Source organism: Streptomyces sp. NPDC001941, from assembly GCF_040296945.1.
Lineage (GTDB): Bacteria > Actinomycetota > Actinomycetes > Streptomycetales > Streptomycetaceae > Streptomyces.
The window spans coordinates 1-57,671 of sequence record NZ_JBEOYE010000002.1; the positions used below are offsets into that span (position 1 = coordinate 1).

The window sequence follows — 57,671 nt, forward strand, 5'->3', positions numbered from 1 at the left end:
GGCGGAGGTGCGCCGGGGCGAGCTCGACCCGTTCCTGGGGCGGGTGCTGCGCGAGGCGCGGGCCTGGACCGGGGCGGACCGGGCGGCCCGGCCCGCGCACGAGGACGGCGCCTACGGGACGGGCTTCGGGCGGACCCGGCCGGTGCGGGCGGTGACCGTGACGGCGGCGCCGGGGACCTCCGGGCGCGTCGAGGCGCACGTGACCGGGCAGGGCTGGCGTCCGCTCGGCGCGCTGTCGCCGACCGGCTGGACCCAGCTGGCGGGACGCGGTCTGCGGGCGGACGCGGTGCGGGTGGCGGACGCCCCGGGCGGGGTGCGCGACCTGGTGCCGTGGTACGCGGACGAGCCGTCCGCCGAGGTGCGGCCGGAGCGCGCGGAGCTGGACGCGGAGGTCGGCGGCGGCCCGCGGCGGGTGGACGTGCGGCTGGTGTCGCGCCGCCCGGACGGGGCCCGCGGGACGCTCACCGCGAGGGCGCCGGCGGGGATCACCGTGTCGGCGCCCGCGCACCCGGTGGTGCCGCGCGGCAGCGGGTCGACGGTGGCGCTGACGGTGAAGGTGGCGCCGGGCACGGCGTCGGGCGAGTACCGGGTGCCGCTGGAGTACGCGGGCGGCCGGGCCGTCCTCACCGTACGGGCGTACCCGCGCACCGCCGGGCCCGATCTGGCGCGCACCGGCACGGCGTCGTCCTCGGGCGACGAGACGGACGACTTCCCCGCGGCCGCGGCGGCCGACGGGGACCCGCGCACCCGCTGGTCCTCCCCGGCCGGGGACGGGGCCTGGTGGGAGACGCAGCTGGCGGCCCCGGCCCGGGTGGGCCAGGTGGTCCTGCGCTGGCAGGACGCGTACGCCTCGCGCTACCGGGTGATGGTGTCGGCGGACGGGCGGACCTGGCGGACGGCGGCGACGGTGCGGGACGGGCGGGGCGGCGTGGAGGCGGTACGCCTGGACGCGCCCGGGACCCGCTTCGTACGGGTCGTGGCGGACGGCCGGGCGACGCGCTTCGGGGTGTCGCTGTGGGCGGCGGAGGTGTACGGCGTGGCCGCCCCCACGTCCTGAGGGGCGGCCGCCGGGTACGAGAAGGCCCGGGTCTCAGGCGGAAATGCCGTCGATCCGGGCCAGGGCGTCCTCCGCTCCGTACGGTTGTAGGTACGGCAGCCAGCGCGGGTCGCGGTGCCCGGTCCCGATGATCCGCCAGGCGAGCCCGGTCGGCGGCGCGGGCTGGTGGCGCAGGCGCCAGCCCAGTTCGCGCAGGTGCCGGTCGGCCTTGACGTGGTTGCAGCGGCGGCAGGCGGCCACCACGTTGTCCCAGACGTGCTGCCCGCCCCGGCTGCGCGGGATCACGTGGTCGACGCTGGTGGCGACGCCCCCGCAGTACATGCAGCGGCCCCCGTCGCGGGCGAAGAGGGCCTTGCGGGTCAGTGGGACGGGGCCCCGGTAGGGCACCCGGACGAAGCGCTTGAGACGCACGACGCTGGGCGCCGCCATGACGTGGGTCTCGCTGTGCAGGAAGGCGCCGGACTCCTCGAGGCAGAGTGCCTTGTTCTCCAGTACGAGGACGAGCGCGCGGCGGAGCGGTACGACGCCGAGGGGCTCGTACGACGCGTTGAGGACCAGGACGTGCGGCACGGGTGCCTCCTATTACGCCGGCGGCGCGTGGCTCGCGCCGGGACGATCTGCTCTCAGTCTCTCCTCATGCCAGGCCGGAACGCCACCACGTACCGGTAACGGGCTCGGAGTGTTTTCGACCACACCTCCTGTCATCCCCGGACGTGAACGGGTCCTCCCTCGAACAACGCAACGAACCCCCGTCGCTGCCCCGTTAGTGTGGTTGGTCTGCCACACCGCTCCTGGAGGTACCACCGTGTCCCCCTCAACCGACCCCGTATCGCTGGACGAGGCCGCCAAACAGGCGGGCGACGCCGCGAGCTGGGTGGAAGAGAACTGGTCCACCTGGCTGAACACCGGACTGCGCATCGTCCTGATCCTGGTCGTCGCGCTGACCCTGCGGATGCTGATCCGGCGGGCCCTGACCAAGCTGATAGAGCGGATGAACCGCAGCGCCCAGGCGGTGGAGGGCACGGCCCTCGGCGGGCTGCTCGTCAACGCCGAGCGGCGCAGACAGCGCTCGGAGGCGATCGGCTCCGTGATGCGCTCGGTGGCCTCGTTCCTGATCCTGGGCACCGCGGGGCTGATGATCCTGGGCGCCTTCAAGATCGACCTGGCGCCGCTGCTGGCGTCGGCGGGCGTCGCCGGTGTGGCGATCGGCTTCGGCGCGCGCAACCTGGTCACGGACTTCCTCTCCGGCGTGTTCATGATCCTGGAGGACCAGTACGGCGTGGGCGACTCGGTCGACGCCGGGGTGGCCTCCGGCGAGGTGATAGAGGTCGGCCTGCGGGTGACCAAGCTGCGCGGCGACGACGGCGAGATCTGGTACGTGCGCAACGGCGAGATCAAGCGGATCGGCAACCTCAGCCAGGGCTGGGCCACGGCGGCGGTGGACGTCACGGTGCGCTCGACGGAGGACCTGGACCGGGTCCGCGAGGTGATCGACGAGGTCTCCCAGGACATGTCGAAGGCGGAGCCCTGGAACGAGCGGCTGTGGGGCCCGGTGGAGGTGCTCGGCCTGACCGAGGTGCTCCTGGAGCAGATGACCGTGCGGGTGGCGGCGAAGACGATGCCGGGCAAGGCGCTGGGCGTCGAGCGGGAGCTGCGCTGGCGGATCAAGCGGGCCCTGGACGCGGCGGGCATCCGGATCGTGGGCGGGCTGCCGCTGGCGAGCGACGAGGCGGCGGCGGCCGACCCGTCGGCGGCGGTGGCGGCGCCCTCGGCGTTCGCCTCGGCGACCTCCCCGCAGTCCCTGGCGACGAACCCGATACCGCCGACCCCGCCGAACCTGGCGAAGTAGCCGCCCGGCCGTACCTCCCCCGTCCCCCTTCACCCTTCCGCGCCCCCGCAGGTAACGCTTTGGTTGCCTGCGGGGGCGCGGCGCGTGAGGGGTATTGACGGCCCGCTGACACGGCCCTTACGTTCCTCCCACCGAATAGGAAACTTTCCTAACAGTGTGGTGGGGAAGGCCTCAGGCCGAAGGGCAGGTGCACGCGTCATGGCCACGACCGGCGGAAACACCCCGGGGACCCCCCGGGTCCTGCGCGCGATGAACGACCGCGCCGCCCTCGACCTGCTCCTGGAGCACGGCCCGCTCTCCCGCACCCGGATCGGCAAGCTCACCGGCCTGTCCAAGCCCACCGCCTCGCAGCTGCTGGCCCGCCTGGAGGCCGCCGGGCTCGTCGTGGCGACCGGCACCACCGAGGGCCGCCCGGGCCCGAACGCCCAGCTGTACGCGGTCGACGCGCGGGCCGCGCACGCCGCCGCCCTGGACGTCACCCCGCAGCGCATCCGGGCCGCCGTCGCCGACATCACCGGCACCACGGTCGGAGAGTTCGAGGTGGACACCCCCGGCCGCCGCGCCGACGGGGCGGTCCGCCAGGTCACCGAGGCCCTGGACGGGGCCGCGAAGGCCGCCGGGCTCACCCGGGCGGACCTGCACCGCGTGGTGATCGGCACGCCCGGCGCCTTCGACCCGAACACCGGCCGGCTGCGCTACGCCTCGCACCTGCCCGGCTGGCACTCCGCCACGCTGCTCGACGAGCTGGCGGCCGCGCTGCCGATGCCCGTGGAGTACGAGAACGACGTCAACCTGGTCGCGGTGGCCGAGCAGCGCCTGGGCGCCGCCCGGGGCCACGACGACTTCGTGCTGCTGTGGAACCAGGAGGGCCTGGGCGCCGCCCTGGTGCTCGGCGGCCGGCTGCACCGCGGCTTCACCGGCGGCGCGGGCGAGGTCGGCTTCCTGCCGGTGCCGGGCGCCCAGCTGGCCCGGGGCGTGGCCAGGACCGGCAGCGGCGGCTTCCAGGAGCTGGCCGGCGCCCAGGCGGTGCCGCAGCTCGCCCGGGACCTGGGCATCCGGGACCTGCCGGGCGGCGCCCACCAGGACGTGGCCGCCGAGCTGGTGGCCCGGGCCTCCCGTACCACCTCGGGCCCCTACCAGCGGCTGCTCGACGCCTACGCGACCGGGCTGGCCACCGGCCTGGCCTCGCTGGTCTCCGTGCTCGACCCCGAACTGGTCGTGCTGTCCGGCGAGGTGATCACCGCCGGCGGCGAGGTGCTGCGCGAGCGCGTGCAGGCCGAGCTCGCCGAACTGGCCGCCGCCCGGCCGCGGCTGGTCCTGGGCGGCGTGCCGCGCCACCCGGTGCTGCGCGGTGCGCTGGAGAGCGCGCTGGCCACCACCCGCGACGAGGTCTTCGACACCTCGCGCTGACCCGCACCACCGAGCCCCCTCACACACCACCCGTCACCGCCTTCCCCGCTCGTCACAGCCTTCCCCGCTCGTCACAGCCCCTCCACCCGTCACAGGGAGACACCGCCATGCCCGCACGCACCCGCCGAGCCGCCGCAGCCCTGGCCGCGACCGCCTCCATAGCCCTGTTCGCCTCCGCCTGTACGGGGCAGAGCGACGCGGGCGCGACCGACGACCCCGACGCGCAGACGACGATCACGTTCTGGCACGGCTGGTCCGCCGACTCGGAGAAGAAGGCCGTCGACGACAACGTCAAGCGGTTCGAGAAGGCCCACCCGAACATCAAGGTCAAGGTCGTCTCCAACATGACGGACGACAAGATCAACCAGGCGCTGCGGGCGGGCGGTTCGAACGCGCCGGACGTGGTCTCCTCCTTCACCACCGACAACGTCGGCAAGTTCTGCTCCTCCGGCGCCCTCGCCGACCTGGCGCCGTTCGTCGAGAAGTCGAAGATCGACCTGGCCAAGACCTTCGCCAAGTCCCGCCTGGACTACACCCAGTTCGAGGGCAAGCGCTGCTCGCTGCCGCTGCTCGGTGACGCGTACGGGCTCTACTACAACAAGGACGCGTTCGCGAAGGCCGGGATCAAGGAGGCCCCGAAGACCTGGAGCGAGTTCGACCAGGTCGCGCAGAAGCTGACGAAGGCCAAGGGCGACTCGTACGAGCAGCTGGGCTTCATGCCCAACTTCCACGGCTACGAGACCACCCCGGGCCACCTGGCCGCCCAGTGGGGCCCGAACTACTTCGACGCGCAGGGCAAGTCGAACATCGCCAAGGACCCGGCCTTCACCCAGATGTTCACCTGGCAGAAGAACCTGGTGGACAAGCTCGGCGGCTTCAAGAAGCTGGAGTCCTTCCGCAACACCTTCGGCGACGAGTGGGGCGAGAAGCACCCGTTCTACACCGGCCAGGTCGCCATGCAGCTGGACGGCGAGTGGCGCCTCGGCATGGCCACCGACGCCAAGGTGCCGTTCCAGATCGGCGTCGCCCCGCTGCCCGTCCCGGACGACCAGGCCGCCGACTACGGCAAGGGCTACCTCTCCGGCACGATCGTCGGCATCGCCGCCACCAGCAAGAAGCAGAACGCCGCGTGGGAGCTGGTGAAGTACATGACCACCGACACCGACGCGGTGGTGGACTTCGCCAACGAGCTGCGCAACGTGCCCTCCACCAACGACGCGCTGGACTCGCCGAAGCTGAAGCTGGACGAGCGCTTCAAGGTCTTCCTCGACATCGCCAAGCACCCCAAGTCCAACACCACCCCGGCGTCGGTCAACGGCGGCACCTACCAGGTGACGCTCCAGGAGTTCGGCTACCAGTACGAGTCCGGGAAGGTCACGGACCTCAAGGCGGGCCTGGAGAAGACCGCCGCGCAGATCGACACGGACATCGAGAAGGCGAAGTAGCACCCCGCCATGACCACGCACACCCTGCGTTCGAAGCGCCGCAGGTCGGCACTGCGGACCCTGGCCTTCATGTCGCCCTGGCTGATCGGGTTCGCCGTCTTCTTCGCGTACCCGCTGCTGTCCACCCTGTACTTCTCCTTCATGAAGTACGACGGGTTCAAGGCGCCGGTCTTCAACGGCCTGGAGAACTGGACGTACGTCTTCCGGGACTACCCCGACTTCTGGCCCGCGATGGGCAACACCCTCTGGCTGGTACTGATCATGGTCACCTGCCGGGTGGTGTTCGGCCTCGGGATCGGACTGCTGATCACCAAGATCAAGACCGGTACCGGCGTCTTCCGCACCCTCTTCTACCTGCCCTACCTGGCCCCGCCGGTGGCCGCCACGCTGGCCTTCGTCTTCCTGCTCAACCCCGGTACGGGCCCGGTCAACACGATCCTCGCCGACCTCGGCCTGCCCACCCCCGGCTGGTTCACCGACCCGGCGTGGTCCAAGCCCGCGCTGACCCTGCTCGCGGTGTGGGGGGTGGGCGACCTGATGGTGATCTTCATGGCCGCGCTGCTCGACGTACCGAGGGAGCAGTACGAGGCGGCGGAGCTGGACGGGGCATCGGCCTGGCAGCGCTTCCGCTTCGTCACCCTGCCGAACATCTCGCCCATCGTGATGTTCGCCGTGGTCACCGGGATCATCCAGACCATGCAGTACTACACCCAGCCCCTGGTGGCCGGGAAGGTCGCCTCCGGGATCATCGGCAACAGCGGCCAGCAGTTCGACCCGGGCTACCCCGACGACTCCACCCTGACACTGCCCCAACTCGTCTACAGCCAGGGCTTCCAGCGCTTCGACTACGGCACCGCCTGCGTCCTCGCGCTCGTCCTGTTCGCCCTCTCGATGGCCTTCACGGCGCTGCTGATGCGCCGCCGCGGCGGCCTCGTCCAGGCAGGTGACTGACCATGACCCAGCTCCTCGACAAGCCGGTCGCCGCGCCGCCGGCGACCGCGGCGGCCCGCACGGCCCGCCGCAGGTCGCTGCTCCAGTGGATCGCCGTGCACTCCCTCGGCGTCGCCGCCGCGCTCTTCTTCGTCCTGCCCTTCGTCTTCGTGGTGCTCACCTCGCTGATGGACAGCCACCAGACGCTCACCAGGGACCTGGTCCCCGACACCTGGGCGTGGGGCAACTACCTGGAGGTCTTCCGCAAGGAGGGCTTCCTGACCTGGTGGCGCAACACCCTGCTGTACGCGGGCCTCGGGACGGTCCTGAGCATCCTGTCGTCCGTCCCGGTGGCCTACGCGCTCGCCAAGTTCCGCTTCCGCGGCCGGCGGCTCGCGCTGCTCGCCGTGATCTCGATGATGATGCTGCCGCCGCAGGTCGTCATCATCCCGATGTACCTGTTCTGGGCCAAGCAGATGGACCTGGCGGGCACCCTGTACCCGCTGATCATCCCGCTCGCCTTCGGCGACGCGTTCTCCATCTTCCTGCTGCGCCAGTTCCTGCTGACCATCCCCGACGAGTACCTCGACGCCGCGAAGGTCGACGGCTGCGGAGAGTTCCGCACCCTGCTCAGGGTCGTCCTGCCGATGGCCAAGCCGGGCATCGCCGCCGCCGCGCTGTTCCAGTTCTTCTGGCTCTGGAACGACTACTTCGGGCCGCAGATCTACGCCTCGGAGAACCCGGCCGCCTGGACCCTGAGCTACGGCCTGGAATCCTTCAAGAGCGCGCGGCACACCGACTGGAACCTGACCATGGCCGCGACCGTACTGGTCATGGCCCCCGTGATCCTCGTCTTCTTCTTCGCCCAGAAGGCGTTCGTCGAGGGCGTCACGCTGACCGGAGTGAAGGGCTAGGCAACACCATGAAGCTCGCTGTCGTGGGGGGCGGCTCCACCTACACCCCCGAGCTGATCGACGGTTTCGCGCGGCTGCGCGACACCCTCCCGATCACCGAACTCGTCCTCGTCGACCCGGCCGCCGAGCGCCTGGAGCTCGTCGGCGGCCTGGCCCGGCGCATCTTCGCCCGGCAGGGCCACGCGGGACGGATCACCACCACCACCGACCTGGACGCGGGCGTCGACGGCTGCGACGCCGTCCTGCTCCAGCTGCGCGTGGGCGGCCAGGCCGCCCGGCAGCAGGACGAGACCTGGCCGCTGGAGTGCGGCTGCGTGGGCCAGGAGACCACCGGCGCCGGCGGCCTCGCCAAGGCGCTGCGCACCGTGCCCGTCGTGCTCGACATCGCCGAGCGGGTGCGGCGCGCCAACCCCGACGCCTGGATCATCGACTTCACCAACCCGGTGGGCATCGTCACCCGGGCGCTGCTCCAGGCCGGCCACAAGGCCGTCGGCCTGTGCAACGTGGCCATCGGCTTCCAGCGCAAGTTCGCCCACCTGCTGGGCGTCGAGCCCGCGCAGGTCCACCTGGACCACGTCGGCCTCAACCACCTGACCTGGGAGCTCGGGGTGCGCCTGGGCGGCCCCGACGGTGAGAACGTGCTGCCGCGGCTGCTCGCCGAGCACGGCGACGCGATCGCCGACGACCTGCGGATGCCGCGCGCGGTCGTGGACCGCCTGGGCGTCGTCCCCTCGTACTACCTGCGCTACTTCTACCTGCACGACGAGGTCGTCGACGAGCTGCGCACCAAGCCCTCGCGGGCCGCCGAGGTCGCCGCGATGGAGGCCGAACTCCTGGCGATGTACGGCGACCCGGCGCTGGCGGAGAAGCCGGAGCTGCTCGCCAAGCGCGGCGGCGCCTTCTACTCGGAGGCGGCCGTGGACCTGGCGGCCGCGCTGCTCGGCGGCGGCGGTTCGGCGCACCAGGTGGTGAACACGTACAACAACGGCACGCTGCCCTTCCTGCCCGACGACGCGGTCATCGAGGTGCAGGCGGCCGTCGGGCCCAAGGGCCCGGTGCCGCTGGCGGTGCCCGAGCTCGACCCGCTGTACGCGGGACTGGTCGCGAACGTCACGGCGTACGAGGAGCTGGCCCTGGAGGCCGCGCTGCGCGGCGGGCGCGACCGGGTCTTCAAGGCCCTGCTCGCCCACCCGCTGGTCGGCCAGTACGCGTACGCGGAGCAGCTCACCGACTCCCTCCTCGCGCACAACCGGGAGCACCTCGCGTGGGCGTGACCGCAGCGGTCCTGGCCGTCGACGCCGGGAACAGCAAGACCGACGTGGCCGTGATCGGCGCGGACGGACAGGTGCTCGGCACGGCGCGCGGGGGCGGCTTCCAGCCCCCGGTCGTCGGGGTCCGGGCCGCGCTCGACGCCCTGGCGCGGACGGTGGCGGCCGCCGCGGCCGCCGCCGGCCTGACCGGCCCGCCGTACGCGACGCACGTGGCGGCCTGCCTGGCCAACGCCGACCTCCCGGTGGAGGAGCGGCAGTTGGAGACGGCCGTGCACGAGCGCGGCTGGGGGGCGGCGGCCCGGGTGCACAACGACACCTTCGCGATCCTGCGCGCCGGGCTGCCCGCGGGCGCCGAGCCGCGGGGCGTGGCCGTGGTGTGCGGCGCGGGGATCAACTGCGTGGGGATGCTGCCGGACGGCCGCACCGCCCGGTTCCCCGCACTCGGCAAGATCTCCGGTGACTGGGGCGGTGGTTCGGGCCTGGCGGAGGAGGCCCTGTGGAGCGCCGCCCGCGCCGAGGACGGCCGCGGCGAGCCGACCGAGCTGGCCAGGACCCTGCCCGCGCACTTCGGCCTGGACTCGATGTACGCGCTGATCGAGGCGCTGCACCTGGAGCACGTCCCGTACGAGCGGCGCCACGAGCTGACCCCGGTGCTGTTCGCGACCGCCGCCGCCGGCGACCCGGTCGCGGGCGCGCTGGTGGACCGGCTCGGCGACGAGGTGGTGGCGCTGGCGTCGGTCGCGCTGGGCCGGCTCGGGCTGCTGGACGAGGAGGCCCCGGTGCTGCTCGGCGGCAGCGTGCTGGCCGCCCGGCACCCCCGGCTGGTGGCCCGGATCGACGAGGGCCTGCACGCGCGGGCCCCGAAGGCCACCGTGGAGGTGGTCGGCGAACCTCCGGTGCTGGGGGCCGCGCTGCTCGGCCTGGACGCGGTGGGGGCCCCGGCGGACGCGTACGCCAGGCTGCGCGGGCAGTACGCGTAGCCGCCCTCGCCACCGCACCCGTGCGCCCGGTCAGGTACCGGGCGCACGGGTGTTCCCCGGGTGTTCCGCGGGGCGTGGAACCAAGGGCGCCGAGAACGCGTGTTCCAGGGCGGAGGGGTGGCGGAGGGGGTACGCGAGGGGCCCGGCCGACCGGACGGGCGGGACAAGATCCAGTCAATGGTGGTGTGGTTGCCGGACTCTGCGGCCATACTGCTGGCCGGGGAAGCCGTACCCCGCGCTCGCCGGGGGGCGGGCCGCTGTCCGCGACCGAGGGGGAGGTCAAGTGACATACCCGCCGAACACGGGCGCGCGGGCGTCGGCAGCCGTGCCCGCGCAGCCGACCGCACCACCGCCGTCCGCACCACCACCGCAACCGCCACCGCCGCTGGTCACGCCCGCGCCCGCTCCCCCGCCGCCCGCCGGGCGCGGCGCCTGGAGCGAACTGGGCGAGGTGTGGGGCCGGTTGCGCGCCGCCGCGACGACCGAGCCCGGGCGCCTGCAGGTGCTGGGCGCCGTGCTGGCCGCCCTGGTGGTCGCGTTCGGCGCGGTCGCCGCCTTCGAGGTGTCCGACCGGGCCTCGGCCGCCGACGACGTGGTGGGCCGCAGCCAGCCGCTGAGCGCCGACGCGGCCAGCGTCTACCGCTCGCTGGCCGACGCCGACGCCGCGGCCGCCAGCGGCTTCCTGGCCGGCTCGGTGGAACCGGCGGACGTGCGGGCGCGGTTCGACAAGGACATCTCCACCGCCTCGCGGCTGCTGGTGAAGGCCGCGACGAACACCGACCTGTCGACCGGCTCGGGCCGCGAGATCGCCACCCTCAACGAGCAGCTGCCGCTCTACACCGGCCGGATCGAGCGCGCCCGCGCCGCCAACCGCCAGGGCCTGCCGCTGGGCGGCGCCTACCTGCGGTACGCCAACCAGCAGATGACCACGCAGCTGCTGCCCGCCGCCGAACGGCTGTACGCGGCCGAGACGGCCCGGCTCTCCGGCGACGACGACGAGGCCCGCGCCTGGCCGCTGCTCTCGCTGGCCCTCGGCGTGGTCGCGCTCGGCGTGCTGGGGTGGGCCCAGCGCCGCAACTACCAGCGCACCAACCGGGTGTTCAACCACGGACTGCTGGCCGCCACGGCGGCCACCGCCGTGGTGCTGCTCTGGCTGGCCGTGGGCCACGCGGTGGCCCGCTCCGGCCTGGACGACGCGCAGGCGCACGGGCAGGCGTCCCTGAAGGTCCTCAACGAGGCGCGGATCAACTCGCTCAAGGCGCGCGCCAACGAGAACCTGACGCTGGTCGCCCGGGGCGCGGTCCTCACCGACGACGGCAAGAACGACAAGTACGAGACGGACTACACCAGCGGGATGTCCAGCCTGGGATCGGCCCTCGACCGGGCGCGCTCGCTCGCCGCCGACGACCGGGCCGGCAGCGCGCCGGTGGACACCGCGCGGGCCCGGGTCGCCGACTGGAAGACCCGGCACGCGCAGGCGCGCGGCGCGGACGACGCGGGGGACTACGACGCGGCGCTGCGCAAGGTGGTGGGCGCCCGGGACTCCACGGGAGAATCCTTCGACCGGGTCGACGCGGCCCTCGAACAGGCCCTCGCGCACGAGCAGGAGCAGTTCACCAGGTCCGCGAAGGACGGCCGCGGCGCGCTGACCGGACTGCCGGTCGGCGCGGCCGTACTGGCCGTGCTCGGCGCGGTGGGGGCCATCATGGGCATCAACCGCAGGCTGTCGGAGTACCGGTGAAGGGGGGAGAGATGGCGAGCACGGACACGCGCACGGCCGCCCGCCCGGTGGCCGTGCGGCTGCGCGGCTGGGGCGGGGTCGCCGCCATGGCCGCCGCCTGCGGCCTCACCGCGTCGCTCACCCTGCTGCCGCTGTCGCGCGGCGCGGCGGACGGCGCGGTGCGGGTCGGCACCGGCACGGGCACGGCCGTACAGGCGAAGGCCGCGGCCGAGTGCACCGAGCCGGAGCGCTCGCTGCGGCCCTCGGCGGCGGACGGCGCCGCGGTCGCCGCGATCAAGAAGCGCGGCAAGCTGGTCGTCGGCGTGGACCAGAACAGCTACCGCTGGGGCTACCGCAATCCGGCCACCCGCACCCTGGAGGGCTTCGACATCGACCTGGCCCGGGCCATCGCCAAGGACGTCCTGGGCAGCGACCAGGCGGTCATCTTCCGGGCCATACCCACCAACCAGCGCATCGCGGCGCTGGACGGCGGCAAGGTCGACCTCGTGGTGCGCACGATGACGATCAACTGCAAGCGGATCGAGCAAGTGGCCTTCTCCACCGCCTACTTCCAGGCCGGACAGCAGGTCCTCGCGCCCAAGGACTCCACGATCAAGGGGTACGACTCCTCGCTGAAGGGCAAGCGGGTGTGCACGGCCGAGGGGTCGACGGCCTACGAGGCGCTGGAGAAGAACTCCTTCGGCGCGGTCTTCAAGGACCCCGACGACGGCAAGAAGACCGACCAGGACCGCTACACCGTCCCCAACCAGCTGGACTGCCTGGTGCGGCTGCAGATGGGCGAGGTGGACGCGGTCGTCACGGACAACGCGCTCGCGGCCGGCCAGGCCGCCCAGGACCCGGCGGTGGAGCTCAAGGGCGTGCCCTTCACCACCGAGTACTACGGGGTGGCCGCCAAGCTGGGCAGCGACGACCTGGTGCGCCGGGTCAACAAGGTGCTCGACGCCTACCGGGCGGGCCCGTGGCAGGCGGCGTACGACAAGTGGCTGAAGGCGGACCTGCCCGGGGTGACCGGGCCGCCCGCGCCGAAGTACCGGGACGGGTGAGGGTGCCGCGGGCCGACGGCGGGACTTGAGATGCTGACCATGCGGGCGAGAACAGCGGAGAGGTGATCGATGGGCGTCGCGGGACCCCCCGGTCCGGTGATGGACCGGGACGAGGCGGACCGTGCGCTGGCGCGGCTCGGCGCGGAGCACAAGGCGGTCGAGGACTCGCTGCTCGCCCTGCAGGACCACGCGGGCCGCAGGCTCCTGGAGGGCGCCGAGCTGACCGGTGCGACCAAGGACCGCTGGGCGGCGACCGAGCGGTCGATCACCCTGCTGTGGGGGTACTTCGACGCGTACACCGAGGCGCTGTCCGGGGCGCGGGAGGTGCGCTCCCGGCGCCGCTGGCCCAGCCGCGAGGACCTGGTGGAGCTGACCGAGCGGCTGCGCGGCGAGAGCGTGACGGTGTCCGACAACGGCGCGGCGGCCGTGCTGGCCGAGCACTTCACGCTGGAGCGGCTGGTGGCGCGGATGAACGAGCTGTACGCGTCCTCGCTGCACACGGTGGTGACCGCCGACGCGGTGTGGTCCGCGCTGCCCGCCCGGATCGACCTGCTCTCCGCCGAGCTCCGGCGCACCCGCTCGCTGGCGCACTCGGTGGGCGTGCGGCCCGGCGAGCACCCGGCCGGGGACGACCTGGAGGCGATCACCCACGAGCTGGCCCTGCTGCGCTCCCAGGTGGTGTCGGACCCGCTGGCCTTCTGGCGGACCGCGCCCGGCAGTTCGGCCCCCGGCGGCGGACGCCCCGACACCGACCGCTACGACCGGGCGGCGCTGGTCCTGGAGGACGTGCGCCGGGAGGTCGAGGCGGTCCTCGCGGTGCGCCAGGACTCCGAGGACCGGCTGCTGCGGCTGCGCGACGTGCTGTCCCGGGCCGACCGGACGCTGGCGGAGGCCCGCTCGGCGCGCGGCGAGGTGCTCGCCAAGATAGCCGCGTCCGAGGTGCCGGTGGTCAGCGGGCCGCCCACGGTGCTGCACGAGCGGCTGTCGGCCGCCGCCGAGTACCGCAGGCACGCCCAGTGGCACCGGCTCTCCCCGCTGCTGGACGCCCTCGAACAGCAGGCCGAGGACGAACTGCTGCGCGCCCGGGAGCAGTTGACCGCCGTGACCGCGCCGCTCGCGGTCCGCGCCGAGCTGCGCGGCCGGCTCGACGCGTACAAGGCGAAGGTGGCCCGGCACGGCCTGGCGGAGGACCCGCTGCTGATCGAGCGGTACGACGCGGCGCGCCGCATGCTGTGGAGCGCGCCGTGCGACCTGCGCGCGGCCGAGGACGCGGTGCTGCGCTACCAGCGGGCCGCGGCCGAGGCACTGTCCGGTCCGAGCGACTCCGGGGGGAACCCGTGACCACACCGCCAGCGGTGAAGAAGTGCCAGCGGCCCGGCTGCGAGGGCTCCTACGAGGACATGGGCGGCGGCGAGCTGTACTGCGACACCTGCGGGCTGGCCCCGGTGGTGTCCAAGGGCGGCATGATCGGCTCGGTGCCGACCGGCGTCACGGGCCACGCCAAGGGCTCCGACAGCTCCTCGGCGCGCAGCGGCTCGCGCTCCTCGCGCGCCTCCTCCCGCTCGTCGACGTCCCGCCGCTCGGTGTCCGGGCGGCTGTCCCGCTCGCTGTCCGGCGCGGCCACCTCCCGCTCGGTGTCGGTCCGCTCCTCGGGCACGTCGACCGGCGCCTCGGGCCGCAACCGGCTGGGCGCGGGCCTGGTGGCGGTGCCGGGCGTGCCGCGCCCCGACCCGCGCTCGGCGGTGATGGAGCACGCCGAGGTGCCCGAGCGGAAGCGATTCTGCTCGCGCTCGGACTGCGGCGCCCCGGTGGGCCGTTCGCGCGGCGAGCGGACCGGGCGGACCGAGGGCTTCTGCACCAAGTGCGGCCACCCGTACTCCTTCGTGCCCAAGCTGAAGGCCGGCGACGTGGTGCACGGGCAGTACGAGGTCGCGGGCTGCCTGGCGCACGGCGGCCTCGGCTGGGTCTACCTGGCGGTGGACCGCGCGGTCTCCGACCGCTGGGTGGTGCTCAAGGGCCTGCTGGACACCGGCGACCAGGACGCCATGGCGGCGGCGATCAGCGAGCGCCGCTTCCTCGCCGAGATCGAGCACTCCAACATCGTCCGCATCTACAACTTCGTCGAGCACCTCGACCAGCGCACCGGCTCCCTGGACGGCTACATCGTCATGGAGTACGTGGGCGGCAAGTCGATGAAGGAGATCGCCAACGAGCGCCGCTCGCCGGACGGCCGCCGCGACCCGCTGCCGGTCGAGCAGGCCTGCGCCTACGGCATCGAGGCGCTGGAGGCGCTCGGCCACCTGCACAGCCGCAACCTGCTCTACTGCGACTTCAAGGTCGACAACGCGATCCAGACCGAGGACCAGCTGAAGCTGATCGACATGGGCGCGGTGCGCCGGATGGACGACGAGGAGTCGGCCATCTACGGCACCGTGGGCTACCAGGCGCCCGAGGTCGCCGAGGTCGGCCCGTCGGTCGCCTCCGACCTGTACACGGTGGCCCGCACCCTGGCGGTGCTCACCTTCGACTTCCAGGGCTACACCAACGTCTTCGCGGACTCCCTGCCGGACCCGGACCACATCGAGGTGTTCCGCCAGTACGAGTCCTTCTACCGGCTGCTCGTACGGGCCACCGACCCCGACCCGGCCCGCCGGTTCGCCTCGGCGCAGGAGATGGCCGAGCAGCTGACCGGGGTGCTGCGCGAGGTCGTGGCGCTCCAGACCGGGCGGCCCAGGCCCGCCCTCTCCACCTTGTTCGGGCCCGAACTGCGGGTCACCGACAGTGCGTTGTTCCAGGAGGGCGACGGCGAGGCGTCGGCGCTCGGGGTGCGCGCCGAGCGGGTCCGGCGCGGCGCCCCCGCCCTCCCCGCCGCCGCGCCCGCGCCGCCCGCCACCGGGCCCGCCGCCGGGCCCGCCGCACCCCTGCTGGCCCCGCTGGACGCGCACGCCACGGCGCTGGCCCTGCCGGTGCCCCGGGTGGACCCGGCCGACCCCAACGCGGGCTTCCTCGCGGGCCTGGCGGCCTCCGCCCCGGCCGAGCTGCTCACCGCGCTGCGGGCCGCCCCGGCGCCCTCGCTGGAACTGCGGCTGCGGGAGCTGCGGGCCCGGCTGGAGGCGGACGACCCGGACGGGGAGGCGGGCGGCGCGCTGGCCGACCTGGAGGCGCGGCACCCGGACGACTGGCGGGTGGTCTGGTACCGGGGCGTGGTGGCGCTGGCCGGGGGCGACGACGAGAGCGCGGCGCTGTCCTTCGACGCGGTGTACGACGCGTTCCCCGGGGAGCCCGCGCCCAAGCTGGCGCTCGGGGTGTGCGCGGAGGTGCTGGGCCAGCTCGACAACGCCGCCGAGTACTACCGCCTGGTGTGGGCGACCGACCCGGGCTACGTGAGCGCGGCGTTCGGCCTGGCCCGGGTGCAGCTGGCGGCGGGCGACCGCGCCGCGGCCGTACGGACCCTGGAGTCGGTGCCGGAGGCCTCCATCCACTACACGGCGGCGCGGGTGGCCGCCGTGCGGGCGCGGCTGCGGCGGCGCCCGGCGACGGACCCGCTGGGCGGGGACCTGGCGGCCGCGGCCGCGCAGGTGACGGCCCTGCAGGGGTTCGGCCTCGACGCGGTGCGCCGCGAGCGGCTGTCGACGGAGGTGCTGGGCACAGCCCTCGACTGGGTCCTCTCCGGCAGCCCCGGCGCGTCCGCCACCCCGGCCGGACCGCCGGTGCTGCTGGGCAGCCCGCTCGACGAGCGCGGGCTGCGCTTCGGCCTGGAACGCTCGTACCGGGTGCTCGCCCGGCTCGCTCAGCGTGGCGAGGAAAGGATCGACCTGGTGGAGCGGGCCAACCGCTACCGCCCCCGGACATGGGTGTAACGAATGTCGCAGACGCCTCAGCTCGCCGCCTGCCCCAGCTGCGAGGAGCCGCTGGAGACGGGTGACCGCTACTGCGGTGCGTGCGGGTACGACCTGTCGGCCGTGCCGCCGGTGCCGCACGACCGCCCGACGATGGAGATCGGCGTGCTCGGTCCCCCGGCCTCGGTGCCGCTGCCGCCCGAGCAGCCGCCGCCCGCCCCTGCCCCGGCGGCCGCGCCCGCGCCGGAGCCCGCCGCGACCGGCGCCGCGGCGCCGTCGTGGTGCGTGGCCTGCCGGGCCGGACGGGTCGACGACGACGGCTACTGCGAGAACTGCGGGCACGCCCAGCCGCGCGAACGGGACCACATGGAACGGGAACTGGAGACGGTGGCCGCGGTCAGCGACCGGGGCCTGCGCCACCACCGCAACGAGGACGCGTTCGCGGTGGCCGGGAGCACCCTGCCGGACGGCTCCGCCGCCACCGTGGCCGTCGTCTGCGACGGGGTGTCCTCGGCCACCCGGCCCGACGACGCCTCGGCCGCCGCCGCCGACGCGGCCGGCGCCTGGCTGCGCACCGCGCTGCCGCGCGGCACCCACCCGCAGACCGCGATGCACGAGGCGATCGTGGCCGCGTCCGAGGCGGTGAACGCGCTGGCGGACGAGCCGGGCCCGCAGGAGCACGCCCCGCACCGCCACCGCAACGCGCCCGCCTGCACGATCGTCGGCGCGGTCGTCGCGGGCGGCCTGCTGGTGGTCGGCTGGGTCGGCGACAGCCGCGCCTACTGGGTGCCGGACGACCGCGGCGCGCCGCCGGTGCGGCTGACCGAGGACGACTCCTGGGCGGCCCAGATGGTGACGGCGGGCCTGATGAGCCAGGAGGAGGCGTACGCGGACGAGCGCGCCCACGCGATCACCGGCTGGCTCGGCGCGGACTCCTACGAACTGGAGCCGCACACCGCTTCCTTCAAGCCGGACCGGCCCGGTGTGGTGGTGGTGTGCACGGACGGGCTGTGGAACTACGCGGAGACCGCCGAGGAGATGGCGCTCGCGCTGCCCGCCGACGCGGCCGCGCACCCGCTGGACGCGGCCCGGGTGCTGGTCGGGCACGCCCTGGACGGCGGGGGCCACGACAACGTAACAGTGGCGCTGGTGCCGTTCGCGCTCGTGCCGCAGGGGGCAGGATCGGCCTGAGCAGCGGGCCCGCGCCCTTCCCGTCCCGGGGGGAGACCCCCTCGTCCCGCCGTTGTCACGCATCCGCAGCAGCCTGCCGCGTGGAGTCCGAGGAGCCCATCAGATGGCGAACTTCTCCAAGTCGAACGTGCCCCAGTTCTCCGTCGACGTGTACCAGAACGAGTACCTGCCCGAGGGCGGGCGCGAGGTGAACGGGATCGTCACGGTCACCTCCACCGGCGGCGGCACCAGCGGCGGCGCCCCGCTGCTCGGCGCCTCCGCCTCGCCGTCCCAGATACCCGGGCGGACGCCGGACGCCGCCGTGGTGGTCATGGTCGACTGCTCGGGCTCCATGGACTACCCGCCCACCAAGATGCGCAACGCCCGCGACGCCACGGCCGCCGCGATCGACACCCTGCGCGACGGGGTCGCCTTCGCCGTGGTCGCCGGGACGCACGTGGCCACCGAGGTCTACCCGGGCAACGGCCGCCTGGCGACCGCGGACCGCTCCACCCGGGCGCAGGCCAAGGAGGCGCTGCGCCGCCTCGGCGCGGGCGGCGGCACCGCGATCGGCACCTGGCTGCGGCTCGCCGACCGGCTGCTGTCCTCGGCCGACGTGTCCATCCGGCACGGCATCCTGCTGACCGACGGGCGCAACGAGCACGAGACGCCGGACGCGCTGCGCGCCACCCTGGAGGCCTGCGCGGGCCGCTTCACCTGCGACGCCCGCGGCGTGGGCACCGACTGGGAGGTCGAGGAGGTGCGCGGCGTCGCGACCGCGCTGCTCGGCTCGTACGACATCGTCGCCGAACCCGACGGCCTGGCCGCGGACTTCACCGCGATGATGGAGGACGCCATGGGCAAGGAGGTCGCGGACGTCGCGCTGCGGCTGTGGACCCCGGTCGGCGTGGAGATCAAGTTCGTCAAGCAGGTGGCGCCCACGGTCGAGGACCTGACCGGGCGCAGGACCGAGGCCGGGCCGCGCGCCGGGGACTACCCGACCGGCTCGTGGGGCGACGAGTCCCGCGACTACCACGTGTGCGTCCAGGTGCCCACGGCCGCGCTGGGCCAGGAGATGCTGGCCGCCCGCGTCTCGCTGGTGCTGCCCGACCCGGCGGGCGGCGCCCCGCAGGTGCTGTCCCAGGGCCTGGTCCGGGCGGTGTGGACGGACGACATGGTCGCCTCGACCCGGATCAACCCCCAGGTCGCCCACTACACGGGCCAGGCCGAGCTGGCCCAGGTGATCCAGCAGGGCCTGGACGCCCGCAAGACCGGCGACGTCGACGGCGCGACCGCGAAGCTGGGCCGCGCGGTGCAGCTGGCCGCCGCCTCGGGGAACGAGGAGACGGCGAAACTGCTCGCGAAGGTGGTGGACGTCGTGGACGTGGCGACGGGTACTGTGCGACTGAAGGCGAAGGTCACGGAGGCCGACGAGATGACGCTCGAGACCCGGTCGACGAAGACGGTTCGCGTGAAGAAGTAGCGGTTCGTACGTACGCCAGTGCGGGGCCTGAGGCCGCACGGACGAGAGGGGGAAGGGCCGACATGCCGACCTGCCCGAACGGACACCAGTCGGGTTCCGACGACTGGTGCGAGGTCTGCGGACACCGCATGACCGGGGCGGGCGCGCCTGCGGGTGCCGTCCCGCCGCCTCCCCCGCCGCCGCCCGCCGCCGGTTACGGCTACCCCGGACCGGGCGGCGACCCGAACGCCACCGCCCAGGCCGAGCTGTGCCCGCAGTGCCGCACCCCGCGCGAGGCGAACGCCCCGTTCTGCGAGGAGTGCCGCTGGAACTTCCTCACCAACACGGCGACCTCGTACACGCCGATAGCCCCGAGGCCCCAGGCCGGTCCGCCGCCGGGCCTCAACCTCCCGCCGGGCTTCCAGACGCACGGTGCGCCGCGCCCGCACGACCCGTACCAGAACCGCCCCGCCGAGCCCTTCCCGGACAGCTCGCAGAGCCACGGCTTCCCGCCGCCTCCCCCGCCGGCACCGCAGGGCCCCGGCCCCGGTGGCCCGGGCCCCGGTGGCGCGGGACCGCACACGCCTCCCGACGGCCCCGGCTACCCGGGCGGCCCGCAGGGGCAGGGCCCGGCCCAGGGCGGCTACGGCTTCCCGCCGCCCGGCGGCCCCGGCAACTCCGGTGAGCAGCACGGCGGTTACGGCTTCCCGCCGCCCGCGGGCGACCCCGGTTTCCCGCCACCCCCCGGCGGCCCCCAGGGACCCGGCCCCGGCCCCCACACGCCTCCGGACGGCCCCGGCTTCCAGGGCGGCGGCGGTCCCGGCAGGGGCGGGTACGACTTCCCGCCGCCCCCCGGCGGCCCGGGCGCCCCCGGCAACTCCGGTGACCCGCAGGGCGGTTACGGCTTCCCGCCCGCTCCCGGCGCCCCGCAGGGCCCCGGTCCCGACGCCTCCGGGTTCCCCGGCTTCCCGCCGCCTCCCGGTGGCCCCCAGGGCTCGGGCCACACGCCGCCCGACGGCCCCGGCTTCCCCGGGGGCGGGTTCCCGCCGCACGGCGGGCCGCAGGGGGCTCCCGCGGCCCAGGCCTCCGCACCGCCCGCGCCGCCCGCGTTCGGGCAGCCGGGTCCCGCCGCGCCGCCCGCCGGACCGGGGGGCGACGACTGGATGATCTCGCCGCCCTCGACACCGCACCCGGCCCCGCAGGGGCCGGGCCCTGGTCAGGGTCAGGGCCAGGGCCTGCCCCAGGAGCCGCAGCAGCAGTTCGCGGCGCCGCCCGCGCACTGGAGCGCGGTGGTGGCCCCGGACCGCGAGTACTTCATGGCGATGATGCAGCGCAGCGGCCCCGAGGCGGCGGGCCTGAACCTGCCCGCGTACTCCCCGGAGAAGCAGGTCGCGCTCGACGGCGAGCAGGTCACCATCGGCCGCCGCAGGCACTCCACCGGCGACACCCCCGACGTCGACCTGTCGGTGCCGCCGGAGGACCCGGGCGTCTCGCACCAGCACGCGACGCTGGTGCGCCAGCCGGACGGCTCGTGGGCGGTGGTGGACCAGAACTCCACCAACGGCACCACGGTCAACGGCGGCGAGGAGCCGATCCAGCCCTACGTGCCGGTCCCGCTGCGGGACGGCGACCGGGTGCACGTCGGCGCCTGGACGACGATCACCATCCGGCGCGGCTGACGCCGCCCGGTCAGCGCGGCGGACCGAGGGGCCAGAGGTAGGGCCCCTCGGGATCGTCCAGCCACGCCCACTGCCGCCCGCCCGCCAGCGTCACCCCGAAGCGCTCGCGCCCGGGCCGCCCCTCGCGCTGCCACAGCGAGAGGGCCTCGTGCGGGTCGAGGCTGCCCGCGGTCAGCACCAGCAGGAAGCGGAAGAGGTCGTCCCCGGACGCCTGCCGGGGCAGCCCGCCCAGGTAGGGCGGCCGGACGGGGTCGGCGCCGCCGCCGCGCAGCGGCACGAAGTGGGCCCCGGTCCCCAGGAAGCGGCCCTCCGCCCGGTCGGCGCCGTGCACCTCCAGCCGGATCAGGCCGGTGGCCAGCGGCGCCAGGACGCGGGCGCCGGGCGCGCACTGGGCGAGCCAGGCGTACGGCACCGAGGGCAGCGCGCAGGTGGCGACGACCGCGTCGAACGGGGCCCGCTCCGGGCAGCCGCGCGCGCCGTCCCCGGCGAGCACGGCGGGCCGGTGGCCGGCCGCCGCGAGGTGGCTGCGGGCCGACTCGGCGATGTCGGGGTCCAGGTCGAGGCTGGTCACCCGGTCGTCGCCGAGCCGGTGGGCGAGCAGCGCGGCGTTGTAGCCGGTGCCCGCGCCGACCTCCAGGACCCGGTCGCCGTCGCCGAGCGCCAGGGCGTGCAGCATGCGGGCCATCAGGGAGGGCTGGCTGCTGGAGGAGACCAGTTCGCCGTCGCGCACCCGGGTGGCCAGCGCCGCGTCGGCGTACGCGCCGCGCAGCCAGCGGGCGCGCCGCCCGTCGTCGGGGTCCTCGCCCCACAGCCGCTCGTGGCCGCCGGGCCGGGCGACGAAGTAGTACGGCACGAAGCGGTGGCGGGGCACGGCCTCGAAGGCGGCGCGCCAGGCCGGGTCGGACAGCACCCCGGCGGCGTCGAGTTCGCGCACGAGCCGCCGCCGGTGCTCGGCGGCCTCTGCGGCGTGCGGGTCCGGCTGTGTGCGCATGCGTCCACTGTCCCGCCCCGGGCGCGCGCGGGCGAGTACCCCCTCGGACCGGTCGCTCCGGCCACCCCCTCGGACGGGTCGCCCCGGCGTCCTACGCCTCCGGTCCTCGGCCGGGGCGTCTGAGACCATGGAGGGGTGACTGAGAATCCGCACGGCACCGTCCAGGAGCAGACCTTCTACGAGCAGGTCGGCGGCGAGGAGACCTTCCGCCGGCTGGTGCGCCGGTTCTACCAGGGGGTCGCCCAGGACCCGCTGCTGCGGCCGATGTACCCGGAGGAGGACCTGGGTCCCGCCGAGGAGCGCCTGGTGCTGTTCCTGATGCAGTACTGGGGTGGTCCGCGCACCTACAGCGACCACCGGGGCCACCCGCGGCTGCGGATGCGGCACGCGCCGTTCACGGTGGACCGGGCGGCGCACGACGCGTGGCTGCGGCACATGCGGGACGCGGTGGACGGGCTCGGGCTCTCCGAGGCGCACGAGCGGCAGCTGTGGGACTACCTGACGTACGCGGCGGCGTCGATGGTCAACGCGGCGGACTGACCTCGGCGAACCGACCCCGGCGGACCGGCCGGACCGGCCCGCACCGGCCCCGGTTGAACGCGCCGGATCGCCCCTCCGGCCCCGTCCGCCCCACCCCGCACAGAGTGGAACCTGAGACTCCGGATCCGGATAACGGTCACAATCGGGTCAAGGTAGCCCCGCAAGCGGTTTCCAGGCCCCGGTGGCCTCTGCAAGCATCCGACCAACGTCCGACGAGCGTTCGGACGTCGCGCGGGGCGAGCCACAGGGGGCGGAGTGACGGGGTTCGTCTTGCTGCGGGTCAGGGCGCACCGGCTGCTCCTGGCCGCCGCCCTCCTCGCGGTGCTGCTGACCACCTGCGTCCTGGCGGCCCTCACCGCGTTCTCCGGAACCATCGGCGACGCCGCCCTGCGCCAGACCCTGCGCGACCGGGCCGTCCCGGCCGCGCTCACCATCAGCTCCTCCCTCGACCCGGCGGACCGCGCCGCCGCCGACCGGGCGGTGCGCGCCGAGGCCCACCGGACCTACGGCCGACTGCCCGTCACCGTGCGGAAGCTGGAGACCTCCGGCGCCTACGCCCTGCCCCGCGAGCTCCAGCCGGCCGCCGCCCGCACCGGCGAACCCGACCTGACCCTCTTCGCCGCGATCGACCGCACCCGCGTCACGCTCGCCAAGGGCTCCTGGCCCGCCGCCACCGCCGGCGGGCCCCTCCAGGCGGCGCTGCCCGAGGCCGCCGCCGCCCGGCTCCGCCTCGCGCCCGGCGCCCGGTTCACCGTCACCGACCGGCTCGGCGGCGAGCAGCGGATCCAGGTCCTGCTGACCGGCGTGTACCGGCCCGCCGAGCCCTCGGACCCGTACTGGCAACTGGACTCCCTGGGCGGCCGGGGCGTACGGACCGTCAACTTCACCACCTACGGCCCGCTGCTCACCGACCCCGCCGCGCTCGGCTCCGGGCGGGTCAGCGCCGGCGGCGCCGGATGGCTGGTCTCCGCCGACTTCGCCACCCTCACCACCGCCCGCGTCCCCGCGCTGCGCGACTCCGCCGGGGGCGCGGCCGAACGCCTCCTGGCCACCGAGGCGTTCCACGGCTCCGGCAGCGTCGTCACCGGCCTGCCCACCCTGCTCGACCAGGCCGAGCGGGCCCTGCTGGTGTCCCGCTCCACGCTGCTGATCGTCGCCGTGCAGCTGGTGCTCCTCGCGGCCTACGCACTGCTCCTCGTGGCCCGGCTGCTGTCCACCGAGCGCTCCGGCGAGACGGACCTGCTGCGGGCCCGCGGCGGCTCGCGCGGCCGGCTCGCCTCCCTCGCGCTGGTCGAGGCGCTGCTGCTCGCCGTGCCCGCCGCGCTCCTCGCCCCGCTGCTCTCCGGCCCGCTCACCCGGCTGCTCGCCGACCGCTCCGGCCTCGACCGGCTCGGCCTCCACCTGGGCTGGACGCCCGGCGGCACCGTGTGGCTGGTCGCCACCGCCGTCGCGGCCTGCTGCGCGGCCGCCGTGGTGGCGCCCGCGCTGGCCGCCGACGGCGGTGTCGTACGGCTGCGGCGCGGCCGGGCCGCGGCGCTGCCCGCCCCGGTGCGCGCGGGCGCCGACGTCGGCCTGCTCATCGTCGCCGCCGTCGCCTACTGGCAGCTGGACCGGCAGACCGCCCGGCAGGGCGGCGCCCTGAGCGGCGACGCCTCCGGCGCCCTGGGCATCGACCCGCTGCTGGTCGCCGCGCCCGCCCTCGCCCTGCTCGCCGGGACCGTGCTCACCCTGCGCCTGCTCCCGCCCGCCGCCCGGCTCGCCGAGCGGCGCGCCGCGGGCGGGCGCGGACTGCCCGCCGCGCTGGCCGGCTGGCAGTTCAGCCGCCGCCCGCTGCGCGGCGCGGGACCGGTGCTGCTGCTGGTCCTCGCGGTGGCCATGGGCGTCCTGGCGATCGGCCAGAACGCCTCCTGGGAGCGCTCGCAGCGCGACCAGGCCGACTTCCGCGCGGGCGCCTCGGTACGGCTGCCGGACGGCAAGGCCGACCAGCCGGGCCGGATCTCCTCGTACACCTCGCTGCCCGGCGTGCGCGCCGCCACCCCCGCCTTCCGGGGCTCCACCGACGTGTCCGTCTCCGGCACCCCCGACAGCGCGGCCGTGCTCGCCCTGGCCACCGGCGACCTGCCCGAGGGCCTGCTGCTCCGCCCCGACCTCGCCGAGAAGGACGCCGGCCGGCTGCTCGCCGCGCTGACCCCGGCCGAGCGGGCCGCCCGGCCCGGTATCACCCTGCCCCCGCACAGCCGCCGGGTCTCCTTCGACGCCCGGATCACCGCCCTGGGCGCCCCCGGCGGCCGCTCCCCCGCCCTGCTCGGCACCCGGCTCACCGTGCTCGTCGAGGACCGCTTCGGCATCTCCTACCGCGTCTTCGCCGGCGAGGTCCCCGTCGACGGCGCCGCCCACCCCGTCACCGTCGACCTCGCCGCCACCGGCCAGGAGCCCGCGGGCCCGGTCCGGGTCACCGGCTTCGAGGCCACCGGCCAACTGCCGCGCGGCGGCGGGGAGCACCACCGGCTCGTCGTGGACCGGCTGCGCGCGACCACCGTCTCCGGCTCCCCCGCCGACGTCCCCGTGCCCGCCGCCCTCACCGCCTGGACCGGCGCGTACGTCCTCGCCGGGGCCGAGGACGACGTCGTCCCGCAGTCCCTGACGGCCCGGGCCACCGCCTCCGTACCGCTGAGCGTCGACTACCGGCTCGCCGACGCCGACGTCCGGAGCACCGAACCCAACGCGCCCGCGCCCGGGTTCACCGTGCGCGCCGACGCCCCGCGCCCCGCGCCGCCCGCCGCGGTGCCCGCCGTCGTCACCGACCGCTTCCTGGCCGCCTCCGGAGCCGAGCGCGGCGACCGCGTCCAGGTGGCCTTCGCGGGCCAGGCCGTGCCCGTGCGGATCGTGGACGTCGTCCGCGACCTGCCCACCACCGGGCCCGGCTCGGCCGCCGTGGACTCCCTGATGCCCGCCGACGGCGCGGGCGCCGTCCTCGTCGACCTGGACGCCGTCAACCGGGTGCTCGCCCACCGCGGCCAGAACCTCACGCCCAACGAGTGGTGGCTGGCCACCGCCCCCGGCCGCGCCACCGCCGTCGCCGACCTGCTGCGCCAGCGCCCCGACGTCGACCCCGCGCAGGTCCTGGTCCGCGACGAGGACGCCCGCGAGCTGCTGTCCGACCCGCTCGGCGCGGGCCCGCGCTCGGCCCTGCTCGCGGTGGCCGCCGTCGCCGCCGCCCTCGCCGCCGTCGGCTTCGCGGTGAGCACCGCGGGGTCGCTGCGCGAACGGGCCGCCGAGTTCGGCGTGCTGCGGGCCCTGGGCGCGCCGCGCCGCCAGCTCGCCCGGCTGATCGCCGCCGAACAGGGCGTCCTGGTGGTCCTCTCGCTGCTGGTCGGCACCGCCCTGGGCGCCCTGCTGACCCGGGCCGTCGTCCCGCTGGTGGTCCTCACCCCGCAGGCCGCCAGACCGCTGCCCGAGGTCCTGGTCCAGCTGCCGCCCGGCCAGGTCGCCCTGCTCCTGGCCGGGGTCGCCGCGCTCCCCCTGCTGATCGTCGCGGCCACCGCCCTGCGCCGCACCGACCCGGCCGTCACCCTGCGCCACCAGGGGGACGGACAGTGAGGACCTCCGGCATGACCGCGAAGACCGTGGCCCCCTGGGTCAGGACCCGGCTGCGCACCGCCCCCGGCGCGGCCTGCGCGCTGGCCGTGCTCGTCCTGCTCACCGCGTTCCTGGCGGCCGCGCTGCCGCGCGCCGTCGACGCGTACGAGACCGAGGGCCTGCGCCGCGCCCTGGACACCGCCGCGCCCTCCTCGACCACGCTCCAGCTCTTCGGCTCCACGGGCAGCGTCGCCGACGACGGGCAGTCCGAGGCGGTGCTGCGGCCCCAGCACCTGGCGCGCGGCCAGGAGGAGTTCGTCAAGGTGCTCCCCGAGCCGCTGCGCGCCGACGTCGCGCAGTCCTCGCGCGGGGTGCGCACCGCTGACTTCCTGCCGGTGCCCCGGCCGTTCCGCACCCTGCTGCCCAAGATGAAGCCGCCGATGTTCCGGCTGTACGCGCAACAGGGCGTCCCGGAGCACTCCACCCTGGCCGCCGGGCGCATGCCCGTCGCCTCCGACGACACCACCGGCGCCACCACGCGCATCGAGGCCGCCGTGACCACGCAGACCGCGAAGGACCTGCGCATCACCCCCGGCACCGTCCTCGAAGTGCCCGGCCAGCGCGGCCCGCTCGTCGTCACCGTCACCGGCGTCGTCGCCCCGCGCGACCCCGCCGGGGCCTACTGGGCGACCGAGCCCGTCACCCGTACCCCCGCGCTGGTCCTCACCAAGGACCTCGAACGCTTCTGGCAGGCCGTGCTGCTGGTGCCGCCCGCCGCGGGCCCGGCCCTGCGGGGCGCCTCCGGCAGCCCCGAGACGTACTGGAACCTGCCGCCCGACACCAGCAGCCTCACCCCGCGTGACCTGGACGCGCTCGGCTCCGCCGTCACCTACGTGCAGAACGGCCCCGGGCTCCTCGACCTCCAGGGCGTCGTCGGCCAGGCCGGGCTCCGCACCGACCTGGGCCTCGTCCTGGACCGCTACTCCGCCGTGCGCGACGCGATCGGCCCGGTCGTCGCCGTCGCCGCCGTCGGGGTCGGCGCCGTCGCCCTCGTCGTGCTGTCCATGGCGGGCGGCCTCGCCGCCACCCGGCGCCGCGCCGAACTGGCCCTGCTGCGCTCGCGCGGCGGCTCCCTGGCCGGCATCGGCGGACGGCTGCTCGCCGAGATCGCCGTGATCACCCTCCCGGCCACCGCGGCGGGACTCGGCCTGGCCCTCTGGCTGGTCGGCCCGGCCCGCACCGGCCCCGCGCTGCTCGCCGCCCTCGCCGTCGCCCTGGTCGCCACCACCGCGCTCCCGCTGCGCGCCGTCGTCGCGCACCGCAGGCCGCCGTCCGGCGGGGCCCGCGAGGACGTGGTGCACGCGCGCCCCTCCCGGCGCCGCACGGTCGCCGAACTGACCCTGCTGGTCCTGGCGCTGGGCGCGGTCGTGGCCCTGCGCCGCCGGGGCGCCACCGACGCGGGCGACCTGCTGGTCAGCGCCGCCCCGGTGCTCGTCGGCACGATCGCCGCGTTCCTGCTCGTCCGGCTCTACCCGCTGCCGCTGCGGCTCGCCGCCCGCCCGGTGGCCCGGCTGCGCGGCGCGATCGGCTTCCTCTCCCTGGCCCGGGCCGGGCGCACCGCCACCACCGGCGCGCTCCCGCTGCTCGCGCTGCTCATCGCGCTGACCACCGCCGCCTTCGGCGGCTCGGTGCTGGCGGGCGTCGCCGACACCCGGGACCGCGCCGCCACCCTCGCCACCGGCTCCGACGCCCGCGTCTCCGGCCCCAACGACGCCTTCCCGCTGCCCAAGGGCCTGGCGGAGAAGGTCCGTTCGTCGCCCGGCGTACGCAGCGTGGTGACCGTCCAGGTCGAGTACGGCGTCGAGCTGGCCAAGTCCGACGTGGGCGGCGACTCCACCAACATCACGCTCGTCGGCGTCGACCCGGCCTCCTACGACCGGCTCTCCCGCGACCGTGGCCTCGGCTCCGTCCCCCCGGACCTGCTGGCCTCCACCGGCAAGGGCGGGGTCGGGCCGGACGGCGAGGACGCGAAGCGGGTGCTGCCCGCGCTCGCCTCCCCCGGCGCGGCCGCCGCGATCGGCTCCGGCACCCGCGCCCTGAGCACCGCGTCCGGCGAATTCCGGGTCAAGGTGGCGGGCGTGCGGACGGGCACCCCGGCGGTGCCCGCCCAGGAGTTCCTGGTCGTCAACGAGCAGGACCTCACCCACCGGGTGCCCACCGTCCTCCTCGCCGGGGGCGACTCCATCGACGCCGCCGCCCTGCGCGCGAACGTGAAGTCCGTCGCGCCGCCCTTCGCCGTGACCCTGTGGGCCGAGGAGCGCGCCGCGTTCACCGACTCGCCCATGCAGTCCGGCGCCGAGCGGATCTACACCGCCGCGATCGCCGCCGGAGCCGGGTACGCGGTGCTCGCGCTGCTGCTCTCGCTCCTCGGCACCGCCGCCGAACGCACCACGCTGCTGGCCCGGCTGCGCACCATGGGCCTCACCACCCGGCAGGGCCGCAGGCTGCTCGGCCTGGAGGCGCTGCCGCAGACGCTGCTCGCCGCCGCGGGCGGTGTCGCCGTCGGCTGGGCCACCATCGAGCTGCTCTCCCCCGGGGTGAACCTGGGGCAGCTCGCGCTGGCCGCCGCGTCCGACGGCGCCGCCGTCCGGGGGCTGCCGCTGCGCGCCGACGCGTGGTCGCTGGCCGTGCCCGCCGCGGCCGTGGTGGCGATCGCCGCCGCGGTCGCCATGACCCAGGCCTGGTGGGTCGCCCGCCGCGGCTCGATCAACGAACTCAGGGCAGGAGACTCCCGATGACCGCGACCACGGGGAACACGACGGCCGCCGGCGCGACGGCCACCGCGGGGGACGCCACCCTCGCCGACCTGGAGCGCCGGGCCACCGCCCGCCGCGACCGGCCGGCCTACGGGCACGACGCCCTGATCGCCTGCGACCGGCTGGTACGGATCTTCACCGCGGACGGCGTCGAGGTGCAGGCCCTCCAGGGCCTGGACCTGCTGGTCGAGGAGGGCGAACTGATGGCCCTGGTCGGGGCGTCGGGCAGCGGCAAGTCCACCCTGATGAACATCCTGGCGGGCCTGGACGTGCCCACCGCCGGCGCGGCCAAGGTCGCCGGGCGCGACCTGCTCGCCATGGGCGCCAAGGACCGGCTCGCCTACCGGCGCGAGGTGGTCGGCTTCGTCTGGCAGCAGACGGCGCGCAACCTCCTGCCGTACCTGACGGCAGCTCAGAACGTGGCGCTGCCCATGCAGTTGAGGGGCCGCTCCGGACGCACCGGCCGCGCGGCGAAGGCCGAGCGGGTGGAGTCGCTGCTGGCGATGCTGGAGGTCGCCGACTGCCGCGACCGCCGCCCGCACCAGATGTCCGGCGGCCAGCAGCAGCGCGTCGCCATCGCGGTGGCCCTGGCCAACAACCCCTCGGTCCTGCTCGCCGACGAACCGACCGGCGAACTGGACTCGGCCACCGGCGAACAGGTCTTCGCGGCCTTCCGCCGCGCCAACGAGGAGCTGGGCACCACGATCGTCATCGTCACCCACGACCAGGCGGTGGCGAGCGAGGTGCGCCGCACGGTCGCCATCCGCGACGGCCGCACGTCCTCGGAGGTGCTGCGCCGCACCGAGGTGGACGCGGAGGGCCAGGAGTCCACGGTGGCACGGGAGTACGCGATGCTCGACCGCGCGGGCCGCCTGCAGCTCCCGTCCGACTACACGGACACCCTGGGCATGCGCCACCGGGTGATGCTGGAACTGGAACAGGACCACATCCAGGTGTGGCCGGACGGGGAGGAGTAGGGGGCCACCCCCCGGCGTCCCGTACCGGTCAGACCGGGCTCACGGCCAGCCCGACGGGCCCCGACTCCCGGACGACCACGGCTCCGTACGGCGTGCTCAGTCGCAGCCACGGGCCCGCGGCGAACAGCCGGACCGGCACCTCGCCCCCCGGCAGGAACCCCAGCGACTGGGCCGCGTGCACCGTGCGCAGCGGCACCCGGGTGCCGGGCAGGTGTCGCGACCAGATCTCCCGCCCGATCCGCTCGCGCTCCGCGCGGGTACCGCGCTCGGGCGGCAACTCGGCGTCACGGGACCGGAATTCGGCGATCGCCCCGGCCACCGCGGCGCGCAGGCCGAGCGCGTCCGGCAGCCCGGGCAGCTGCTGCCAGCCGCCGCGCGGCGGCAGCACCCCGGTCCAGGGCGGTCCGGTGACGGGGCCCGGCACCATCGCCTTGCCCGCCGACTCCTCGATCCCGTCGAGGAGTTCACCGGCGGAGACGGTGACGTCGAGCGGCCCGTCGTCGACCAGGCGTGCCGTGCGGATCGCCAGGACCTCGAAGGACGGCGGGCGGCCGAACACGGCGAGGGCCCCGCCGCCCGCCCGCAGGCGGACCGCGGCGGCCCGGTCGTAGTGGATCAGCCGGGCCAGGAAGGCGGCGAGTGCGGCCGCCTCCCTGGCGTCGGCGAAGTGCAGCGGCGCCGTCATGCGGCGGCGGCCTCCCCACGCATGCCGTCGTCCAGGTACTCCTCCAGGAAGGAGCGCTCCTCCGCGGTGATGCGGCGGGGACGCTGGGCCTCCAGGTTGAAGGGGACGACGACCGTGGACGCCCGTACGTACACCTGCTCGGGGTCCTTGACCTCGTACGCGATCGTCAGCGACGCGGCGCCTATCTTCGTCACCCAGGACTCGATGGTCACCGGCTCGTGGCGGTGCACCAGCGGGCGTACGTAGTCGATCTCGTGCCGGGCCACGACGGACCCGCCGGAGAACGACGGGGAGCCCTCCCCCGGCGCGAGGCGGAACATGAAGTCGATCCGCGCCTCTTCCAGGTACCGCAGGAAGACGACGTTGTTGACGTGCCCGAAGGCGTCCATGTCCGACCAGCGCAGGGGGCAGGCGTAGATGTGGCGCACGCTCAGCCTCGGGTCAGCTTCTTGTAGGTGGCGCGGTGCGGACGGGTGGCGTCCGGGCCGAGCCGCTCGACCTTGTTCTTCTCGTACGACTCGAAGTTGCCCTCGAACCAGAACCACTTGGAGTCGCCCTCGTACGCCAGGATGTGCGTGGCGACCCGGTCCAGGAACCAGCGGTCGTGGGAGACGACCACCGCCGCGCCCGGGAAGTCCAGGAGCGCGTTCTCCAGCGAGGACAGGGTCTCGACGTCGAGGTCGTTGGTCGGCTCGTCGAGGAGCAGCAGGTTGCCGCCCTGCTTGAGGGTGAGCGCGAGGTTGAGGCGGTTGCGCTCACCGCCGGAGAGCACGCCGGCCGGCTTCTGCTGGTCCGGGCCCTTGAAGCCGAACGCGGAGACGTAGGCGCGGGACGGCATCTCGACGTTTCCGACGTTGATGTAGTCCAGCTCGTCCGACACGACCGCCCAGAGGGTCTTCTTGGGGTCGATGTTGGCGCGGCCCTGGTCGACGTAGGAGATCTTGACGGTCTCGCCGACCTTGATCTCGCCGGAGTCGGGGGTCTCCAGGCCCTGGATCATCTTGAACAGCGTGGTCTTGCCGGCGCCGTTGGGGCCGATGATGCCGACGATGCCGTTGCGCGGCAGGGTGAAGGACAGGTCGTCGATGAGGACCTTGTCGCCGAACGCCTTGGAGAGGTTGTTGACCTCGACGACGATCGAGCCCAGGCGCGGGCCCGGCGGGATCTGGATCTCCTCGAAGTCCAGCTTCCGCATCTTCTCGGCCTCGGCCGCCATCTCCTCGTACCGCGCGAGGCGGGCCTTGGACTTGGCCTGGCGGCCCTTGGCGTTGGAGCGGACCCACTCCAGCTCTTCCTTGAGGCGCTTGGCGCGCTTCTCGTCCTTCTTGCCCTCGACCTTGAGGCGCTCGGCCTTCTTCTCCAGGTAGGTGGAGTAGTTGCCCTCGTAGGGGTGCGCGCGGCCGCGGTCGAGCTCGAGGATCCACTCGGCGACGTTGTCGAGGAAGTACCGGTCGTGGGTGACGGCCACGACGGCGCCCTTGTACTGGGCCAGGTGCTGCTCCAGCCAGTTCACGGACTCGGCGTCGAGGTGGTTGGTGGGCTCGTCGAGGAGCAGCAGGTCGGGCGCCTCGAGGAGGAGCTTGCAGAGCGCGACGCGGCGCTTCTCGCCACCGGACAGCGTGGTGACCGGCCAGTCGCCGGGCGGGCAGCCCAGGGCGTCCATGGCCTGCTCCAGCTGGGCGTCCAGGTCCCACGCGTTGGCGTGGTCCAGGTCGTCCTGGAGCTTGCCCATCTCCTCCATCAGCTCGTCGGTGTAGTTGGTCGCCATTTCCTCGGCGATCGCGTTGAACCGGTTGAGCTTGGCCTTGATCGGGCCGACGCCGTCCTCGACGTTCTCCAGGACGGTCTTGGACTCGTCGAGCTTGGGCTCCTGCATCAGGATGCCGACGCTGTAGCCGGGCGAGAGGAAGGCGTCGCCGTTGGACGGCTGCTCGATGCCCGCCATGATCTTCAGGACGGTCGACTTGCCGGCGCCGTTGGGGCCGACCACGCCGATCTTGGCTCCCGGCAGGAAGTTCAGGAAGACGTCGTCGAGGATCACCTTGTCGCCGTGAGCCTTGCGCGCCTTGCGCATCGTGTAGATGTACTCAGCCAAGAGAAACCGTCCGGCAAAGAGTGAGTGGGCAGATACACCCCATCTTGCCAGCCGTCCATCCCCCGGGGGAAACCGGTATCGCGCGCGCTCCTGACCAGCGGCGCAGCCCGGTGGGCCGGAGTACGGGAACGCGAGTGGCCCCGGAGGCGGTTCGCCTCCGGGGCCACTCGATCACGCTGGGTCATGCGCGGTCACCGTGTGTACGGTTCGGTCGGTGACCCGGGGGCCACCGACCGGGTCGACTACTGGCCGGTGGCCTTCTTGCGGCGGAGCAGGAAGACGGCGCCGCCGCCGATCACGACCAGGCCGACCGCGACGGCCGCGATGGTCGGGGTGGCGCTGGAGGAGCCGGTCTCCGCCAGGTCGCCGCCGCCCGTGGTGCCCGTGGAGCTGCCGCCCGCGGAGGCCGGGCTCGGGTTGGGGCTGGGGGTGGTCTTCGGCGGGACGGTGTCACCCGTGGTCTTGCAGTCGAGCACGCCCTTGAAGTTCTTGGTGAACCCGTTCGGGCCGGTGATCGTGAAGTCGTACGCCTGGTCCTCGGCGACCGGGATGGTGACGGTCTTGGAGGCGCCGGCCTCGATCGTGTACTCCTGGCCCTTCAGCGTGAAGGTGAAGGGGCGGTCGCCCTCGTTGGCCGCGGTGATGTCGACGCCGCCCTTGGCGCAGTTCTTCTTCGCGGACAGGGCCGGGATGGCGCCCTTGGCGGCCCAGGTGGCGGTGGCGGTCGCGGTGACCGTCGACTCGCTGGAGCCGGCCAGGATCTGGGTCTGGCTCTTGGTGGCGGCGGCGAACGCGCGGCCCACCGGCACCGAGGTGCTGGCCTGGACCGTGAGCGAGGCGCTGCCGTCGGCGGCGCCGGCCGGGACGTCGAAGTACAGCTCGGTGCCGTTGGAGGCCGCGTTCAGCGTCTTGCCGGTCTTGTCGGTGATCTTGACGCCGCTGGCGGCCGCGTCGGCCGGCGGGTTCACGGTGATCTTGCCGGCGTCGGTGTGCACGGTGACCGGGCCGAGCTTGCTGCCCGACTTGCCGGAGACGGCCGGCGGGTCCAGCGTCAGCGACGCCTTCGGCTCGGCCATGTCCTGGGCCTTGTCGTGCAGCCAGTCGGCGAGCTTCTCGGCGGCCGGGTCGACGGCCTCGACGTCGGCGCCGTCCGAGTAGCGCCAGATGGCGACCTGGGTGCCGGCGGCGGCGGTCTTCTCGGTCAGCGGGCCCGAACCCGACTCCTTGGCGAGCCCGGCCAGGTCGTCGACCTGCGGGTAGGAGTGCTGCAGGATCCAGCGGATCTTGCCGGCGTCCTTGTTCACGCCGAGCGAGGTCTGGCTCCAGGGGGTCTCCAGGTACTTGGCCTGGTCCTGGGTCGGGTTGTTGATGTCGATGCAGTACGTCTTCAGCTTGCCGCCGCCGTCGACGGTCATCTCGAAGAGACCCGCGGAGATCCTCCGCTCGTGGCCCTTGGCGCGCAGGACCGCCGTGTCGAACGTCTTCAGGCCGTCCAGCGTGGCGGCCGCGCCGCCCTGATGCTGCGGGGCTTCATCGGCCGCGGCGGCGGCCGTCCCGGCTATCGCGCCCGAGGCGACCAGACCGGAAACCAGGACCGCGGCGGCGAGGCGCTGGACGCCCCTGCCCCGCGCTGACTTGCGTACCGACAACGCAGAAAACACAGATTTCTCCTCCGAGCGAGGGCTCTTTCGCGCGGAACGCGCATGGGGGGATGCCTCGCCAGCAGCCTCAAGTGCCCCGTGAGTACACGGGGATCCTAGAGAGACGAGGGGCCCTGATCCCCCGCCATACGGTCAGATAACCATTCCGAATCGCAATCGTTATCCCCCGTCCCGTGCCCCTCGCCGACACACCCCCGGAACTACTTGCTCCGCTTTCTCAGAAGCCCCCCAAAACCCACCAGTTGCACCAAGTGGGACACCCGCGCCGCACCCACGGACCGGCCTCGGTCACCACCCCGTCACCTCTGGTTCAGCCCCAAGTCCCCTCCCCTTCACGGTTCCTCCATGAATCCCGGCCTCCGGAAGCGCGCCCGCCCCCTTCGTCAGGACACCAGTTCCTCCTTGCGCTCACCGCCCCGCTCACCGCCACGTGCACCACCCGGCCGCCGCTCCACGAGCCCCGGATCCCCCTTGCTCACCCGCCTGAACGCCGCCGTCCCGCGCGACAGGTCGTGGCCCACCGCCACCGCGTCGATGTCCACGAAGATCTTGCGCACCCCCTCCCGCTCGTCCTCGCGCACCCTCAACCGGCCGTGCACCACGAGCGGTTCGCCCACCGAGACCGACGCCGCCAGGTTCGCGCCCAGCGCGCGCCAGGCCCACACCGTGTAGAAGCTGGTGTGCCCGTCCACCCACGCGCCCTGCTCGCGGTCCCATTTGCGGGGCGTCACAGCGAACCTGAACCGCGCCGCCCCTCCCGAGGCCGTCTCCTTGTACTCCACCGCCGTGGCCACGTTCCCCACGACGGTCACCAGCGTGTCGTTCGACATCGTGCTCTCCCCCGCTCTGCCGCCGGTCCCCGCGACCGGCCGGCTGGTTCCCATGCTGGCCCCGACGCGAGAAGTCCGCCGGTCGCTGTGGACGACCGGCGGACTGTGGAAAACTCCGTCACCCCTGGGGGTGAGCAACCTGCCTGTTCCCAGCGGATTTTGGGACCCGCCGGGATCAGCGCACCCCCGACACCGCCGCGTACTGCTCGCGCACCTCCCGGTACCGCATCAGCTCGGTGGCGACGGGATCGAGCACCATGGCCCGCCCGCACCCCGCTGCCGCCTCCCGCAGCCGGCGCTCGGCCTCCTGCCCGTACCGCCGCGCGGGCCCCCGCGCCGCCGCCGCGCACCCCCACTCCACCAGCGGGCCGCCCACGATCCCGGCCAGCATCACGAGCACCGGGGGCAGCAGCGCGGGCTGGAGCACGCCGATGATCTGGCCCACCAGCCACAGCCCGCCGTACACCTGGAGCAGCGTCATGGTGGCCTGCGCCAGGACCGCCGCGGGCCACCACGCGGGCCGCGGCGGCTTGCCGCCCGGCACCCCCACCGTGACGGCCAGCTCGTCCAGCGCCTCCGGCAGCCCCTGCGAGCCGCGCACCGCCGCCTCGCGCACCGCCTGCGCCCAGGGCACCGGCAGCCCGCGGGAGCCCTCGTCGGCCACGATCCGCACGGCCTGCTCCACCCGCTGGCGCGCGGTCAGCTCCTCCTCCGGCTCGGGCTGGTCGGCCCGCCCGCCGCCCGCGCCCGCACGGGTGGCCTCGTACCAGCGCCACAGCCGCAGCCACGGCGTCCCGCAGGCGCGCCCGGCGTTGCGCCGCCACTCGCGTTCGGCGGCCTCGCCCGCCGCGCTCGCGCCGACCGCCACGGCGAGCCGTGCCGCGAAGTCCTCGCGCGCGCCCTCGCCGAGTCCGGTCCGCCCGTCGGCGACGTACACCTGGCGCAGTCGTGCGGCGGCCGCGTCCACGTCGGCGGACAGGCGGCGCTCGGCGGCGCGCCGGCCGCGGACGAACTGTCCGAGCAGTTCACGCAGTTCCGGCACGCCCTCGCCGGTGAGCGCGGACAGCGACAGGACGGTCGCGCCGGGCTCGCCGTGTTCGCCGAGCGCCATGCCGTCGTCGTCGAGCAGCCGCCGCAGGTCGTCGAGGACCTGGTCGGCGGCGTCGCCGGGCAGCCGGTCGATCTGGTTGAGGACCACGAAGGTGACCTCGGCGTGTCCGGCGAGCGGGCGCAGGTAGCGCTCGTGCAGGGCGGCGTCCGCGTACTTCTCCGGGTCCACCACCCAGATCACCGCGTCCACCAGGGCGAGCACCCGGTCCACCTGGTCGCGGTGGCTGGTGACGGCCGAGTCGTGGTCGGGCAGGTCGATCAGGACCAGGCCGTGCAGGGTCTCGTCGCCCTCGCCGCCGGCCAGCGGGCGGCGGCGGAGCCTGCCGGGGACGGCGAGCCGGTCGAGGAGCCCGGCGGCGCCCTCGGACCAGCTGCAGGAGATGGGCGCGGAGGTGGTGGGGCGGCGCAGCCCGGTCTCGGAGATGGGTACTCCGGCGAGCGCGTTGAACAGGGCGGACTTGCCGCTCCCGGAGGCCCCGGCGACGGCGACGACGGTGTGCCGGGAGGAGAGGCGCTGGCGGGCGGCGGCCTCGTCGAGGACCCGTCCGGCCTCGGCGAGGGACTCGGCCTCCAGGCGGGTGCGGGACAGCCCGACGAGTTCGCGCAGGGCGTCCAGGCGGCCGCGCAGGGAGCCGCCGTAGGCGCCGCCGATGGGCACGTGCTGCTCGGCGGGGGCCGGGGCGCCGGGCTCGTCACCCTGCGCGGGTACGGCCGCCCTGCGGGCGATCAGCCCGTCGTCCCACCGGTCCTCTGCTTCGTGCACGCCGGTCACCTCTCCTTCTGCAGTACGGACAGGGCGGCGATGAGCTCGGCCTGTGGTTCGGGGGTCACGTCGAGGGCGTCGAGGGGGGCGAGGCACCGGTCGCGCTCCCCGTGCAGCACCCGGTCCAGGTACGTCGTCACCAGCGCGCCGCCCTTGTCGCGCAGCCGCAGGGCGCCCTGTGCGCCGATCAGTTCGGCGAGCCGTTCCCCCGCGCCGCGGGCGCGCCGGCCGCCGAGCAGGGCGGTGGCCAGGAGGGCGGCGACGGTCTCGGTGTCGGGCGCGGTGTTGCGCTCGGCGCCGCGCACCTCCTCGTCGGCCAGTTCCTCGAGCTCGCGCCGCCAGCGCCGTACGGCCATGCCGACCCGTTCGGCGGCCTCCCGGTCGGGTTCGGCGTGGCCGCCGCCGAGGACGCCGGAGGCGGGTTCGCGCCGCCAGGCCTCCTGGACGCGTTCGTCGGCGGCGGCGACGGCGCACTGGAGCAGGGCGGTCAGCGACTCGACGAGGGCGTCGAGGAGTTCGCCGGCCGAGCTGTCGCGCGGGTGGGCGCGCCACCGCGTGCGTGCGTCCCCGGCGAGGACGGCGCCGCGCTGCAGGGACGCGCGCACGCGCGTGGCCTCCCTCTCGTACGCCTCCTCGACGGCGCCGGTGAGGCGTACGGCGGCGGCGTACTGGGCGGCGACGGCGCCCGCGAGTTCGGGCATGCGCGCGTTGAGGGAGTCGACGACGCCGGTGACGGTGCGGCTGACGGCCTGCTGGCGGGCGGCGGGGTCCTGGGCGCGGTGGGTGAGCCAGTCGCGCAGGGCGGCGACGGCGGTGTCGGGGAGCAGTCCGGTGCCGCCGCCGGCGGACTCGGGCAGCTCGGGGATGGTGAAGCGCGGTACGTCGCCGAGCCCGGCCTTCGCCAGGAGGGCCTCGTACTGGCAGGAGACGTCGGCGATGACCTGGTGGGGCACCCGGTCGAGGACGGTGACGAGGGTCGCGTCGTACTCCTTGGCGGTGCGCAGCAGGTGCCAGGGGACGGCGTCGGCGTACCGCGTGGCGGTGGTGACCAGGACCCACACGTCGGCGGCGCAGACGAGCCGGGCGGCCAGGACGCGGTTCTCCACGACGAGGGAGTCGATGTCGGGTGCGTCGAGGAGGGCGAGGCCGCGCGGCAGCGAGTCGGCGGTCTCGATGCGCAGGGCGTTCTCGTCCTCGGCGTCCTCGGTGCCCTGCCCCTCCTCCTGCTGCGGCAGCCACACGCGCGTGAGGTGCGGAAGCACCCGCATGGACGCGAACCAGTGGTGGTCGTCGGGGTGGCAGACGATCACGGGTGTACGGGTGGTGGGCCGCAGCACGCCCGCTTCCGTGACGCACCGCCCCACGAGGGAGTTGACGAGGGTCGACTTGCCGGCGCCCGTGGAACCGCCGATGACCGCGAGCAGCGGGGCTTCGGGGTCCTTGAGACGGGGCACCAGGTAGTCGTCGAGCTGTGCGAGCAGTTCGGCCCGTGTCTGGCGCGCCCTGGGCGCACCCGGAAGGGGGAGCGGCAGGCGCACGGCGGCGACACGGTCGCGCAGGGCGGAGAGTGCGTCGATGAGCTGAGGCCGTACGTCCAATGTCACCACATGTGAAGAATGCCCAATTTTGACAGCGTTTTGAAGCGTATGAGCATCTCTGCGCGCCGACCGGACACTCGGGACACACGGGATGAGTGGGACGCAGGCATAACGAGTGCACAACACCCGGGCCGCGAGGCGCCAAAAGCGCTGCGGGAATCGCACCTGCCTGCGATTATCGGTTCGCTTCACCGAACCTACACATCGTGCCACGCAGGTGAAGCAACCGGGCCAAGGCGATCGGAGCCCTATCCTTGTCCCCGGCAAGGTCACGGACCACCCACCCCGGGCTCCAGGCCACAAGGCCACCACCGGCCCCCGTAGCTCAGTGGATAGAGCAGGCGCCTTCTAAGCGCTTGGCCGCAGGTTCGAGTCCTGCCGGGGGCGCCACCGCGCGCGTGGAGTCAGGCCCTCCCTCCGGGAGGGCCTTTTCGCTGGTCAGGGGCAACGTAGCGAGTCAGCTGTAGCAGCGGCGTAAGAGCCGGACCCTCCCCTGGTCGGAGCTGGGAAGGTCCGGCTCACTCCGGCTGGCACCGGGTCTTCACAGGTGGCCGCGGAGAATACGCGGTGAAGTTTCTCGCGGGACCCGGCCCGCCCCTCCCCCGCTACTCAGCCGCCCAGCTCCCCGGGCGCCACCTCGGGCAGGTCCCCCTGCGCCTCCATCCGGCGCTTCAGGTCGGGCAGCTGCCCCTCCACACAGTTGGCGTACGTGGAGAGCAGCACGGCCACGCTGTTCCCCGCCCAGTAGGCGACCTGCGCCGGCGGAATCCCGTCGTTGAGCCATTTGGTCAGCCGGGTGTGTCGGATGTCGTAGATCCGCCTCCCCATCGGCGACGCGAACTCCTGCTCCGTCAGCTCCGCCCTACGAGCCGTACGCCAGGCCCGACGGGCAACGGACCCGGCAAGCACGTCCCCGCCCTCCCCCCGGAACACCCGGTCCCCCGGCTTCAGCCCCTCCCTCCGAATGTGCTCCCGCACGGTCTTCGTCAGCGCCGGAGGCCCGGGGACGATCCGGGTCTCCCCCTGGGCCCTCCCCTTCAGCCCCCGCTCCTCACGCAGGGCCCCGTCATCGGTCCAGCTCTTGCCCACCTCCGGCTCAGCCGTGTGGATCACCACCTCGCACCACTGGTCCTCCGCCCCCACGGACGGCAGGACGAAGTCCTCCACCCGCAGCGCCACGGCCTCCTCGGGGCGCGGCCCGAGGAAGTAGACGGTGCTGAAGTACGCGTGCAGCCTCCTCCCGCCCCTGGTGCGCAGCCGGATCCGCTCAAGGATCCGCGCCATCCGGCTCGGGTGGATCAGGGACCGGCGGTCCACGGCCGTGGAGTCCCTGGGCACCGCCCCCTTGCCCTTGGGGAGGGGATTCACCTTCAGCACCTGGTGCTTGACGGCGTACTCCATCGCCACGTTCAGGATCCGCCGGCCGCGCTTGACCGAGCTGGCCGCGGCCCGGGACCCGTCCAGCAGCGTGCCCACGGCCAGGAGGACTTCGTCGACCTTGGCCGGGTCCTCCCACACCGCCATGGTCAGCGTGCTGCGCTGGACCCACCTCAGGATCACGGCCACCTCCGGCGGCGCCTCCTCGCGCCGCCGGGTGTTAAAGGCGAACTCCCGCAGCGCCGTACGGACATCGACGGCCGCGAACGCCGACGGCTGCGACCGCAGCAGGGCCACCGTCGTGGACATGAGCGCCTTCGCCGTGTTCTTGCGGCTGTTCCCCGCAGTCCTCTGCCACTGAGCGTCCGCGAACTGCACCGCGAAGTCGTACCAGTTGACGGAACTGGCCCCGGACTGGAACGAGGCGGGACGCCCCGTGGCGAGGCTGAAAGCCTCACCACGGCGCGCAGCACTGATCAGATCGGAACGGAACGACTCCGAGAGCGACTTCGTGGTGAAAGGCGCCCGCCACTCCTTGCCCTCCACCTCCCACCGGACCGTGTACGTGGTCTTGCGCTTGCCGCGATAGACGGACGTCTTCCAGAACTTCACGTTGTACGTCGCGCCGTCCATCAGGCGGCATCCTCCCGGTCGTCCAGCCAGCGCTCGTACTCACTGCGCCTGATCCTCAACGCCCCGTTGGGGAGCTTGATGCAGCGCGGAGCCCGGCCCTTGGCACGCCATTCGTAGAAGGTGGAGGGAGCGATCTCCAGGTCCTCGCAGATGTCGGCGGGGGTGAGCTTGTCTCCCTGCCTGACGCCCCGCGCACCGCCGCCGCTCCTCTTGTGATCACCCACGTCCTTGCGTCTCCTCCTGGAGAATCCGCAACATCCGCCACGCCGCAACATTGCTGGTCAGAGGCTTGAATCTGTGGCGGATGCCGATTGTGTGGCGGATAGATGCCGACACGCACGCCCGTGTCAGCACCTATCCGGAGGGGCGGGATCAGCCGACGCTGCGCAGCGCCGGCGCCCCCGCAGCGGGCACCGTGTGGCCGGTCCTATCCGCCACACCGGAGCTATCCGCCACAAATTCACCCCCGCTGACCTGCGATGTTGCGGCGTGGCGGATGTTGCGGATTTCAGGGAGCGGAGGGCAGTAGCGGGCCCACGCGTCACCGAGGTCTTCGGCGTAGTAGCCCTTGGGCGTCGTGCTGCCCACCCGGATGCCACGCGGCTTGATCGGGCGGCTGTCGGGGCGCACGTACCAGCCCAGGAGCTTGGACAGGCCGCGGGAAGTGAGGGGCTTGCCGTCGTCGTTCATGTCCGCCCACGGCGCGTCGTCGAGACCGAGGAGGACTTCGAGGATGGCGGCGGTGGGCATGCGGTCGACGCCGCAGAACACCCGGTCGCGCAAGTCGATCAACAGACGCACCCCGAGGGACTCCTCGTCGGAGAACGACGCGGACTTGATCAGGTCCACGCACGCCGCGCGGGCTCGCTCGGGCCACGTCCCGCCGGCCGCGTCGGCGACCGCGAGGAGCGGCTCCCAGACGTCGGCGGGACGGTCGGTGACGCCCTCAGGCATCTCGGGCCAGGCGTTCGCGATGTCGTCGTGGACCGTCTTGGCCCAGTCGGCGAGACGATCACGCAGGGCGTGGCCCAGCTTCTCGTGCTCGCGACGGCGGTAGGGGTCGCACTTCTCGTTGGGGGCGCGCTTGCGCATGCGGATGATGACCGAGCGGGTCAGGATCGTGTCCGGCAGGGAGCCGAGTCCGGCCATGGCGACAGCGCAGAACGAGGAGAACCACTCGGCGTTCTGGTTGGAGCCGTCGCCGACGCAGCGCAGGGACTTCCCGCCGCGCCGGTAGCCGGAGTTGAGGAACCCGCGGACCTCTTCGTTCCCGCCGGCCTTGGGGCCGAAGACGGTGTCGATCTCGTCGAAGAGCAGCGTGGGAGTGCCGCCGTCGGACTCGACAAGCCGGAAGAGGGCGTTGGCGGTCGCGTTGACCGTGGTCGCCGCGCGCGGGGTGAGGGTCTCCACGATCTCCAGGGCGCGGGACTTGCCCGACCCGGGCTCCGGGGAGAGGAACGCCAGGCGGGCGGTGCCGTCGAACGCGTCGATCAGGTGGGCGTGCGCGTCCCACAAGGCGACGGCGACGTAGGCGTGCTCGCTGGGGAAGACGTTGAAGCGGCGGTGGAAGCGCTCGACGTCGTCGAGGAGCGCCGCGCCGTCGATGGGCTCCGGTCCGGTCATCGGGCGGCCCTCCCTTCGTGCGGGGTGCGGAGCGGGCAGGTGGTGCGATGCTGTTCGTGATCGCTGATCAGGGCCAGCACGGCAGAGTGGCCGATGGCGTTGCGGTCCCTGCCGCACGCGCAGACGGACGTGGCCGTGGGCGTGCGGTGGAGCGGGGCGCGGATGTGGAGCATGGCCACGATGAAACGGCCGTCGCCCGCGGCGGGACTGGTCGCCTGAGGAGCATCGGGAAGAGCTGAACGGACGGCCTGACGGCCGCCGCCCTTTGTGCCACGGCTGCGGGCGGGGCCCGGCCGGAGCGGGCGCCCGCTGGGTTCGTCGGTGTGCTGGGGAGGCTTTTCAGGGGAGGGGACGAGGCGGAGGGTGGTCACTGCGCCTCCCGCGGTCGGGCGGTGCGGATGGACCAGTTCAGGGCGCTGCGCAGGGTGGAGCGGCATTCGTGAGCCTTGAGTCCGGCCGCCTCCCCTGCCCCCTGAAAAGCCTCCTCCACCACGTGGCGGGGGATGTCGCCCCAGGCCACGAAGCGCCCCATCGCGCGGGCGGCCTCGAACAGCCGCCGCTCCCGGCCGCCTTCGGGTGTGCTGGTGATGCTGTCCCGCTCCCGTACGAGCGCGACGCTCGCGACCCGGGACGCATCGCGCGGTGCTCGCAGCGCCCCGGCGGTCCGCGGGGCGGGCGCCGGGGCGAGTGCCTGGCGCAGCCACGCGGGGAGCGGGACAGGCGGGGTCGGGTCGGTGAGGGTGTAGGCGCCGGTGGGGGTGGTGCTGTCAGGGGCGACGACGTAGCCGCCCCAGGCGCGGGTGTCGATGCTGGGCGCCAACGTGTCCTGGGTGTTGGCCAGGCGGGAGCCGACGGGGGCGGTGAAGTACAGGTGGTGTCCGCCGCTGGGCGTCCGCACCGTGTACGTGCGGGGCACTGGGGTGCCGGCGCGCTCGCAGAGCGCCAGGAAGTTCGTCGCCCCGTCAGGGGCGTCCTCACTGTCTTTGTCCCGTGCCTGGTCGAGATCGACGACGACCAGGCCGGCAGGGCCGGTGGCGATCCCGATGTTGAACGCGCCCGTGCTCCAGGCGGCGCGGATGCGGTCGGGGTCGGTGGTGGCGCGCTGCTCCCACTTCGCGTGGCCGGCGGCGCAGGGGCCGGTGCGGGGGCAGGCGGCTTCGCCGTGGAGGGCGGGGCGCTTGCTGCCGGGGCGCAGGGGGAAGACGGGCCAGCCGCGGGCGGCGGCGGTGAGGGCGGAGTCCAGTAAGGACGTCCGCCGGACGTTTTGGTCAGGGGTCATGCCGGATGCCTCCGGTTCAGTGAGTGGTGCTGGTGGAGGAGGGCGGCCCCGCGACTTTGGCGAGACGAGGGGGCCGCACTGACGCGCGCATGGGGGCCGTGGGGAAATTGGGGCTGGTGTTGTCAGTGGTGGTAGGTAGATTCGAAGGATGACCACTCTTGAGCTTGTCCCGGGCATGATCACCACGCGGGAGGACGTTGCCGCGGTCTACGGGGGATCGGTCTACAGCGGGGGCATCGTGCCGGCGCCCAAGTCGGACGCGGTGTTCGTGTACTCCGACCCGGCGGCCGGCGCGAAGCACGGCTACACCTTCGACGGGTGGGCCGAGGCCGACGAGTTGGGCCCGCTGTTCCTGTACACCGGCGCCGGCGGCACCGGTCACCAGGAGATGGTCCGCGGTAACAAGACGCTCATGGAGACCCGGGACAACGGGCGGGTGATCCATTTGTTCGTCGCCGCCGGCAGGGTCAAGGGCAAGAAGCTGATGACCCAGCGCTACGTGGGCCGGGTCAAGCTGGACGAGACCGAGCCCGTAGTGGAGCGGCAGGCGCCGGACAGCAACGGTGACATGCGCAGCGTCTACGTCTTCCGGATGCGGCCGGCCATGGAGGGCTTGGTCGTCACCGGCGACGACGTCCAGCCACCCGCGAACGAATTCTCGCAGATAGAGCTGCCCAAGAAGCCGAAGATCTCGAAGGTGCCCAAGCAGCCCGGGGCCAAGGACAAGAAGACTGAGAACCACACCACGAAGCAGACGACCGCGAACGTCAATGGCGGCCCGAAGGAGGTCTTCCGCCGCGAGGGCGAGCTGTGCACCGCCTTCGAGGCGTACCTGGAGGGTCTCGGGCACATCTGCAAGAGCTTCCAGATCACGGTCCCGGGCGAACCGGGCACCTTCACCCCGGACCTGTACGACGAGACGGACAACGTCCTGTACGAGGGCAAGGGCCAGGCCACACGCAACAACGTGCGCACCGCCATTGGCCAGCTGCTCGACTACCGACGTCACATCAAGGCCAAGACCGGTATGCGGCTGGCGGTGCTGCTGCCGGACGAGCCGACGGCCGACGTCCGCGCTCTGCTGGACTCGGTGGAGATCGGGTTGGTCACGCAGACGCCGGACGGTGGCTTCGCAGGTCTGCCCACGCCGGCGCAGCAGGCTTAGGCTGGTGGTGCCGGCCCTCCGAGAGGCGCTGGTGGACAAGGGCGGCCCCGCGACTTTGGCGAGACGAGGGGGCCGCCCTTGGCGCAGCTAGAACGGGGGCTTCTCGCTGTACTCGCTGTTCGCCGTCCACGCGTCGGCGCCCGCGCTGGCACCGTTCTTCGTGGTGGTCCTGGCGTTGACGGTGATCGTGGTGAAGCGCAGGGACGCGCCGATCTCGTCGATCTCCAGGGCGAGCATCGAGCGGTTCTCGCCCTCGGGCGTCTGCCAGTTGTGCTGGCGGATGCGGCCGGAGGCGACGACGCGGGAGCCCTTGGTCAGGGACTCGGCGATGTGCTCGGCGAGCTGGCGCCACGCGGCGCAGCGGAAGAACGTGGAGGTGCCGTCGGCCCACTGGTTCTTCTCGCGGTCGAAGACGCGCGGGGTGGAGGCGATGGTGAACTTCGCCAGCGCCGCGCCGCCGTCGGTGAACTTCAGCTCGGGGTCGGCGGTCAGGTTGCCGATGACGGTGATCGGGGTCTCTCCGAACGACATGCTGATCTCTCCTTCGAGCAGGGCTACTTGGTCTTGGGGCGGGCGAGCTTGAGCGTGATGCCGCCGAGTCCGATCGGCCCGGCGGTGCTGGCCAGGAGGGCGGCGGTGTGGGTGGCGAACTCGATCAGGGCCAGGACCGCGGCGGCGGTGCCGATCAGCCCGAGGGCGACGGCGAAGCCGATCCCGACGGGCCAGAGCCAGGCCCGGCCCGAACGGGCGGGCGCCGCCGGCGGCGGTGCGGGGTGGACGACGATGATCGTGCGTCCCTCACGCTCGGCCTGCCGGTAGATCTCGGCGGGGATGTGCGGGGCGAGGGTGCCGGCCGGTTCGCGATGCGTCATGGCGGTGCTCCCTTCCGGTGTGCGGGCAGGGCCCGGCGCCCGTCCACGGGCGTGCGTGGACAGGTGTGAGCGGTGGGTGTCAGGCGTGAGTGTCAGGCCGGTGTCAGGCGGGAGTGTCAGGGGTGTCTGACACCGCGGTTTGCCTGAGGGTTCGGGTGTCAGGCGGGGCCTGACGGTGTCAGGTGTCAGGCCGCGGCCAAGGCGGGAACGATGCGCCACCGGCCGGTGGTGTTCGTCGCCTCCAGCCGTCCGTCCTGGGCGGCCTTCTTGAGCTGGTCGGAGACCCACGGGCGGGAGAGGCTGTTGCGGTCGCACCAGTCCTTGAAGTCCTTCGGGCCCACGATCATCTGCCCCGCGCCCTCGAACTCCGCCAGCGCCTGGACGAACAGCCGCCGTGCCTCCTGAGGGGTCGGCTTGTGCCCGCCGCCCTGGTCGAAGATCGGCGCGTCGTCGCCGTCCTCGGGCTCGGGGAGTTCGGCCTCGGGGTCGATCCCCTCGTCCTCGGAATCCACCAGTGCACCGTTCGGCCCCACCACGGTCCCCTCCTCGTCCTCGTCGACGGCCCGCAGCCTCCGGCCGGACTGTTCGCTCTGGCCGGCCACCGGGCGGCCGGCGTACGCGCGGCCGGCGACGGCCGTCGCCGCTCCGGCGGTGACCGGCCCGGCCCCGGCCCCGTGCTCCTGGGCCCAGGTGGCGAGCTGTTCCATGACCGGGACGGCCCGCTGGGTGAAGCGGCGGGTGCGGCCCGGGGAGGGGTAGCGGTCCTCGGCGATGCCGGGCGAGACGACGTAGCAGTAGCCCGGGCGCCGGTTGCCCCACGCCCCCGGGTGCGCGCCCGCGGCCAGGACCTCGTCCGGCAGGACGAACCCTTCGTCGCGCGGGTCGCAGCCAAGTGCGACCACGGACGGCAGGGACGCCCGGGTGGAGGTGGACATCTGGTCGTACGAGGGGCGCTGCAGCGACACGATCAGGGCGATGCCGGCGGACCGGGCTTCCTGGGCGATGCCGGTGAACGCGTCGTCGCCGAGCTGGCGCAACGTGTTCGCGGACTCCTCGAACCAGGACACCAGGAACGGCATCCCCGCACACCCGCACGCCCCGCCCTTGCGGCAGGAGTGCGCCGGATCGTTCTGCACCTGGGCGGCTTCCGCGACCCACTGGCGGTAGCCGTGCGCCCCCAGCCACGCCGTACGGGCAGGGATGGCGGCCTTGACGGCCTCCACCATGATCTCGGTCTCCGCGCCGCCTTCGGCCGCCCAGTCCAGCGCCGGGCGCAGGGGCGCGAAGTCCTGGAACGCCTTGGGATCGGAGAACCACACGACGACGTCGCGCCGCGAGACGATCTCGGTCAGCAGGTTCAGCGCCGCGTCCCCCTTGCCCGACCCCGTACCCCCGGCGATCAGGAGGTGGGTGGAGTTGCGGCCCGCGTCGGGGTCGCCGGGAAGCCAGAGCACGAGCGCCGAGCCGTCGTCGTACCGGCCGATCACCAGCGGTTCGGCGATCGAGCCGCCCAGGTTCGACGGGCCGTCCCATTCGACGACTTCGGCGAGCATGTCCTCCGGCACGATCACCAGCTCACCGCGCCGCGCCGACCCCGGGTCGGGCAGGTAGCGCACCGCGGAGGCGGGCAGGTCCAGCGCGGACGCGATCCGGGTCAACACCTTGGCCACGTCGTCGTTGGTCTGCTCCCCGCCCTGCAACGCCACCGGCGCCGTCACCCGGTTCGGCTCGACCTTCGCCGCCCCGATCTGCGCCCGCGCCAGCCCCACCTTCTCCAACAGACCACCGTCGGCGCTGCCCGGTGCGGCTTCGGGGTTGTGGCGCAGGACCATGCGCACGTTCCACGACAGGGCCAGCGCGGGGCCGCCCATCAGGAACAGGTCGTCCAGCGGCCCGGCGGTCGGTCCGGCCAGGCACGCAGCGGTGACCCACGTCGTGCCGGCCGCCACGGTGACGGCGGAGTGGAGGCGGCGCTGGGTGCTGGTGGACTTGCCCGCCCACCACGTCGCCCCGGTCAGCGCGACCGACGCCAGCGTGAGCCCCACGCCCGCGGCGGCGGACTCCTCCCACCGCCAGTGCCCCAGCACCCCGGCCAGCCCGGTGCCGGTCCAGCCCAGCCACGGGGGAAGGTGCGGCTTGAGGTGGTGCAGCAGGTACGCCCCGACGGTGCCGCCCTGCGGGGAGTCGGCGAGCGCGTACCCGGCCAGCATCGCGTTGTCGTCCGCGAAGCCCCGGCCGTGCCGCCCGCTGTTCCTGTGCCTGTTCATCAGCGTCCTCCTTCCTTACTGCTGGGCCCAGTTCATGACCGGGACCTGCGGGCGCCGGGCACGGTGCCGTACGCGGTTGATCTCCTCCTCGAACTCCTGCTGGAACACCGAGTAGCAGGCGGCGGCATTCTTGGCCGCGTCCCGCAGGGAGTCCGCGGCGCGGTTCATCTTCCGGGCCACCTTCGCCGCCCGGATCCGCGACCCGAACGCGCGCCCCTCGGGGTCCGGGACCGCCGCGAGCACGCCCTTGAGGATCTCGGCGCCCATCGCCACCTCGATCGACAGCGTCACGGCCGCCGCCCGCAGCGAGTTGCAGTACTGCCGAACCTGCGCCGGCGACCCGAACTCCGGCGACGGCAGTAGCGCCTCACCGTGCGGCCGACGGCCCGCACTCTGCCCGCGGCCGTGGGTCTTGGAGTTGTTGACGGTGACGTTGATCGGCGGGGCGAACGAGCCGCCCAGCGCGCCGACGAACCCGCCCGCCGCTGCGCCGGCCGCGGCGAACTTGTTGGACTTGAAGTCGTTGGTGCGCCCGGCCGGTCGGCGCGGGCGCTGGTGGGTGGAACCCTGGGCCATGACGGTCCTCCTTCAGCTCAGTGGGTACGGCGGACGATCAGCCACGCGGTCTGCGCGACGATCCACAGCAGCAGCCAGACGACCTCCAGCGGCCCCGCCAGCGGACCGAACACGACCGCCAGCGCAAGCCACGCGCCCGCGACCGTGGCCAGGGTGGCCAGGGCGATGCGCCAGGCCAGCACCGTGGCGCGGCCGGGACGGGCACGCTGCATCAGCAGCAGCCACGCGGCCGGACCAGCGGCCAGCAGCCCCAGCGGGACGCCCGCCCACGGCGCGGAGGTGTGCAGCACCGCCGCCAGTACAAGGGCCAGCACCGCAAGGACGGTCGGGACCAGAGCCCGGCGGGCGCCCCACAGCACACGGCCCACGAAGAGGGCGGCTTCGCTCAGCAGGGAGGGGCGTTCGGGGATCACGACAACGAACGGCTGAGCCGTCCGCCGACCGTGCTGACGCGGGATGTGCACGCTGTGGACGCCCGCGGCGCCTCGCGTACGGATACGACTGGGCACAGCAACTCCATCTCTTCACGCAAGGGTTGAAGGGGGTGGTGCACGATCACGCGGCGCGCTGCTCCTCGCGGTGGACGCACCGCCCGCACACGCCATGCGCCCGCGGGATGCGGTAGCCGGCGTCACAGCGACAAGAAGGGCACCAGCGCTGCGCAGCATTCGCCTTCGCCAGCGCTTCCGCCCTGGCCGGCGTCATCGGTCGTACGGGCTTCGCCAGATCGACGCGGTAGAGGTAGGCGACCAACGGGCCCCGGCGGCGGCGAGGGCGCTCCACCTGCGCGGCAACGTCCTGCCCGCCGGGCCGCAGCCCACGGGCGCGCAGCTGGCGACGGGTCGCCAGACCCTCCGGCGCCAACCGCCACCGGTAGACGGGAAGGCTGCTCACCGCGCGGCCGGTTCGAGCACCCGCTCAGCAGCGTCGCGGTGCTCCTGGTAGCGGGCGGAGACCCACCCGACCGACCAGCCGCACAACTCCGCCGCCGCACGCACGGCCAGACCGACGTCAAACGCCGCACGGACCACGCCACGGGCCTCATCCTCGGGCAGCTTCTCGACCGCGGGACCGGACGCCAACAGCGCAGCACGTTCACGCTCCACCCGCGCCGCCCGCGCGGCCTCCCGCCGCCGGACCGCTTCCACTTGGGCCAGCCGCTCGTTCTCACGCTGTTGAGCGGCATCGCGTTCACGGCGTTCACGCTCGCGCCGCTGCTGTTCACGCTCCCGCTCCAGGCGTTCACGAGCCTCGCGCTCGACCCGCTCGCGGCCCTCCCGCTCGGCGCGCTCCGCGCGGCGGGCAGCTTCCTCCCGCTCCGCCTGCTCGCGTACGAGACGAACTTCGTGCTCCCGCTGCTCCCGGGCCAGCGCTGCGGCGTGCTCGCGCTCCTCCCGGATCCGCCGGGCTTCCTGCTCGCGCTGCTCGACCGCGGCCTGCTCGCGGGCGGCACGCTCGGCGCGCTGCTCGGCTTCCAGCCGGGACACCGCGGCAGCGATCGCCCGGCGGTAGGCAAGACCGGTCTCGGCAGTGACGATCAGCAGCAACGGTGCCACCGCGTGCACGGCCACTCCCACCAGGTCTTTCCTCAGCGCGGAGTCGGCGATGTTCAGGGCCAGGGTCATGGCGCCGGTCATCCAGCGCAGCGCGATCGGCCACCGTCCGCCGTGCCCGCCGAGCCTGGCCAGCACCGAGTCGAGACGGACCACGATCACCACTGCGGCATCCACCACCAGCGGCAGGATCGGGGCCGTCCACACCCACTCGTCCGGGGTGTGCGTGGCCATGAGCGGGGTGACTGTGAGGATGGAGTACAGCATGGCCCCGCCCACGATCAGCCACGTGCCCACGGCGAGGGCGGTCTCCGCTGAACGGATCTGAACAGCGTTCACGACCCCACCCCCGGCACCACTTCGGCGGGCTCGGCGGCGGGAAGCGTGGAGTAGCCCACCAGCTCCACCGGCGTGCCAGCGAACGTCGTCCGCACCTTCAACACCGCGGTCCGGCCGTCGTACTGAACGTGGTGAACGACCGACCCGACATCAACGCCCAGCGCCTCCCGCCACGCCTCGAACTCGGCGAAGTCGTCGAAGAACGACAGCGAGAGCAGCCCCGGATAGACCGTGGACACTCCCACGCACGGAGCCGGCAGCTCAGGGAAGTCCGCGGCCAGCACCCGCAGCGCCGTCAGCGGCGCCGCCAACTCCGACAGCTTCATGCCGCACCGCCGAGCCCGGTCGCGCGGTTGGTCATGTCCCGCCGGGCCGCCAGCACGCGCCGCCGCGCCCGACGCAGCCGCAGCCGGTCCAGCTCGGTCAGCATCCGGTCCAACACCGCGATCTCCGCGTCCAGCAACTCCAGACCGGCCGCGATCAGCGGCTCTTCCAGCACCAGCGCGTCCAGCTCGGTCGCCGTCGGCTCACGCTCGGAACCGAGCTCCGTAACAGTGCTCTGACGTGCAACGATGATCCTCATGAGTCGTGTTCTCCCTAGCAGGTGGACGGCTCACCAGCGCCCCCGGAGTAGCCGCTCCGGGGGCGCACGCCGTACGAGTCGGGACTTCCGGCTCCCCTCGACCCCGCCCGTCCCGGCTGGTGAAACAGCCGTACGGGCGGAGGAGGCAACCGGCCGCGGCTGAGGGCCGCGGATCAGTAGAAGTGCGTTGTCAGACCTCTCGCACGGGCCGCTGGCTTGGGAGGGTCCGACTCCCGAAGCGTTGGCGGCAGCAATGTCGTCCGCGCGGTTCTTTTGAGCCGATTGCGTGTCCCCTGTGGTGTCGGGCCTGGTTGTGACACAGGCCCCTGCTCGATCGGCTGGTCTCCACTCGCTTCACCAGTGTGGTCACTGGCGTAGTGCTGCGGTGGATCACTCTGTGGAGTTGTCTGCACGCCAGAACCAGCCCTTTCGGACCCTTCTGGTGCGCACCAGAAGGTTGACATCTGGTGCGCACCAGATGCAAGCCCTTGGTTCGGATTGGCTTCTGTGCGCAACTCCAGGGAACGACCCGAGATGGGTGCTGCGGTAGCCAACTCGGGTTAACCTCATGGGTGTTAACCAGCTCTCACCTGGGGTTTCTTGGGAGGCGGCATGGCGACGGGGCTAAGGGCGATCCGGACTGCACGGGGCTGGTCTCAAGACCGACTGGTCTACGAGATACGCCGGTTCGCTGAGCAGCAGCTGTTGGACGTCGCATCGTCGGCCAGCCTCAAGACCTACGTTTCCGAGTGGGAGAACGGGCGGCGCGCCCTCTCTGACCGTTACGCCGCGATCCTCAGGCCGCTCTTGGGCGTCACGGACGCCGAGTTACGCGGCGAAGCCGACCCGGTGCCAGCGCAGACCGACGGGTACGCGGACTTGCTCAGCCGAATCGACGCAGCCGGGAGCCTCAGCGCGTCCATGGTGCAGACGTTCATGGATCAAACTGAGCTGCTGCGCTCCCAGGATCGTCAGATGGGCGCCGCCGGCTTGGTCGACCAGATGAACGGGCACCTGGCGGCGATGGAGGACGCTCTGACCTTTGCGGTGCTTCCTGGGGTGCGACGCCCTATCGCCATGGCCCTTGCGGGAGCGTCGACGCTCGCCGCGTGGCAGGCGCTTGATGCCGGAGCGGTTGAGAGGGCTTGGAGGCGGTACGAGCTGGCCAAGCAGGCGGCTCAAGACGCCGAGTCACCGCTCTATTTGGCCCACGCGATGGGGGAGCAGGCGTACGTCTTGGCTGACGCGGGACGGCCTCAGCTAGCGATCGAGCTGGTGCGGGACGCACAGCGCATCCATGCCGAACGGCAGTCTCCTCGGCTCAGGGCATGGCTAGCCGCTGCCGAAGCCGAACTATGCGCCGCGGCCGGTGTCGAGATGGAGGCAGCGGCCATGAGGGCGTTGGAGCGAGCGAACGCGCTGCTCCCGGATGACGGTGAAACGCGCGACCCCGACATGCTGAGCATCTTCCTCAACGTCGATCACCTGGCACGGTGGCGCGGCAACGTGCTGGCGAAGCTGGGCGATGGCTCTGCGATGAGTGAGCTGTACGCCTACCTCGACGGAGCTGATCCAACCTTCGTGCGCGCACGGTCTGGTCTGCACTGTGATCTGACCCAAGCGCACCTGGCTCGGGGTGAGCTGGACGACGCACGGGCTCACTTGCAGCAGGCCAGGCTGCTGGCCAACCGGACAGGCTCCGTGCGCCACCGTCGACGTATCGAGCTGCTTACAGGACTCCTCTAGAACGGCTGGCCAGGACCTCGCGTGCGCGGGGACCACTTGAGGCTCTTGCGGACGGGCCCGGCGAGGGCGGGACCACCCCCGCGTGCGCGGGGACCACAGAACTTGACCAGGCACGTTAGCTTCGCCCAGCCCGGTTTTTACCCACTTCCCAACACTCGGACCTAACGCGCCAGGGGTGATTTTTCAATCAAATGCCCCCGTAGGAACTACTTTTCACGTTCCACCCCAAGCTCCCACCTTCAGAGCTGCACACGTGCCTCAATTCGAAGGACCACAACAATCACAGCACGTGGTGTGCAGAGGCCCTTCAGGCAACGCCTACGCGCTCTTTCCCCTCACTGCTCGCATAAGCGATCCTCGCCGCTAGGAGCACCCTCTTCACAAGGCTCCCCTAGAGCGACTGGCCAAGATGTGCAGCAAGGCCACGAGAGTGCCCGAACCCATGAGCTTCCCCTCGGACATCAGACGCGGGATGTCGTCCAGCGGAATCCAGGCGACTTCGCCAGCCTCCTCGGCGTCCGTGGGCTCCCCGACCTTCTCGGCGCCATGGGCAACGAAGATCTCATGGGGGGAGTCCACCATGCCGATCATCGGCTGGTAACTGACAACGTGCTTGACGCTTCCCGGCCGCCAGCCAGTCTCCTCTTCAGTCTCCCGAGCCGCTGTGGCAGCGACGTCTTCGCCCGCGTCCACGATGCCGCCGGGTAGCTCCCATCCCCACTGCTGGGGAACGAAGCGATAGCGCCACAGCATGAGGACGCGGTCCTGATCGTCTAGCACCGCAGTTACCGCGACCCGGAAGAGGCGGACTACGTGGTGCTCGAAGCGCTCCACTCCTGGCGGCTCGACGTCTACTAGGTCCAAGCTCACCCAGGGGTTCTCATAGACCGGTCGCGAGCCGTGAATCTTCCAGGGCACACCCTCGGAAGGCGCCGGCGCCTCCCCGCCGAGGATGCGGTACGAGCTCCGGTCGTACGCCTTGATGAAGTGCTCGCTCACCAGACGCGCGAGCACCTGTCGCAGGGCGGTCCGGCCAATGTCCAGCTCGGTGCTCAGTGCACGTTCGGAGGGCAGCTTCTCGCCAGCCGGGAATCGGCCCCCTTCGATCCATGAGCGGATCGTCTCGTAGACCCTCTGCGTCTTGGGTCCCATCCTCAGCGCACCCTCCCTGATCAGCAGCTTCTGCTGGCCAGGGTAGTGGGCGACGGAGCTGGAGGAGTGAGATGACCGAAGTACCGACAATGATGCCTCCATCTGCCGCGAGTTGCCGTGCGGGCACCAGGTGTGGAGCCACCCCCGCGTGCGCGGGGACCACTGCGCGTAGAGCGTCGACAACCTCTCGTTGGTTAGGGGAGGGGCAAGGACAGGCGGTGTCCCAGCTGTCCGACTGTCCGGCCAGCGACCTGACCTGCAATATCAGCCCGGACAGCTCCCATAGCCACTGTCCGGGCTGTCCGGTCATCCAGGGCTGCAACACCCGGGGACAGGGTGTTGCAGCCCTGGACTCGACTTCACGTGGGCACCCCCGCACACGCGGGGACCACTACGCGGGGCTCTGGCTCTCCGAGGACCCTCAGGGACCACCCCCGCGTGCGCGGGGACCACAACTTGCCCAGGTAGTCCTTGACCTGTGCGTCGGGACCACCCCCGCTTGCGCGGGGACCACTCAGCGGGCGCGAACACGCGCAGCTCGGAGCCGGGACCACCCCCGCGTGCGCGGGGACCACTGCAAGAGGGTGAGGATCTCCTCGGCGCTGGCGGGACCACCCCCGCGTGCGCGGGGACCACCGGCCCCGGATCACCGGCGCCCGCCGGGGGTCGGGACCACCCCCGCGTGCGCGGGGACCACGGGTCGTCGGATTCGAACCGGGCGCATGGGCGGGGACCACCCCCGCGTGCGCGGGGACCACAGGAGCTGACCAGGCGCGTTAGTTGACCCGATCCCCGTTTTTACCCACTTCCCAAGATTCAGACCTAACCGCCATATCCACCCCAAGCACCGGACCTCGCCACCCCACACTCAGCGTCACCCTCCACAGAGCAACCCCCACTCCCCAGAAGCGAGTTATCGACCCCATAGAAGCACCGGAATCATCCCCTCCGGTGAATACGCGGAGATCTCCCCAGGCCTGCGCCCGCCCGCCCCGCTCCCCCGCAGCTCACACCCGTGATCGCCGCTGACTGGCGCACTCTCTTCTAAGCGCTTGGCCGCAGGTTCGAGTCCTGCCGGGGGCGCCACCGCGCGCGTGGAGTCAGGCCCTCCCTCCGGGAGGGCCTTTTCGCTGGTCAGGGGCAACGTAGCGAGTCAGCTGTAGCAGCGGCGTAAGAGCTCTTCCGGCGAGCTACTGTCAAGCGCGGGGATCGGGCACCGTGACGGTGCGCGCCGAGGTCTCCCCGTACAGCCGGTCCGCCGCGGCCTGCCCGTCCTCGTCGGAGGCGGCGGCGTCCTCGATCACCCGGAGCGTCTCCTCGTAGGTCGCCCGCAGTCCGTCGGGGACGGCGACCTTCACGCTCAGGTCGGCGAAGCAGCGCTCCAGCTGCCGGACGGACCGCGCCTTGTTCCAGTCCTTGAGGAATTCCGCGTACGCCTCGGCGTTTCGTTCGGTATTGTCCTTCGCAGCCTCGAACCGGGTCTGACCGCAAGCGTCGAGGACTGCCACGCCAGCATCCCACACGGCTACTCACCGGACAGGCCGCGTTCCCAAATGGGCCTCCGGAGAAGCGACTTGCAGCCCCACTACCACCGTCAGCCCGCCCCCCGGCGTGTCCTGTGCCGTCACCGTGCCGCCCATCGCCTCCGCGAAGCCCCTGGCCACCGCGAGGCCCAGGCCGACTCCGGCGCCCTGGGGGGCGTCGCCGTGGCGCTGGAAGGGGGCGAAGATGCCCTCCTTGGCCTCGTCCGGGACGCCGGGGCCGCGGTCGACCACCCGGAGCTCCACCCGGTCGGCGAGGGCGCTCGCGGCGATCAGGACCGGTGCGCCCGGGCTGTGGCGCACCGCGTTCTCCACGATGTTGCCAAGGACGCGCTCCAGCAGGGCCCGGTCCGCCGCCACCAGCGGGAGGGTCTCGGGGACGTCCAGGACCACGCCGTCCCCCGGCAGCCCGAGCAGGGCCATCGGGACGACCTCGTCCAGGTCCGTGCCGCGCAGCAGCGGCGTGAGCGTGCCGGTCTCCAGCCGGGACATGTCCAGCAGGTTGCCGATCAGCCGGGTCAGCCGGTCCGCGCCCTCCTCCACGCCCGCCAGCAGCTCCGCGCGGTCCTCCGCCGACCAGTCCACGTCCGGTGAACGCAGCGACGACACCGAGGCCTTGATGCCCGCCAGCGGAGTGCGCAGGTCGTGACTTACGGCCGCGAGCAGGGCCGTACGGACCTTGTTGCCCTCCGCCTGGCGCCGCGCCCGGCCGGCCTCGTCGACCAGCCGGCGCCGGTCCAGGACCACGGCCGCCTGCGCCGCGAACGCGCCGAGCACCCGGCGGTCCTCCGCCGCGGGCACCCGGCCCCGCAGCGCCAGCGTCAGCCGGTCGCCCACCGCCAGGTCCGCGTCCGCGTCCTCGGGGCGCCCGGCCGGGTCCGGGCCCACCGAGGCCGTGCGCCGCCACGGTCCGGTCTCCGCGCGGCGCTCCAGCAGCGCCACCGAGTCCAGCGCGAACGTCTCGCGCAGCCGCTCCAGGAGGGCGTCCAGGGTCGTCTCGCCGCGCAGCACGCTGCCCGCGAGGAACGACAGCGTCTCCGCCTCCGCGCGCAGCCGGGCCGCCTGGTGGGTGCGGCGGGCCGCCAGGTCCACCACCGAGGCGACCGCCGCCGCCACCCCCACGAAGATCGCCAGGGCCACCGCGTTGCGCGGGTCGGCGATGGTCAGCTGGTGCACCGGAGGGGTGAAGTACCAGTTCAGGAGCAGCGATCCGGCCGCCGCGGAGGCCAGCGCGGGCCGGGTGCCGCCGATCAGGGCCGCCGCGACGGTGAGCGTCAGGAACAGCAGGACGTCGTTGGCCAGGCCCGCGTCGACCGGGACCAGGCCGAGCAGCAGGGTGAGCAGCGCCGGGCCCGCGACGCCCACCAGCCAGCCCCACAGCACCCGGGAGCGGCTGAGCCGGGCGCCGCGGGCGAGCGGCAGGCCGCGGCCCTTGGCGGCCTCGTCGTGGGTGACGATGTGCACGTCCAGGTCGGGGCCCGACTCGCGGGCCACCGTGGCGCTGACCCCGGGCCCCCACGCGTACTGCCAGGAGCGCCGCCTGCTGACCCCCATGACGATCTGGGTGGCGTTGGCCCCGCGCGCGAACTCCAGGAGCGAGGTGGCGACGTCGTCGCCCATGACGTGGTGGAAGGTGCCGCCGACGTCCTCCACCAGGGTGCGCTGCAGGGCGAGTTCCCCCGGCGGGGCGGCCCGCAGGCCGTCGGCGCGGGCGATGTGAACGGCGAGCACCTCGCCGCCCGCGCCCTTCTCGGCGAGCCGGGCGGCGCGGCGGATGAGGGTGCGTCCCTCGGGTCCGCCCGTGACGCCGACGACGATGCGCTCGCGTGCGCCCCAGATGCGCTCCACACGGTGCTCGCCGCGGTACTCCTGCAGGTAGGCGTCGGCACGGTCGGCGGTCCACAGCAGGGCGAGTTCACGCAGGGCGGTGAGGTTGCCGGGGCGGAAGTAGTGCGACAGGGCGGCGTCGACCTTGTCGGGCCGGTAGACGTTGCCGTGCGCCATGCGGCGGCGCAGTGCGTGCGGGTCCATGTCGGCCAGTTCGATCTGGTCGGCCCTGCGCACCACTTCGTCGGGGACGGTCTCCTTCTGCCGTACGCCCGTGATGGACTCGACGACGTCCCCGAGGGACTCCAGGTGCTGGATGTTGACCGTGGAGACGACGTCGATCCCTGCGGCGAGCAGCTCTTCGACGTCCTGCCAGCGCTTGGTGTGGCGCGATCCCGGGACGTTGGTGTGGGCGAGTTCGTCGACCAGGGCGACGGCGGGGCGCCGCGCGAGGACGGCGTCGACGTCCATCTCGCCGAACGCCGTCCCGCGGTACGCGACCTCCCGGCGGGGCACCAGTTCCAGTCCGTGCAGCAGCTGTTCGGTGCGCGGGCGGCCGTGGTGCTCGACGAGGGCGACCACCACGTCCGTGCCCCGCTCGGCGCGGCGGTGGGCCTCGCAGAGCATCGCGTACGTCTTGCCGACGCCCGGCGCCGCGCCGAGGTGGATCCGGAGCCTGCCGCGTGCCATGGGCCCGTCCTCT

At 73.5% G+C, this 57,671-nt stretch carries 46 protein-coding genes and 1 tRNA gene; 22 read left to right on the forward strand and 25 right to left on the reverse strand.

Annotation, left to right across the window (positions count from 1 at the left end; all coding sequences use genetic code 11):
• The coding region (locus ABT160_RS01855; RefSeq protein WP_351642245.1) for a discoidin domain-containing protein at positions 1–1,057 on the forward strand (1,057 nt) is incomplete at its 5' end.
• A gap of 33 nt (positions 1,058–1,090) precedes the next feature.
• Here the strand turns inward: ABT160_RS01855 and ABT160_RS01860 are convergent.
• Positions 1,091–1,627, reverse strand: a complete 537-nt coding sequence (locus ABT160_RS01860; RefSeq protein ID WP_351642248.1) for an HNH endonuclease — start codon at positions 1,625–1,627, stop codon at positions 1,091–1,093.
• Between the two features lie 235 nt (positions 1,628–1,862).
• Here ABT160_RS01860 and ABT160_RS01865 point away from each other — a divergent pair, with 235 nt between their 5' ends.
• From ABT160_RS01865 to ABT160_RS01930, 14 genes are all read left to right on the forward strand, one after another.
• Positions 1,863–2,906 (forward strand): mechanosensitive ion channel family protein, encoded by a 1,044-nt coding sequence (locus tag ABT160_RS01865; RefSeq protein WP_351642251.1) that lies wholly within the window; start codon positions 1,863–1,865, stop codon positions 2,904–2,906.
• Between the two features lie 198 nt (positions 2,907–3,104).
• Positions 3,105–4,316 (forward strand): ROK family transcriptional regulator, encoded by a 1,212-nt coding sequence (locus ABT160_RS01870; RefSeq protein WP_351642253.1) that lies wholly within the window; start codon positions 3,105–3,107, stop codon positions 4,314–4,316.
• Positions 4,317–4,423: 107 nt separating this feature from the next.
• A complete protein-coding gene (locus tag ABT160_RS01875; RefSeq protein ID WP_351642256.1) occupies positions 4,424–5,761 on the forward strand; it encodes an ABC transporter substrate-binding protein in 1,338 nt (445 codons plus the stop codon).
• A 9-nt stretch (positions 5,762–5,770) separates the two neighbouring features.
• Positions 5,771–6,712 carry a carbohydrate ABC transporter permease gene (locus tag ABT160_RS01880; RefSeq protein ID WP_351642259.1) on the forward strand — a complete coding sequence of 314 codons (942 nt, stop codon included), beginning with the start codon at positions 5,771–5,773 and terminating at the stop codon, positions 6,710–6,712.
• A gap of 2 nt (positions 6,713–6,714) precedes the next feature.
• A complete protein-coding gene (locus ABT160_RS01885; RefSeq protein ID WP_351642261.1) occupies positions 6,715–7,605 on the forward strand; it encodes a carbohydrate ABC transporter permease in 891 nt (296 codons plus the stop codon).
• Positions 7,606–7,613: 8 nt separating this feature from the next.
• Positions 7,614–8,879, forward strand: coding sequence for a 6-phospho-beta-glucosidase (locus tag ABT160_RS01890; protein WP_351642263.1), 1,266 nt, complete (start codon positions 7,614–7,616; stop codon positions 8,877–8,879).
• Positions 8,870–9,856 carry an N-acetylglucosamine kinase gene (locus ABT160_RS01895; protein ID WP_351642264.1) on the forward strand — a complete coding sequence of 329 codons (987 nt, stop codon included), beginning with the start codon at positions 8,870–8,872 and terminating at the stop codon, positions 9,854–9,856. Before ABT160_RS01890 ends, ABT160_RS01895 begins: the two co-directional genes overlap by 10 nt.
• Before the next feature lie 385 nt (positions 9,857–10,241).
• Positions 10,242–11,597: a GlnX family signal transduction membrane protein gene (locus ABT160_RS01900; RefSeq protein ID WP_502984154.1), complete on the forward strand. Its 1,356-nt coding sequence runs from the start codon at positions 10,242–10,244 to the stop codon at positions 11,595–11,597.
• Positions 11,598–11,608: 11 nt separating this feature from the next.
• A complete protein-coding gene (locus ABT160_RS01905) occupies positions 11,609–12,640 on the forward strand; it encodes a glutamate ABC transporter substrate-binding protein (RefSeq protein WP_351642266.1) in 1,032 nt (343 codons plus the stop codon).
• Positions 12,641–12,709: 69 nt separating this feature from the next.
• Positions 12,710–13,981 carry a coiled-coil domain-containing protein gene (locus ABT160_RS01910; protein ID WP_351642269.1) on the forward strand — a complete coding sequence of 424 codons (1,272 nt, stop codon included), beginning with the start codon at positions 12,710–12,712 and terminating at the stop codon, positions 13,979–13,981.
• A 59-nt stretch (positions 13,982–14,040) separates the two neighbouring features.
• Entirely contained in the window at positions 14,041–16,500 is a 2,460-nt protein-coding gene (locus ABT160_RS01915; protein ID WP_351643012.1) for a serine/threonine-protein kinase, read from the forward strand.
• 3 nt (positions 16,501–16,503) lie between these two features.
• The gene (locus tag ABT160_RS01920) at positions 16,504–17,670 is read left to right on the forward strand and encodes a PP2C family protein-serine/threonine phosphatase (protein WP_351642272.1); all 1,167 of its coding nucleotides are present in this window, start codon (positions 16,504–16,506) and stop codon (positions 17,668–17,670) included.
• 103 nt (positions 17,671–17,773) lie between these two features.
• Positions 17,774–19,132, forward strand: coding sequence for a VWA domain-containing protein (locus ABT160_RS01925; protein ID WP_351642274.1), 1,359 nt, complete (start codon positions 17,774–17,776; stop codon positions 19,130–19,132).
• 62 nt (positions 19,133–19,194) lie between these two features.
• On the forward strand, positions 19,195–20,790 hold the full coding sequence (locus tag ABT160_RS01930; protein WP_351642277.1) for an FHA domain-containing protein: 1,596 nt from the start codon (positions 19,195–19,197) through the stop codon (positions 20,788–20,790).
• Between the two features lie 10 nt (positions 20,791–20,800).
• Here the strand turns inward: ABT160_RS01930 and ABT160_RS01935 are convergent, their stop codons facing one another.
• Complete coding sequence (locus ABT160_RS01935; protein ID WP_351642279.1) at positions 20,801–21,781, reverse strand: methyltransferase domain-containing protein; 981 nt, start codon at positions 21,779–21,781, stop codon at positions 20,801–20,803.
• Between the two features lie 135 nt (positions 21,782–21,916).
• Here ABT160_RS01935 and ABT160_RS01940 point away from each other — a divergent pair, with 135 nt between their 5' ends.
• The 4 genes from ABT160_RS01940 to ABT160_RS01955 all read left to right on the forward strand — a co-directional run bounded on the left by ABT160_RS01940 (position 21,917) and on the right by ABT160_RS01955 (position 29,693).
• Positions 21,917–22,321, forward strand: a complete 405-nt coding sequence (locus ABT160_RS01940; protein ID WP_351642281.1) for a globin — start codon at positions 21,917–21,919, stop codon at positions 22,319–22,321.
• Positions 22,322–22,576: 255 nt separating this feature from the next.
• Positions 22,577–25,921 (forward strand): FtsX-like permease family protein, encoded by a 3,345-nt coding sequence (locus tag ABT160_RS01945; RefSeq protein WP_351642284.1) that lies wholly within the window; start codon positions 22,577–22,579, stop codon positions 25,919–25,921.
• An 11-nt stretch (positions 25,922–25,932) separates the two neighbouring features.
• Positions 25,933–28,698, forward strand: a complete 2,766-nt coding sequence (locus tag ABT160_RS01950; RefSeq protein ID WP_351642287.1) for an ABC transporter permease — start codon at positions 25,933–25,935, stop codon at positions 28,696–28,698.
• Positions 28,695–29,693: an ABC transporter ATP-binding protein gene (locus ABT160_RS01955; protein ID WP_351642289.1), complete on the forward strand. Its 999-nt coding sequence runs from the start codon at positions 28,695–28,697 to the stop codon at positions 29,691–29,693. The genes ABT160_RS01950 and ABT160_RS01955 overlap by 4 nt, the downstream gene beginning before the upstream one ends.
• 28 nt (positions 29,694–29,721) lie before the next feature.
• Here ABT160_RS01955 and ABT160_RS01960 read toward each other — a convergent pair whose 3' ends face one another.
• The 7 genes from ABT160_RS01960 to ABT160_RS01990 all read right to left on the reverse strand — a co-directional run bounded on the left by ABT160_RS01960 (position 29,722) and on the right by ABT160_RS01990 (position 38,435).
• Entirely contained in the window at positions 29,722–30,378 is a 657-nt protein-coding gene (locus ABT160_RS01960; protein ID WP_351642291.1) for a DUF8010 domain-containing protein, read from the reverse strand.
• Positions 30,375–30,806, reverse strand: coding sequence for an acyl-CoA thioesterase (locus ABT160_RS01965; protein WP_351642293.1), 432 nt, complete (start codon positions 30,804–30,806; stop codon positions 30,375–30,377). The genes ABT160_RS01960 and ABT160_RS01965 overlap by 4 nt, the downstream gene beginning before the upstream one ends.
• 2 nt (positions 30,807–30,808) lie before the next feature.
• Positions 30,809–32,473, reverse strand: a complete 1,665-nt coding sequence (gene ettA, locus ABT160_RS01970; RefSeq protein WP_351642296.1) for an energy-dependent translational throttle protein EttA — start codon at positions 32,471–32,473, stop codon at positions 30,809–30,811.
• A gap of 242 nt (positions 32,474–32,715) precedes the next feature.
• On the reverse strand, positions 32,716–34,134 hold the full coding sequence (locus tag ABT160_RS01975; RefSeq protein ID WP_351642299.1) for a Cys-Gln thioester bond-forming surface protein: 1,419 nt from the start codon (positions 34,132–34,134) through the stop codon (positions 32,716–32,718).
• 383 nt (positions 34,135–34,517) lie between these two features.
• Entirely contained in the window at positions 34,518–34,964 is a 447-nt protein-coding gene (locus tag ABT160_RS01980; RefSeq protein ID WP_351642302.1) for a single-stranded DNA-binding protein, read from the reverse strand.
• Positions 34,965–35,139: 175 nt separating this feature from the next.
• Positions 35,140–36,837: a GTPase gene (locus ABT160_RS01985; RefSeq protein WP_351642304.1), complete on the reverse strand. Its 1,698-nt coding sequence runs from the start codon at positions 36,835–36,837 to the stop codon at positions 35,140–35,142.
• A gap of 5 nt (positions 36,838–36,842) precedes the next feature.
• Complete coding sequence (locus ABT160_RS01990; RefSeq protein WP_351643015.1) at positions 36,843–38,435, reverse strand: dynamin family protein; 1,593 nt, start codon at positions 38,433–38,435, stop codon at positions 36,843–36,845.
• A gap of 314 nt (positions 38,436–38,749) precedes the next feature.
• On the opposite strand from ABT160_RS01990, the gene ABT160_RS01995 reads away from it, so the two are divergent.
• A tRNA-Arg gene (locus ABT160_RS01995) sits at positions 38,750–38,825 on the forward strand.
• A 219-nt stretch (positions 38,826–39,044) separates the two neighbouring features.
• Here the strand turns inward: ABT160_RS01995 and ABT160_RS02000 are convergent.
• The 4 genes from ABT160_RS02000 to ABT160_RS02015 all read right to left on the reverse strand — a co-directional run bounded on the left by ABT160_RS02000 (position 39,045) and on the right by ABT160_RS02015 (position 43,347).
• A complete protein-coding gene (locus ABT160_RS02000; protein WP_351642307.1) occupies positions 39,045–40,445 on the reverse strand; it encodes a site-specific integrase in 1,401 nt (466 codons plus the stop codon).
• Positions 40,445–40,669 carry a helix-turn-helix transcriptional regulator gene (locus tag ABT160_RS02005; RefSeq protein ID WP_351642310.1) on the reverse strand — a complete coding sequence of 75 codons (225 nt, stop codon included), beginning with the start codon at positions 40,667–40,669 and terminating at the stop codon, positions 40,445–40,447. Before ABT160_RS02005 ends, ABT160_RS02000 begins: the two co-directional genes overlap by 1 nt.
• 148 nt (positions 40,670–40,817) lie before the next feature.
• Positions 40,818–42,068 carry a DUF3631 domain-containing protein gene (locus ABT160_RS02010; RefSeq protein ID WP_351642313.1) on the reverse strand — a complete coding sequence of 417 codons (1,251 nt, stop codon included), beginning with the start codon at positions 42,066–42,068 and terminating at the stop codon, positions 40,818–40,820.
• A gap of 367 nt (positions 42,069–42,435) precedes the next feature.
• Complete coding sequence (locus tag ABT160_RS02015) at positions 42,436–43,347, reverse strand: bifunctional DNA primase/polymerase (RefSeq protein ID WP_351642315.1); 912 nt, start codon at positions 43,345–43,347, stop codon at positions 42,436–42,438.
• Positions 43,348–43,495: 148 nt separating this feature from the next.
• Here ABT160_RS02015 and ABT160_RS02020 point away from each other — a divergent pair, with 148 nt between their 5' ends.
• On the forward strand, positions 43,496–44,512 hold the full coding sequence (locus tag ABT160_RS02020) for an SRA domain-containing endonuclease (protein WP_351642317.1): 1,017 nt from the start codon (positions 43,496–43,498) through the stop codon (positions 44,510–44,512).
• A gap of 87 nt (positions 44,513–44,599) precedes the next feature.
• On the opposite strand, the gene ssb is transcribed toward ABT160_RS02020, so the two are convergent.
• The 9 genes from ssb to ABT160_RS02065 all read right to left on the reverse strand — a co-directional run bounded on the left by ssb (position 44,600) and on the right by ABT160_RS02065 (position 50,702).
• On the reverse strand, positions 44,600–45,043 hold the full coding sequence (ssb, locus tag ABT160_RS02025; protein WP_351642320.1) for a single-stranded DNA-binding protein: 444 nt from the start codon (positions 45,041–45,043) through the stop codon (positions 44,600–44,602).
• A 23-nt stretch (positions 45,044–45,066) separates the two neighbouring features.
• Positions 45,067–45,384 carry a hypothetical protein gene (locus tag ABT160_RS02030; protein WP_351642323.1) on the reverse strand — a complete coding sequence of 106 codons (318 nt, stop codon included), beginning with the start codon at positions 45,382–45,384 and terminating at the stop codon, positions 45,067–45,069.
• Positions 45,385–45,569: 185 nt separating this feature from the next.
• A complete protein-coding gene (gene traB, locus ABT160_RS02035) occupies positions 45,570–47,594 on the reverse strand; it encodes a plasmid transfer protein TraB (protein ID WP_351643018.1) in 2,025 nt (674 codons plus the stop codon).
• A gap of 72 nt (positions 47,595–47,666) precedes the next feature.
• Positions 47,667–48,227, reverse strand: coding sequence for a plasmid transfer protein TraA (gene traA, locus ABT160_RS02040; protein WP_351642326.1), 561 nt, complete (start codon positions 48,225–48,227; stop codon positions 47,667–47,669).
• Positions 48,228–48,244: 17 nt separating this feature from the next.
• Positions 48,245–48,736 (reverse strand): hypothetical protein, encoded by a 492-nt coding sequence (locus tag ABT160_RS02045; protein ID WP_502984148.1) that lies wholly within the window; start codon positions 48,734–48,736, stop codon positions 48,245–48,247.
• A gap of 46 nt (positions 48,737–48,782) precedes the next feature.
• Positions 48,783–49,121, reverse strand: coding sequence for an RRQRL motif-containing zinc-binding protein (locus ABT160_RS02050; protein ID WP_351642331.1), 339 nt, complete (start codon positions 49,119–49,121; stop codon positions 48,783–48,785).
• Complete coding sequence (locus ABT160_RS02055) at positions 49,118–50,119, reverse strand: DUF2637 domain-containing protein (protein ID WP_351642334.1); 1,002 nt, start codon at positions 50,117–50,119, stop codon at positions 49,118–49,120. The genes ABT160_RS02050 and ABT160_RS02055 overlap by 4 nt, the downstream gene beginning before the upstream one ends.
• A complete protein-coding gene (locus ABT160_RS02060; RefSeq protein WP_351642336.1) occupies positions 50,116–50,445 on the reverse strand; it encodes a hypothetical protein in 330 nt (109 codons plus the stop codon). Before ABT160_RS02060 ends, ABT160_RS02055 begins: the two co-directional genes overlap by 4 nt.
• Positions 50,442–50,702 carry a DUF6284 family protein gene (locus ABT160_RS02065; RefSeq protein ID WP_351642339.1) on the reverse strand — a complete coding sequence of 87 codons (261 nt, stop codon included), beginning with the start codon at positions 50,700–50,702 and terminating at the stop codon, positions 50,442–50,444. The genes ABT160_RS02060 and ABT160_RS02065 overlap by 4 nt, the downstream gene beginning before the upstream one ends.
• Positions 50,703–51,314: 612 nt before the next feature.
• Here ABT160_RS02065 and ABT160_RS02070 point away from each other — a divergent pair.
• A complete protein-coding gene (locus ABT160_RS02070; protein ID WP_351642341.1) occupies positions 51,315–52,448 on the forward strand; it encodes an NsdA family TPR-like regulatory protein in 1,134 nt (377 codons plus the stop codon).
• A 378-nt stretch (positions 52,449–52,826) separates the two neighbouring features.
• On the opposite strand, the gene ABT160_RS02075 is transcribed toward ABT160_RS02070, so the two are convergent.
• From ABT160_RS02075 to ABT160_RS02085, 3 genes are all read right to left on the reverse strand, one after another.
• Complete coding sequence (locus ABT160_RS02075; protein ID WP_351642342.1) at positions 52,827–53,600, reverse strand: NUDIX domain-containing protein; 774 nt, start codon at positions 53,598–53,600, stop codon at positions 52,827–52,829.
• A gap of 1,196 nt (positions 53,601–54,796) precedes the next feature.
• Positions 54,797–55,108 (reverse strand): hypothetical protein, encoded by a 312-nt coding sequence (locus ABT160_RS02080; RefSeq protein ID WP_351642345.1) that lies wholly within the window; start codon positions 55,106–55,108, stop codon positions 54,797–54,799.
• Between the two features lie 21 nt (positions 55,109–55,129).
• Positions 55,130–57,658: a DUF4118 domain-containing protein gene (locus ABT160_RS02085; protein WP_351642348.1), complete on the reverse strand. Its 2,529-nt coding sequence runs from the start codon at positions 57,656–57,658 to the stop codon at positions 55,130–55,132.
• Between the last annotated feature and the right edge of the window lie 13 nt (positions 57,659–57,671).

Bases quoted from the DNA above. Each gene is read 5' to 3' on its own strand.
- ABT160_RS01870 (WP_351642253.1), top strand. From the start codon at position 3,105: ATGGCCACGACCGGCGGAAACACCCCGGGGACCCCCCGGGTCCTGCGC.
- ABT160_RS01875 (WP_351642256.1), top strand. From the start codon at position 4,424: ATGCCCGCACGCACCCGCCGAGCCGCCGCAGCCCTGGCCGCGACCGCC.
- ABT160_RS01880 (WP_351642259.1), top strand. From the start codon at position 5,771: ATGACCACGCACACCCTGCGTTCGAAGCGCCGCAGGTCGGCACTGCGG.
- ABT160_RS01885 (WP_351642261.1), top strand. From the start codon at position 6,715: ATGACCCAGCTCCTCGACAAGCCGGTCGCCGCGCCGCCGGCGACCGCG.
- ABT160_RS01890 (WP_351642263.1), top strand. From the start codon at position 7,614: ATGAAGCTCGCTGTCGTGGGGGGCGGCTCCACCTACACCCCCGAGCTG.
- ABT160_RS01905 (WP_351642266.1), top strand. From the start codon at position 11,609: ATGGCGAGCACGGACACGCGCACGGCCGCCCGCCCGGTGGCCGTGCGG.
- ABT160_RS01910 (WP_351642269.1), top strand. From the start codon at position 12,710: ATGGGCGTCGCGGGACCCCCCGGTCCGGTGATGGACCGGGACGAGGCG.
- ABT160_RS01915 (WP_351643012.1), top strand. From the start codon at position 14,041: ATGGGCGGCGGCGAGCTGTACTGCGACACCTGCGGGCTGGCCCCGGTG.
- ABT160_RS01920 (WP_351642272.1), top strand. From the start codon at position 16,504: ATGTCGCAGACGCCTCAGCTCGCCGCCTGCCCCAGCTGCGAGGAGCCG.
- ABT160_RS01925 (WP_351642274.1), top strand. From the start codon at position 17,774: ATGGCGAACTTCTCCAAGTCGAACGTGCCCCAGTTCTCCGTCGACGTG.
- ABT160_RS01930 (WP_351642277.1), top strand. From the start codon at position 19,195: ATGCCGACCTGCCCGAACGGACACCAGTCGGGTTCCGACGACTGGTGC.
- ABT160_RS01935 (WP_351642279.1), bottom strand. From the start codon at position 21,781: ATGCGCACACAGCCGGACCCGCACGCCGCAGAGGCCGCCGAGCACCGG.
- ABT160_RS01950 (WP_351642287.1), top strand. From the start codon at position 25,933: ATGACCGCGAAGACCGTGGCCCCCTGGGTCAGGACCCGGCTGCGCACC.
- ABT160_RS01955 (WP_351642289.1), top strand. From the start codon at position 28,695: ATGACCGCGACCACGGGGAACACGACGGCCGCCGGCGCGACGGCCACC.
- ABT160_RS01960 (WP_351642291.1), bottom strand. From the start codon at position 30,378: ATGACGGCGCCGCTGCACTTCGCCGACGCCAGGGAGGCGGCCGCACTC.
- ABT160_RS01980 (WP_351642302.1), bottom strand. From the start codon at position 34,964: ATGTCGAACGACACGCTGGTGACCGTCGTGGGGAACGTGGCCACGGCG.
- ABT160_RS02000 (WP_351642307.1), bottom strand. From the start codon at position 40,445: ATGGACGGCGCGACGTACAACGTGAAGTTCTGGAAGACGTCCGTCTAT.
- ABT160_RS02010 (WP_351642313.1), bottom strand. From the start codon at position 42,068: ATGACCGGACCGGAGCCCATCGACGGCGCGGCGCTCCTCGACGACGTC.
- ABT160_RS02015 (WP_351642315.1), bottom strand. From the start codon at position 43,347: ATGACCCCTGACCAAAACGTCCGGCGGACGTCCTTACTGGACTCCGCC.
- ABT160_RS02020 (WP_351642317.1), top strand. From the start codon at position 43,496: ATGACCACTCTTGAGCTTGTCCCGGGCATGATCACCACGCGGGAGGAC.
- ssb (WP_351642320.1), bottom strand. From the start codon at position 45,043: ATGTCGTTCGGAGAGACCCCGATCACCGTCATCGGCAACCTGACCGCC.
- ABT160_RS02030 (WP_351642323.1), bottom strand. From the start codon at position 45,384: ATGACGCATCGCGAACCGGCCGGCACCCTCGCCCCGCACATCCCCGCC.
- traB (WP_351643018.1), bottom strand. From the start codon at position 47,594: ATGCTGGCCGGGTACGCGCTCGCCGACTCCCCGCAGGGCGGCACCGTC.
- traA (WP_351642326.1), bottom strand. From the start codon at position 48,227: ATGGCCCAGGGTTCCACCCACCAGCGCCCGCGCCGACCGGCCGGGCGC.
- ABT160_RS02060 (WP_351642336.1), bottom strand. From the start codon at position 50,445: ATGAAGCTGTCGGAGTTGGCGGCGCCGCTGACGGCGCTGCGGGTGCTG.
- ABT160_RS02065 (WP_351642339.1), bottom strand. From the start codon at position 50,702: ATGAGGATCATCGTTGCACGTCAGAGCACTGTTACGGAGCTCGGTTCC.
- ABT160_RS02070 (WP_351642341.1), top strand. From the start codon at position 51,315: ATGGCGACGGGGCTAAGGGCGATCCGGACTGCACGGGGCTGGTCTCAA.
- ABT160_RS02075 (WP_351642342.1), bottom strand. From the start codon at position 53,600: ATGGGACCCAAGACGCAGAGGGTCTACGAGACGATCCGCTCATGGATC.
- ABT160_RS02085 (WP_351642348.1), bottom strand. From the start codon at position 57,658: ATGGCACGCGGCAGGCTCCGGATCCACCTCGGCGCGGCGCCGGGCGTC.